Below are 56138 nucleotides of genomic sequence, written 5' to 3'. Positions count from 1 at the left end.
TCACCACCGTGGCCGACAAGATCCTCGACCGGCCGCTCTCCGAGATCGGCGGCAAGGGCCTGTTCACCAAGGAGCTGGAGCAGGCGCTCTACGCGAACGAGGTGGATGTCGCCGTCCATTCGATGAAGGACGTGGAGACATGGCTGCCCGAGGGCCTTGCCATCGCCTGCATCCTCGAGCGCGACGACCCGCGCGACGCCTTCCTCTCCCCCCATGCCGAGACGCTGCTGGACCTGCCCGAGGGCGCACGGGTCGGCACCTCGTCGCTGCGCCGGGCGGCGCAAGTGCTGATGCACCGGCCGGACCTGAAGGTCGTGCCCCTGCGCGGCAACGCAAACACGCGGATGCGCAAGCTCGAATCGGGCGAGTGCGACGCGACGCTCCTGGCGCTGGCCGGGCTTCAGCGCCTCAGCCTCGAAGCCATGGCCCGCAGCATCCTGCCGGTGGAGACCATGCTCCCCGCCGTGGCGCAGGGTGCGTTGGGCATCGAGTGCCGGGCGGACGATGCGGAGATCCGCGCGCTGCTCGCCCCCATCGCCTGCGAGACCACCACGACCGCCGTCGCGGCGGAGCGGGCGCTGCTCGCCGAACTCGACGGGTCCTGCCGCACGCCCATCGCCGCCCTGGCGCGGATCGACGGGGGCCGGCTGCGGCTCGACGGGCTGCTGTTCCTGCCGGACGGGAGCCGCCATTGGGCCGCCTCCGGCGAGGGGCCGGTGGAGGAGGCCGAGCGCATCGGCCGCGAGGCCGGCGCCGCGCTGAAGGCGCAGGCCGGCGACACCTACACGAAGCACCTCCAGTAGAAGGTCAGCGCGCGATCTCCGACTGCGCGGCGCGGGCGAAGGCCTCGCGCTCGCGCAGGCGCTCGATCAGGTCGAGGACGTGAAGGACACGGCCTCGCAGGTCCCACCAGGACGGCAGACCGCGCGGGTGCCGCGGCACCGGATGCGCGGCCACCGCCGCCACGAGGAACGCCGTCTGCGCCAGCGGCGGCAGGGCAAGGCCCGGCCCCGCCGGACGCGGCAGGGCGGCGCCGAGCGCGTGGCCGAGCTTGGCGACGCCGCCGATCCGCGCCCGGCGGGTCACGCTGTCATGGCCGTTGCGACGCACCGCGAAGCCGATCTGCGCATAGATCCGCGAGGCCGCGCGGATCGCCGGGCGGCAGCGGGGCGGCAGGGCGGCGATGCCGGCCTCGGCGCGGGCATAGAGCCCGTCGGCCTCCGCGAGCAGGCGCTCCACCACCTCCGCGAGGGCCGGCGACGGGCGCGGATCGGCGAGGAAGCGGTCCACGTCGAGGCCGGCGTCCGCCATCCAGTCGAGGGGCAGGTAGAGACGGCCCATCCGGGCGTCCTCGCCGACATCGCGGGCGATGTTGGTGAGCTGCATCGCCGCGCCGAGATCGCAGGCGCGAGCCAGGGCGTCCGTATCGCGCACGCCCATGATGAGCGCCATCATCGCCCCCACCGAGCCCGCGACGCGGGCGGCGTAGGCGTGCAGTTCGCCGAGGTCGGCGTAGAAGCGGCCCTCCGCATCCCATTCCAGCCCCTCGACTAGGGCGAGGGGCAGCGCCTCGGGGATCGCGTGGGCGTCGATCGTGCCGGCGAAGGCGCGGTCGGCCGGATGGTCCGCCGGCTGGCCGGCATAGGCGAGGCGGATGCGCTCGCGCAGGCGCGCGACGGCGCGGTACCGCCCCCGCGCCTCGCTGGCCTCGTCCACGAGGTCGTCGGCCAAGCGGCAGAAGGCGTAGAGGGCGTGCGCCGGCTCCCGCACCGCCTGCGGCAGCAGCAGGCCGGCGGCGTGGAAGCTCTTCGAGCCGGCGCGGATCGCCGTCGAGCAGGCGGCGCGGTCGTCCAGGCGGATCGGTTCAGGCCGTGACACGGGCATCCGGCACCACGCGGTCGAGAATACGGGCGGAGGAGAGCACGCCGGGCAGACCGGCCCCCGGATGGGTGCCGGCGCCGACGAGGTAGAGGTTGTGCACCGCCGAGCGGTTGTGCGGCCGGAACCACGCGGATTGCGTCAGCACCGGCTCGAGGCCGAAGCCGGAGCCGCGATAGCTCAGGAAGTCGTCCTGGAAGTCCTGCGGCGTCGTGAACAAGCTCGTGACGAGTTCGGCCTTGAGCCCCGGCAGGACGCTCTCCTCCAGCATCGCCTCGATCCGGCGGCGGTAGGTTTCCCCCAGCGCCGCCCAATCCTGCCCGCCCGCGAGGTTCGGCACGGGGGCCAGCACATAGAAGCAATCCTGGCCCGGCGGGGCGAGGCCGTCGTCGGTGGCGGTCGGCCGGTGGAGGTAGAGGCTCGCATCCTCCGCGAGCACCTTCCGGTCGAAGATGTCGGCCAGCAATTCGCGGTAGCGCGGCCCGAGCAGGATCGTGTGGTGGGCCACGTCCGGGTAGCGGCGGCGCGTGCCGAAATACCAGACGAACAGCCCCATGGAGGAGCGAGCCCGCTTCATGCGGCCGGGGCTCCAGCGCAGGGCCTTGGGCAGGAGCTTGCCCTGGGTGATCGCCGAATCGGCGTTGGAGACCACGATGTCGGCGGGGATCGTCTCGCCGCCCGCGAGGCGCACGCCCCGCGCCGCGCCGCCCTCCACGACGATCTCGGCCACGTCGGCGCCGAGGCGCACCCGGCCGCCCTGCCCCCGGATCAACCGCACCAGCCCGTCCACGAGCTTGCCGGTCCCGCCCATGACGAAATGCACGCCCCAGCGCCGTTCGAGGTCGGCGATCAGGCAATAGACCCCGCTCGCCTTGAACGGGTTTCCGCCGATGAGCAGGGGGTGGAAACTGAACACCGTGCGCAGCCGATCATCGCGGATGAAGCGCGACACCACCGCATGCACGCTGCGATGGCCGGAGAGCCGCAGGAGATCCGGCGCGATCTTCAGCATCGCCCGCACCGAGCCGAAGGGCACGTGCCCCAGTTGCTCGAAGCCCAGGGCGCAGACCTTGCGGGCATGGGCCATGAAGCGCTCGTAGCCGGCCACGTCGTCGGGGGAGAACCGGGCGACCTCGGCGCGCATCCGCTCCGGGTCGCCGCTGTAATCGAAGGTGGCGCCGTCGCTGAAGCGGATCCGGTAGAACGGGTCCATCGGCACCATCGTCACGTCGTCAGCCATGCGCTTGCCGGCGAGCTGCCACAGCTCCTCGAACAGGAACGGCGCGGTGACGATGGTCGGCCCGGCATCGAAGGTGAAGCCGTCGCGGCGGTGGACGCGGGCCCGTCCGCCGGGCTGCTCCAGCCGTTCCAGTACCGTCACCCGGTAGCCCCGCGCGCCGAGCCGCGCGGCTGCGGCCAGCCCACCGAAGCCCGAGCCGATCACCACGGCATGCGGCCGTGGATCGCTCGTGTCCCTCGACTCCGGTCTGGCCGCGAGTGTCAACATGACTTGACAGTGCCCGCCGATTTCACGCCGCGCAAGGGGCAAAATCTCCGGTGCGGCAGCGACGCCCCACGCTTTCGCACGTTCGGTCGGACTGGCACGGTCCTGGCAGCGCGGCCGGTGGAGGTGAGCATGACCACGGACTTCCTCAGGCGGGCGATCCTACAGGGGGCCGGGCGCAGCGAGGCCGACCTCGTGCTCAAGAACGGCCGGTTCCTCGACCTCGTGACCGGCGACCTCGTCGCCTCGGACATCGCCCTGTGCGGCGACCGGATCGTGGGCACCTGCGGCCAGTATCGCGGTGCGCGGGAGATCGACATCGCCGGCCGCGTGGTGGTGCCGGGCTTCATCGACACGCATTTCCACGTCGAATCGTCGCTGATGACCCCGCTCGCCTTTGAGCGCTGCGTTCTGCCGCGCGGCGTCACCACCGGCATCTGCGATCCGCACGAGATGGCGAACGTGCTGGGCACGCCGGCCTTCGGGTGGTTCCTCGCCTCCGCCGAGGCGATGGCGATGGACCTGCGGGTGCAATTGTCCTCCTGCGTGCCGGCGGCGGCGCATCTTGAAACCTCGGGCGCCTGCATCGAAGCCGCCGACCTGATGCCCTTCGCCCACCACCCGAAGGTGCTCGGCCTCGCGGAGTTCATGAACTTCCCCGGCGTGCTGGCCGGGGACGAGGGCGCGCTCGCCAAGCTCGCCGCCTTCCAGGGCCGGCACATCGACGGGCATGCGCCGCTCCTGCGGGGGGACGCCCTCAACGGCTACATCGCCGCCGGCATCCGCACGGAGCACGAGGCGACCACGCCCGAGGAGGCGATGGAGAAGCTCTCCAAGGGCATGACCGTGCTGATCCGCGAGGGCTCGGTCTCGAAGGACCTGCACGCCCTGGCGCCGATCCTCGATGACCGCACCGCGCCGTTTCTGGCCTTCTGCACCGACGACCGGAACCCCCTCGACATCGCCGAGGAAGGGCACCTCGACTACGTGGTGCGCACGGCAATCCGCCTCGGTTGCCCGCCGCTCGCGGTCTACCGGGCGGTCTCGTGGTCGGCGGCGCGGGCCTTCGGCCTGCGCGACCGGGGCCTCGTCGCCCCCGGCCAGCGCGCCGACCTCGTGATCCTCGACGATCTCCACGATTGCGCGGTCTCAAGCGTCATCAGCGCCGGACGCGTGGTGGACGATGCGCTGTTCGCGGACCGCACCCAGGTGGCGCCCATCGGCCGGGCCAGCATCCGCAACCGGCGGGTGACGGAAGCCGACTTCGCCGCGCCGGGCTCCGGCCCCTCGACGCCGGTCATCGGCGTGGTGCCGGGCAAGATCATCACCCTCCGGCACGACCTCACCCTGCCCTATTCCGGCGGCGAGCGGCGGATCGACCTCGCACAGGATGCGGTGAAGGTCGCGGTGGTCGAGCGCCACGGGCGCAGGCGGCCGGGGGAACGAGGTATCGGCGTCGCCTTCGTGAAGGGGTTCGGGCTCAAGCGCGGGGCCATCGCCTCGTCGGTCGGGCACGATTGCCACAACATCACCGTCGTCGGCGCCGACGAGGCCGACATGGCGGTGGCCGTGAACCGCCTCGCGGAAATCGAGGGCGGCTTCGTCGTGGCCGAGGGCGGGCGGGTGCTCGCCGAGATCGCCCTGCCGCTCGCGGGCCTGATGAGCCTCGACGCCCATCCCGCCATCGCCGCGTCCCTGCGCGGCTTGCGCGAGGCCGCCAAGGGGCTCGGCGTGGTTCTGCCGGAACCGTTCCTGCAGGTCGCCTTCCTGCCCCTGCCGGTGATCCCGCACCTCAAGATCACCGATCGCGGCCTCGTGGACGTGGACCGCTTCGCCCTGGTCGATGCGTGATCCGTGCATGACGGGGCTGCGCGATTTTCGATTGCGCGCAATCTATATTCTAGCTATCTCGGGATCGTCCGCCATCTAAGGCGCATCGCCATTTCGAAGGGGAGACGAGTATGTCCGTTGACGTGAAGTACCGCACCACCGCCACCGCCACCGGGGGCCGCGACGGCGCCGCGAAGACCGAGGACGGCTCGCTCTCCGTCAAGCTCGCGACCCCGAAGGAGTTGGGCGGCGCGGGCGGCGAGGGCAACAACCCCGAGCAGCTGTTCGCGGCCGGCTATTCCGCCTGCTTCCTCGGCGCGATGAAGTTCGTGGCGCCGCAGCTCTCGCTGAAGGTGCCGGCCGACACGACCGTGACGGCGAATGTCGGAATCGGCCCGCGCTCCGAGGGCGGCTTCGGCATCACCACCGACCTCAAGGTCAGCCTGCCGGGCCTCGACAAGGCCGACGCCGAGCGACTGGTGCAGGAGGCGCACAAGGTGTGCCCGTACTCCAACGCCACGCGCGGCAACGTCGATGTCGGCCTGACCGTCGCCTGATCTCAGCCTGACACGCGCTCTCGCAAGCCCCTCCTTCTTCGGAAGCGAGGGGCTTTTTCGTGGGCGTCGCCTCAGCGCCGCGCCAGGGCGACCATGCCGCTGCCCTGCCGCTCGATCCGCCCGTCGAGTTCGAGTTCCAGCAGGATCGTCTGCACCATCCGCACCTCACAGGCGGCAGCGCGGGCGAGTTCGTCCGTCGCCACCGGGCCGGGGCCGAGAAGGGCGAGGATGCGGGTGCGCTCGTCGCCGGGCTCCGGCTCCGGTTCCAGCATCCATTCGACCGGAGGCGCGGTAGGGCCGCCCTCGAAATCCAGCTCCTCCCAGAAATCCGGCTGGTCCGCGAAATCCGGACGCTTGCGGGCGGGCGCCGCCTCCGGAACCGCGCCGCGTTCGATGATCGGTCCGATCACCTCCAGGATGTGGTCCGCCTCCGTGACGAGGGTCGCGCCCTGGCGGATCAGGTCGTTGGTCCCTTCCGCGCGGGGGTCGAGGGGCGAACCCGGCACGGCGAAGACCTCGCGGTTCTGCTCCAACGCGTATCGCGCGGTGATGAGCGAGCCCGAGCGCCGCGCCGCCTCCACCACCACGCTGCCGTAGCTAAGACCGGAGACGATGCGGTTGCGGCGGGGAAAATCCTGTGCGCGCGGCTGCCAGCCCATCGGCATCTCGGCGAGCACGGCGCCGCCCGCGTCGAGGATCGCTTCCGCAAGGGCGGCATGGTTGGCGGGGTAGATCTTGTCGTGCCCACCCGCCATCACCGCGACGGTCCCGGTGGCGAGGGTCGCCTTGTGAGCGCGGGCATCGATACCGCGCGCGAGGCCCGAGACGATGACGACCCCGGCCTCCCCGAGGGCGCGGGCGAGGCGGTCGGTGAAGGCTCCCCCGGCCGCCGAGGCGTTGCGCGAGCCGACGATGGCGACAGCGGGCCGCGAGAGGATCGTGGGATCGCCGCGCAGGGCGATGAGCGGCGGGGCGGCGTCGGTGGCCCTCAGCAACGTGGGATAGGCCGCATCGCCCGAGGCGAGGAAGACCCCGCCGAGTTGGGCGAGCGCCGCCACCTCGTCCTCGGCCTGCATCCGGCTCGGGGGCGTCACGGGGCGTCCCCGGCGCTGCGTGAGGTCCGGCAGGGCGTCGAGGGCTGCCGCTGCGCCGCCGAAGCGGTTGATGAGCTGGCGGAAGTTGCGGGGGCCGATGCCCTCGGTGCGGATCAGGCGGAGCCAGTCGAGGCGCTGCGCGTCGGAAAGGTCCATCGCGCGCTCACCCCTTCTGGCCGATCCGCCCCTCAGTGCCTGCCGCAAGGCGCTGGATGTTGGGCGTGTGCTTCCACCACAACAGGAGGCCGAGCATGACGAAAAGCAGCGCCACCGCCGGCTGGCCGAGGGCCCAGAGCACCAGGGGCGTCACTGCCGAGGCCGCGAGCGCGGAGAGCGAGGAGTATTTGAAGGCGAAGGCGAGCCCCAGCCACACGACGGCGAAAGCGAGCAGCGCCGCCGGGCTGAAGGCGATCAGGAGGCCGATCAGCGTCGCAACGCCCTTGCCGCCCTTGAAGCCGAGCCAGACGGGGAAGAGATGCCCAAGGAAGGCGCCAAGCCCGGCCGCCAGGGCTGGCCCCTCGCCGAGTTGCGCCGCGATCAGCACGGCGGCCGTGCCCTTCAGGGCGTCCCCCAGCAGGGTCGCGAAGGCCAGCCCCTTGCGCCCGGTGCGCAGCACGTTGGTCGCGCCAATATTGCCCGAGCCGATGGCGCGCACGTCGCCGAGACCGGCGATGCGGGTGAACAGGAGCCCGAAGGGAATCGCACCCAGCGCATAGCCGATGCCGAGGCCTGCGAGGGTCGGCAGGGTGGCGAGGTCCGAGGTGATCATGCCGCCGCCGCCAGATCGTCGACCGCGTGGACGATCCGCCCGCCGACCATCGTCAGCACCGCCCCGCCCTGGAGTCGGGCCTCGTCGAAGGGCGAGTTCTTCGAGCGCGACTTCAGCCGCCGCTTGTCCACGACGTAGGGCAGGTCCGGGTCGATCAGCACGAGATCGGCCGGCGCCCCCTTCGCGAGGCGCCCGGACGGCTGGCCGAGGAGCTTGGCGGGGTTCGCCGTCAGCGCCGCCAGCAGGCGCGGCAGGGGGATGTCGCCGGTATGGACGAGGCGCATCGCGGCGCCGAGCAGCGTCTCGATGCCGAGCGCCCCGTCCGCCGCCTCGGCGAAGGGCAGGCGCTTGGTGTCCGCATCCTGCGGGTTGTGATCTGAGACGACCACGTCGATCACCCCCTCGGCCAGGGCCGCCACCACGGCCTGCCGGTCTGCCTCGTCGCGCAGGGGCGGCGAGAGGCGGCAGAAGGTGCGGTAATGGCCGATGTCGTTCTCGTTGAGGACAAGGTTGTTCACCGAGACGCCGCAGGTGACGGGCAACCCGTCCTCCTTCGCCCGGCGGACGATCTCCACGGAATCGGCGCAGGAGATCATCGCCGCGTGGTAGCGGGCACCCGTGAGGCGCACGAGGCGGATGTCGCGCTCCAGCATCACCGTCTCGGCCTCGCGGGGTACGCCCATCAGGCCGAGGCGCGAGGCGAGTTCGCCCTCGTTCATCACGCCCTCGGCGGCGAGGCTCGCCTCCTCGACATGCTGCATGATCAGCACGCCGAAATCGCGGGTGTAGGTCAGCGCCCTGCGCATCACCTGGGCATCGGCCACGGCGCGCAGGCCGTCGGTGAAGGCCACCGCGCCGGCTTCCTGCAACAGGCCGAACTCGGTCATCTCCCGGCCGCCGAGGCCCTTTGTGATGGCTGCCGCCGGAAGGACGTTGACGCAGGCCGTGTCCCGCGCCCGGCGCAGGACGAAATCCACGATCGCCGGCTCGTCCATGATCGGGTTGGTGTCCGGCATGCAGACCAGCGTCGTCACGCCCCCGGCGGCGGCGGCGGCGCTGGCCGAGGCCAGGGTCTCGCGGTGCTCGGCGCCGGGCTCGCCCACGAAGGCGCGCAGGTCGATCAGGCCGGGGGCCAGCACGCGGCCCGCGCAGTCGATCCGCTTCGCACCTGCGGGCAAACCGGGGGCGGCGCCCTGCACGAGGTCGGCGATCCGCCCGTCGCGGACCAGGATCGCGCCGGACGTGTCCGCGCCCGTCGCGGGGTCGAGCAGGGTCGCGTTGGCGAGAAGGATGTCGGTCACGGGCGCGGCTCCGCGGAGGCGTCGAGGCGCATGGCGAGGCCGGCGGCGGCCATGTGCGCCTTGGCCTCGCCGATGGTGGCTTGGCCGAAATGGAAGATCGAAGCGGCAAGCACGGCGCTGGCCCCGCCCTGGGCGACGCCGGCCACGAGATCGTCGAGCCCGCCGACGCCGCCGGAGGCGATCACCGGCACGCCCACCGCGTCAGAGATCGCGCGGGTGAGTGCGAGGTCGTAGCCGGAGCGGGTGCCGTCGCGGTCCATGGAGGTGACGAGGAGTTCGCCCGCGCCCTTCTCCGCGACGAGGCGGGCGAAGGCGATGGCGTCGATCCCGGTCGGGTCGCGCCCGCCATGGGTGAAGATCTCCCACCGCGCCGCCTCGCCGAGGGCGGAGACGCGCTTGGCGTCGATGGCCACGACGATGCACTGCGCGCCGAACTTCTCCGCCGCGCGGGCGACGAGGTCCGGGTCCTTCACGGCGGAGGTGTTGATCGCGACCTTGTCGGCGCCGGCCAGCAGCAGCGCGCGTACGTCCTCGACGGCGCGCACCCCGCCGCCCACGGTGAGCGGCATGAAGCAGGCTTCCGCCGTGCGGCTCACCACGTCGAGCAGGGTGCCCCGCGCCTCGCGGCTGGCGGTGATGTCGAGGAAGCAGAGTTCGTCGGCGCCAGCCGCGTCGTAGGCCTTGGCGGCCTCGACCGGATCCCCCGCATCGCGCAGGCCCTCGAAGCGCACGCCCTTCACGACACGCCCGTCCTTCACGTCGAGGCAGGGGATGATGCGGGTCTTGAGCACGGTTCCGTCCGATCGTCGGTCAGGCGTCCGGATCGATCGCGAACGGCCGGTTCATGATCACGTCCAGGGAATAGGGGCAGGTTTCGGGGAAGGTCCTCAGCGGAAGTCCCGTCTCCCCCGACGCCTCGATGCGCGCCCGGCGGTAAGCCCTCTCGACCGCATCGTCCAGACGGGACTTCAGGCCCGGGCTTTCCTCGATCTCGTCGGCAACCGCGACGCGGTGGGTCGCAATGGAGACGAGCCAGCTCCGGCTGCGGCGCTCCGGCTGATGATCGTATTTCAGCATGTGAAGCAGCACGATTCGCAGCGCGCTCACCAGACTGGCGAACTGGCTCTTGCCCAAGCTCTCGATCTCCTCGGCCAAATTCTCCAGATCGAGGCCGTCGAAGTCGCCAGCCCGCAGGCGCGCGCCCTGCTCCTGGGTCCAGGTGTAAAAGTCGTCCGCATACGCCGTCGTCGGTGAAACGGGTCGGGTCAAAGCCTTCGCGACAGCCACCGCGCCCTCCCGGGATGATCCCATCGCCGTGATCCTATCACGGCGCGGCGTGGCGCGCCGCCGCGATCGCGGAGAGCGCCGCGATGGGATCGATGCGGCCGTCGTAGAGCGCCCGGCCGGTGATGGCCCCGGCAATCAGGGCGCAATCGGGCTCCAGCAGGCGATGCACGTCGGCGATGGAGGCGAGGCCGCCGGAGGCGATCACCGGCACGGCGACGGCCTCGGCCAGGGCCAGGGTCATCTCGACGTTGAGCCCCTTCAGGATGCCGTCGCGGGCGATGTCCGTGTAGACGATGGCCGCGACCCCGGCATCCTCGAAGCGGCGCCCCAGCTCCTCGGCCGTCATGCTGGAGGTCTGCGCCCAGCCCTCGACGGCGACGCGGCCGTCCTTGGCGTCGATGCCCACCGCCACCTTACCGGGATGAAGCCGCGCCGCCTCGCGGACGAATTCGGGATCGCGCACCGCCGCCGTGCCGATGATGACCCGCGCGACGCCCTTGGCGAGCCAGCCCTCGAGGGTCTTCATGTCCCGGATGCCGCCGCCGAGCTGCACCGGCACGTCAACCGTGGCGAGAATCGAATCGACCGCCTCGGCATTGCGCGGCGCGCCGGCGAAGGCGCCGTCGAGATCGACCACGTGCAGCCACGAGAAGCCCTGCCCGGCGAAGATCGCCGCCTGGGCGGCGGGGTCGTCGCCGAAGACGGTCGCCCGGTCCATGTCCCCCTGGACGAGGCGGACGCAGCGGCCGCCCTTCAGGTCGATTGCGGGATACAGGATCACCGGGCTGTCTTTCCGTTTGGTCCCTCGGCGCCGCTCACGGGCGCCAGCGGAGGAAGTTGGCGATGAGGGCGAGGCCGAGTTGCTGGCTCTTCTCGGGGTGGAACTGCATGCCGGCGACGTTCTCGCGGGCCACGGCGGCCGTGACCGGCCCGCCGTAATCGGCCAGCATCACGGTATCAGCGGGCCGCTCCGGCGTCAGGGCGAAGCTGTGCACGAAATAGGCGTGCAGCCCGTGCTCCCCCGTGGGAATGCCCTCGAACAGGGCGTGCGGACGGGCGGCGCGCAGGGTATTCCAGCCCATATGCGGCACCTTCAGCGCCGGATCGGACGGGCGGATCGGCCCGACATCGCCGGGGATCCAGCCGAGGCCGGGCGTCTGCGCATATTCGAGGCCGCGGCTCGCCAGCAATTGCATCCCGACGCAGATGCCGAGGAAGGGCGTGCCCTTCTCTTTCACTGCCCCGGTCATGGCCTCGACCATGCCGGGCACGGCATCGAGCCCCGCCCGGCAATCGGCATAGGCGCCGACGCCCGGCAGGACGATCCTGTCCGCCGCCACCACGACCTCCGGGTCGGCGGTGAGCACGATGCGGGTGTCGTCGAGCCCGGCCTCCCGGGCGGCACGCTCGAAGGCCTTGAGGGCCGAGTGCAGATTGCCCGAGCCGTAATCGATGATGGCGACGGTTCGTCCGGTCATGCCCGATCCCACACCGTCACCGCCCGCCTTCGCGGGCGGGGAACAGGCCGATCACCGGCTCGGCGCGCCGCACGGGACCACCCGGAAAGGGCGGGCGCGGCGGCGGCGGCAGGCTCGCGGGATCGAGCCAGCGGGCGAGGAGCCGCGCCTCGGCCTCGGCGGAATCGCGGGCGACGACGGCGTCGCGCAGGGCGTAGCCCCGGCGGGCCAGGGTCCAGCGGCGCAGGCTCGACGCCTCGAACCCAATCAGCACGCTGGCGAGGAGGGCGATGCCCGTCCCCGCCGCGCGGGTCAGGCCGAGCGCGTAGCCGGCGAAGGCCACGGCCGCGAGGCCGGCGAGCACGATCAGCGCCGCCACCCAGAGGCGGTGGAACAGGAACCACAGCACGCTGAAGGCGAAAGCCGGCCAGGAGAACCCGTCGGGCACGATCACGGCCCGGTCCAGGGTGTCGGTCTCGCCGGGGCGAGCGTCCGGCGGCAGGTGGAGGGTGTAGCTGCGCATCCGCATCGGGCGTGTCCTACAGCGTGCCCTTGGTCGAGGGCACCCGGCCTTCCTCGCGGGGATCGACCGCCACCGCCGCCCGCAAGGCGCGGGCCAGCCCCTTGAACAGGCTCTCCGCGATATGGTGCGCGTTCTCGCCGTAGAGCGTCTCGACGTGCAGGGTCAGCCCGGCATTCATCGCGAAGGCCTGGAACCACTCGCGGACGAGTTCGGTGTCGAAGGCGCCGATCTTCTCCACCCGGAACTGCGTGCGGAACACGAGGAAGGGGCGGCCGGAGATGTCGACGCAGACGCGGCTCAGGGTCTCGTCCATCGGCAGGTGGATGTCGGCGTAGCGGGTCACGCCGCGCTTGTCGCCCAACGCCTTGGCGAAGGCTTGGCCCAAGGCGATGCCGCAGTCCTCGGCGGAATGGTGCTGATCGACGTGCAGGTCGCCCGCGACCTTGATATCGAGGTCGAACAGGGCGTGCCGCGCGAGCAGTTCGAGCATGTGGTCGAGGAAGCCGATGCCGGTGGCGATCGTCGCCTTGCCGGTGCCGTCGAGGGCGACGCTCACCGAGACGTCGGTCTCGGCGGTTGTCCGGCTGATGCTCGCGCTGCGCATTGTGTCCGCGTGTTGGTGAAGGCAGCGATGGCGCCGCCGGCTGCTTCTAGATGACCTGTCGCGAAAGGGAAATCGCGCGCCGGCCTCAGCCGTTCAGCACCCGCCCCGCGATGGCATCGAGCTTGGCGAGCAGGGCCGGATCGCGGACGGCGGGAGCCGTCATGATCGCGCCATCAAGGGCCCGGTGGGACCCGACCGGGCACTCCTCCCGCTCGGCCGGGAAGTCGCGGGCGAGGCGCGACACGAGGCGGGCCGCCTTGTCGGCGTTGGCCCGCGCCACGGCGACCACCGCCGCCACGTCCACGGCGTCGTGGCCGGGGTGCCAGCAATCGTAGTCGGTCACCATCGCGATGGTCGCGTAGGTGATCTCAGCTTCGCGCGCGAGCTTGGCCTCGGGCATGTTGGTCATGCCGATCACGTCGAAGCCCTGCGCCTTGTAGGCGCGGGATTCGGCGAGCGAGGAGAATTGCGGCCCCTCCATGCACACGTAGGTGCCGCCCCGGTGGATCGCGATCTCCTCGGCCTTGGCCGCCTGCGCGATGCGCTTCTGCAGGTTCGGGCCGACCGGGTGGGCGAGCGACACGTGGGCGACGCAGCCGTCACCGAAGAAGGACGAGGCGCGGCCGTGGGTCCGGTCCACGAACTGGTCCACGAGGACGAAGGTGCCGGGGTGCAGCTCGTCGCGGAACGAGCCGCAGGCCGAGAGCGACACGATGTCGGTGACGCCCGCCCGCTTCATCGTGTCGATGTTCGCGCGGTAATTGATGCCCGAGGGCGAGAAGCGATGGCCGCGCCCGTGCCGGGCGAGGAACACCACCTTGGTCGCGCCGATCCGCCCGATCCGCAGGGCGTCCGAGGGCTCGCCCCAGGGCGACGCGATGCGCTCCTCGCGCACATCCTCCAGGCCCGGCAGGTCGTAGACCCCCGATCCGCCGATCACCCCGAGTACCGCTGCGGTCATGCCCGATGCCCTGTCTTGTCGTTCGAGGGCCGGTAGCACGCCCCTGCCGCCCAAAAAAGACAGGCCTCCCCGAGGGGAGGCCCGCATTGTCCGTGCAAGGTGGCCGGCTTACCAGGCCTTGTGCAGTTCCGGCTGGAGGCCGTGGACCTCGCCGCCGACATCCGCCCAGACCTTCTTCTTCACGTAGTAGAGAAGGCCGGACAGGATGATGAGGAACAGGATCACCCGGAAGCCGAGGGCCTTGCGGTCCATCATGTGCGGCTCGGCAGCCCACATCAGGAAGGCGCCGACATCCTTGCCGTACTGCTCCGTCGTCTCCGGGACGACCGGCTGGCCCTTGTCGTCCTTCGGGTAGGTGACCTGCCCGTCCGAGATGGGCGGCGGCATCGCGATGATGTGGCCCGGATAATAGAGATTGTAGTGGCCACCCTCGGGAAGGGCGAAGTCCTTCGGGGCATCCTTGTAGCCGTTGATGAGGCCGTGGATGTAATCCGGCCCCTGCTCCGTGTAGCCGACGAAGGGCAGCCAGTCATAGAGGAAGGTCAGGTTGCCGCGCGAGAAGGTCCGCGCCTTGGCGATCACCGAGAAGTCCGGCGGCGCCTTGCCGCCGTTCGCGGCGGCGGCGGCCTGATCGTTCGGGAAGGGCGGCGGGAAGGTATCCGCCGGGCGGCCGGGCCGCTCGAACATGTCACCCGAATCGTTCGGGCCGTCCTTCACCTGATAGGTGGCGGCCAGCGCCTTCACTTGCGAGGCCGAGAAGTGCGGGCCGCCTTCCTGCGTGAGGTTGCGGAAGGAGACGAGCTTCATCGAGTGACAGGCGGAGCAGACTTCCTTGTAGACCTGGAAGCCACGCTGCAGCTGCGCCTCATCGAAGCGGCCGAACATGCCGGCGAAGCTCCAGTTCACCCGCGGCGGCACCGGGCCGCCATGGGCATCCTCGGCCCGCGCAGGCGCGCCGAGGAGAAGGGCCGCCATCGCGGCGGCGAGGGTCGTGGAGAGGACGCGGGTCATGGCCATCGAGTCGTCGTCCTTCAGCCCTTGACCTGCGGCGCCGCCGCGGCGCCCGCCGGCATGCCTGCCCCCGAGATCTGCCGGCCCGGACCGGTGACGCTCTCGACGATCGAACCAGGCAACGGCTTGGGCGTCTCGAACAGGCCGCAGAGCGGCATCACCAGCAGGAAGTGCGCGAAGTAGTAGGCGGTGCAGATCTGGGAAGCGATCACGTAGCCGCCTTCCGGGGGCTGCGAGCCGAGCCAGCCGAGTAAGAAGCACACGCCCAGGAACACCCACATGAACTGCCGGTAGATCGGCCGGTAGTTGCACGAGCGGATACGCGACGTGTCCAGCCAGGGCGCGAAGGCCAGGATGATCACCGCCGAGAACATCAGGATGACGCCGCCGAGCTTGTCCGGCACCGCGCGCAGGATCGCGTAGAACGGCAGGAAGTACCATTCCGGCACGATGTGCGCGGGCGTCACCGCCGGGTTCGCCTGGATGTAGTTGTCCGCATGGCCGAGGTAGTTCGGCATGAAGAACAGGAACCACGCGAACAGGATCATGAACACCACGGTGGCGAACACGTCCTTCACCGTCGCGTAGGGGGTGAAGGGCACTGCGTCCTTGCCCGACTTGATCGGGATGCCGGCCGGGTTGTTCTGCCCCGTCACGTGCAGCGCCCAGACGTGCAGGACGACGACGCCCGCGATCATCCAGGGCAGCAGGTAGTGGAGGGAGAAGAAGCGGTTCACGGTCGGGTTGCCGACGGAGTAGCCGCCCCAGAGCAGGCTCTGGATCGTATCGCCGACCACCGGGATCGCCGCCAGGATGTTGGTGATGACGGTGGCGCCCCAGAAGCTCATCTGGCCCCACGGCAGGGTGTAGCCGAGGAAGGCCGTGGCCATCATCAGCAGGTAGATGATGACGCCGAGGATGTAGAGCACTTCACGCGGGGCCTTGTACGACCCGTAATAGAGCGCCCGGAACATGTGGACGTAGACCGCCACGAAGAACATCGACGCGCCGTTGGCGTGCGCGTAGCGCAGCAGCCAGCCGTAGTTCACGTCGCGCATGATCTTCTCGACGGAGTTGAAGGCTCCGGTCGCGGACGGCTCGTAATGCATCGCCAGCCAGACGCCGGTGATGATCTGGATGCCGAGGAAGGCGGCGAGGATGGCGCCGAAGGTCCAGAAGTAGTTCAGGTTCCGGGGCACCGGATACGCGATGAACGACGAGTGGACGAGGCCGACGATCGGCAGCCGCGATTCGAACCATTTGGCGACGCGGCTCTTCGGGACGTAGGTGCTGGCGGTACCGCTCATGTCTGCCTCTGTCCTCAGGCCTCGCCCTTCCCGCCCTGTTCGCCAATGCGGATCTTGGTGTCCGTCTGGAAGGCGTAGGGCGGAATGGGAAGATTGATCGGCGCGGGCCCGCGGCGGACGCGGCCCACGGCGTCGAACTGGGAGCCGTGGCACGGGCAGGCCCAGCCCTCGAAGTTACCCTGGTGGCCGATCGGCACGCAGCCCAGGTGCGTGCAGTTGCCGTAGACCACCAGCCACTGGTCGTGGCCGTTCTTCACCCGCGAATCGAAGGCGGCGGGCTCGATCATGGCCGAGAGCGGCACGCCCTTCATGTCCGTGACCTCCTTCGAGGTCAGCTTGCGCACGAAGATCAGCTTGCCCCGCCAGAAGACGTTGACGATCTGCCCGTCCTGGATCGGCGTCAGGTCCACCTCGATCGGGGCACCGGCCGCGATCACGTCGGCATCGGGCGCCATGGAGGAGACGAAGGGCCACGCGACGGCGGCGGCGCCGACGGCGAGGCCCGCCCCCGTTGCGAGGAACAGAAAATCACGACGGCTGCCGTCGTGGGACGCATCGGCGGGAGCGGCGGTTGTGTTCGCCAAGGGCTCAGCACTCCGAGGTCGTGTGTCACGGGTCGGTTCCGCCGGAAGGCGGCCGCCGGGACCACAGCATTATGGTTCTAAACTGTGCAATGCGACCGGCCGTCGCCTCAAGTCAAGCGCCCCGGACCAATGGCCAAGCCAAACCCGCGAGGAAGTGCGCAAAGTGTGACAAGCGCCGCCCGGCCGGCCCGCCTGCGAAGACGAACGTCCAGCAAGATCAAGAAACACACGACTGCCCCAAACGTTAGCTGCGCGTTAATCAGGACACGGCATGATAATTCAAAATTTCGTGCAAGTTGTGCTTGGGGAAGTCGCGTGTCGTTGTTGAAGAGCGGACTGAAATCCATTGGCGCGAAGCTGACGGTCGCGATGCTGGGCCTGTCTCTCGGCTCTGCGGCGGTGGTCGGCGTGGTCAGCTACCGCGCCCAGGTCTCGGCGAGCGACAGCGCCATCGGCGCGAGTCTCCTGCGGCGCTACAACGCCGTCTCGGAGGCCATGGCCGAGCAGGGTCAGCGGGCGCTCACCGCCGCCTTCGCCATCGCCAACGACCGGGGCGTGGCCGACGCCTTCGCCCGGGGCGACCGGGCCGACGCCCTCGCCCGTCTCGCCCCGCTCTATCCCGAGATGAAGAAGCTCGATCTCGGCCTCGTCACCCTGCACGGGGCGGACGGGAAGGCCTTCGCCCGCTCGCATGCGCCGGACAAGTTCGGCGACGAAGTGCTCAATCGCCGCGCCATGGTGCGGGACGTGATCCAGGCGCGCGGCACGCAGACCGGCATCGAGCCCGGCCGCGACAGCGTCAGCATCTTCGCCGTCGTCCCGATGACGGTCGAGGGCCGGTTCGTGGGCGTCGCCGACGTGGGCGCGGCCCTGGGGCCCGACTTCCTCGCCGCCCTGAAGCGCCGGGTCGGGGTCGACATCGCGATGCATCTCGTGGGCGAGAACGGCGTGCAGACGCTGGGCGCCACCTTCGCGCAGAAGTCGTTGCTGCCGCAGGACGCGCAGCGCGAGGCGATGGGCGGGCCGATCGCGCCGCGCATGAGCGAGATCGGCGGGCGCCCCGTCGCGGTGCTGGCCGCGCCGCTGCGCAACTATTCTGGCAAGGCTATCGGCACGCTGGAGGTCGCCCTCGACGTCACCGACCTCCTCGCCGCCCGCGACCGCGCGGTCTACACCCTCGGCGCGGTCCTGCTGGCCGTCGCCGCCGCCGCGATGGCCGCCGCCTACGCCCTGTCCCGCCATATCGGCACCCCGGTGGCGCAGCTGAACGACGCGATGGGCGAGATCGCCGCCGGCCGCCTCGACCGCGAAGTGCCCTCCCTCGAACGGGGCGACGCCATCGGCGACATGGCCCGCTCGGTGGCGTATTTCCGCGATGGGCTGGTCAGCCAGCGCGCCATGACGGCCGAGAAGGAGGCCGACACCCTGGAGAAGATGCGCCAGGCCGAGCGGATGAGCGCGCTCATCCATGGCTTCGAGGGCAGCGTCGGCTCCATCGTCGGCATCGTCTCCTCCGCCGCCACCGAGTTGCAGGCCACCGCCCAGCACCTCTCGCAGACCGCCGACGACACCTCGGCGCGGGCGGAAGCCGTCGCCGTCGCGGCGCATCAGGCGGGCTCGAACGTCACCTCCGTGGCGGGCGCGGCCGAAGAGCTCGGCGCGTCGGTGCAGGAGATCGCCCGGCAGGTGGATCACTCCCTCTCCCAATCCACGGCGGCGGTTCAGGAGACGCAGGCCTCCGCCGCCACGGTGAGCGAACTGAAGGAGATGGTGGGCCGCATCGACGAGATCGTCGCGCTCATCGCCGGCATCGCCTCGCAGACGAACCTCCTCGCCCTCAACGCCACCATCGAGGCGGCGCGGGCCGGCGAGGCGGGGCGTGGCTTCGCCGTCGTCGCCTCCGAGGTGAAGGCGCTCGCCGCGCAGACGAGCCGCGCCACGGACGAGATCTCGGCGCAGATCGCCGGCATCCAGGCGACCACCGCGAAGGCGGTCACGGGGATCGGCGGCATCGTGGGGACGATCCACGACATCAACCGCGCGGCTTCGGCCATCGCCACGGCGGTGGACCAGCAGGGCGCGGCGACCCGCGAGATCGTCTCGGCGGTCAGCCAAGCCTCGCAGGGCACCTCGGAGGTCGGCTCAAGCATCGCCGTGGTCTCGAACGCCGTCTCCGGCACGGGCGCGGCGGCCGGGCAGGTCTTCGCGGCCTCCGAGGAACTGGCCCGTCAGGCCGAGGCCCTGCGCGCCGAGGTGGAAGGCTTCCTCCACGGCGTGCGGGCGGCCTGAGACCCTACTCGGCGGCGTCCTCGAAGGGCGCCGTCCGGTCGGGCAGGAACCCGCCCGATTGCCGGGCCCAGAGCCCGGCATAGACCCCGCCCTGCGCCACGAGTTGGGCGTGCGTCCCCTCCTCCACGATCCGGCCCGCCTCGATCACCACGAGGCGGTCCATCGCCGCGATGGTCGAGAGCCGGTGCGCGATGGCGAGCACCGTCTTGCCGGCCATCAGCGTGTCGAGGGAATCCTGGATCGCCGCCTCGACCTGGCTGTCCAGCGCCGAGGTCGCCTCGTCGAGGATGAGGATCGGGGCGTCCTTCAGGATCACGCGGGAGATGGCGATGCGCTGGCGCTGCCCGCCCGAGAGCTTCACCCCCCGCTCGCCCACATGGGCCTCGTAGCCCCGCCGGCCCTTGTGATCCACGAGGTCGGCGATGAACTTGTCCGCGTGGGCGAGCCGGGCGGCCTGATCCACCTCCGCGTCGGTCGCGCTCGGGCGCCCGTAGGCGATGTTGTCCCGGATGGAGCGGTGCAGCAGGGACGTGTCCTGGCTCACCATCGCCACCGCCTCCCGCAGGGACGATTGCGTGACCCCCGCGATGTCCTGCCCGTCGATGAGGATGCGCCCGCTCTCCACGTCGTAGAGGCGCAACAGCAGCGTCGCGAGGGTCGACTTGCCCGCGCCGCTCACCCCCACCAGCCCGACGCGCTCGCCGGCCCGGATCGTGAGGGAGAAATCCTCGATGATCGAGGCATCGCCCCGCCCGTAATGGAAGCCGACCTGCTCGTAGCGGATCTCGCCGCCCGTCACTGCGAGTTCCCGCGCACCGGGGGCATCGACGAGGCCGTGCGGACGGCTGATCGTCTGCATGCTCTCCTGGATGACGCCGACATTCTCGAACACGCCGCGCACGGTCTGCATGACCCAGCCCGACATCGCGATGAGGCGCAGCACCAGGGCGAGCCCGGCCGAGGCCTCGCCGGTCGTCATGCCGCCCTGCCGCCACAGGGCGAGGCAGGCCCAGCCGGTGGCGATCAGCAGGGCACTGTTGAGGATCCCGAGCAGGGTCGTCGTCGCCGTCACAAGGCGGAACTGGTGCAGGTAGGCGTCGGTGTGGGTCTGCACCGCGTCGCGCACCGCCGCGCGCTCCTCCCGGTCGCGGGCGAAGAGCTTCACGGTGAGGATGTTGGTGTAGCTGTCCACCACGCGGCCGATCAGCACCGAGCGGGTGTCGGCGGTGGCGTGCGAGCGCGCCCGCGCCCGGGGCACGAACCACCGCGTCAGTGCGGCGTAGGCGAGGATCCAGAGCACCACCGGCAGGGCGAGCCAGGGGGAGATCGAGCCGAACAGCCCCACCGCCGTCACGGCATAGATCGCGACGTAGAGCAGCGTGTCGATGAACACGACCGCGAGTTCGCGCACCGCCGGGCCGACCTGCACCACGCGGTTCGCGAGCCGCCCGGCGAAGTCGGCCTGGAAGTACGAGAGCGAATGCCCGAGCGTGTAGAGATGCGCCCGCCAGCGGATCTGGTTGGTGGATTGCGGCACCACGAGCTGGTTCGACAGCGCCTCGTGCGCCCAGATCGAGACCGGCCGCACCAGCGCGACGAGGGCGAGGGAGATGGCGATGCCCGTCGCGTGGTCCGACAGGACCGTGGCCCGGTCGGCCGAGCCGAGCATGTCAATGAACCAGCGCATGACGAGGTAGAGGGAGGCCTCCACCGTGCCCGCGATCACCGCGATGGCGAAGAGCGCCGCCAGCGCCCCCCGGATCGGGCGCAGGTAGAACCACGCGAAGCCGGTGACCGACTTCGGGGGCATCCGCGTCTCATCGAAGGATGCGAAGGGGTCGATCCGGCGTTCGAGCCAATCGAGGAACATGCTGTACGACGGGTTCTCTGGCAGGACCCGTCATGTAAGGGCCGGGAGCCGCAGGCCAAGCGACCGCGACTCCACAGCAGCCGACTACCGGTTGAGGGCGAGGGACGCGCCGGACTTGGTGAGCGCGCCGTCAAGCCCCGCGCCGCCCTGGCGCAGGCGCGCCGCGACGCTGCCGCCCGGCTGATAGAGATAGACCTCGCCGTCGCGGTAATCCCAGGCCGAGACCCGGCCGAGTTCCTTGTTCGAACAGCCGGAGGTCGAGGCCTTGTAGAGGTCGAGGGAGGGCGTGCTCGACAGGGTCACGCGGCAGCTGGCGCCCGTGGCGTCACGGGCATCCCACCCGCCTACGACGGCGGCGCGGCCGGTGGTCGTGACTGGCGGCGGCGGCGGGGGCGGCGTCACCGGCTCCGCGACGACGGCAGGCGCACTCGGGTTCAGGCCGGCGACGGGCCCGGGGGGCGGCGGCGGCGGCGGCGCGTCGGGGCTCGCCGAGGCGCCCGGCGGGGGCGCGAGGGGGGCGGCGGTGACGGTGCCGGAGGGGATCGCCGCGACGGGCGCCTCGAAATCGGCGCGGGGTCCGGGGGCGCGGGTCTTCGGTCCCTCAAAACGGTCCGACGCGCAGGCGCCGAGGCCGGCGCTGAGGCAAAGGACGGCGATCAACGAGGGGCTCGGGCGCGGCATCGGTCCCACTTGGCTCGGGCTGGTGGCTCGGACGGGCGCCGACATGCGCCCCGTGCCTGCCTCGGCGGGAAATGCGCTCGCCACAAGGCGGGGTCCGGCTCGTTCGGGCGTCGGGGGGCGAATTACGGGCTTTTCGCCCCGGTGTTGCCCCGGCGCCGCAGGGGCGCCGGGGGGTCGGCGCGGTCGATCAGACCTCGCGCTCGACCATCATCTTCTTGATCTCGGCGATGGCCTTCGCCGGGTTCAGGCTCTTCGGGCAGGTGTTGGCGCAGTTCATGATCGTGTGGCAGCGGTACAGCCGGAACGGATCGTGCAGGTTGTCGAGGCGCGCGCCCGTGTTCTCGTCGCGGGAATCGATCAGCCAGCGATAGGCCTGGAGCAGGGCCGCCGGGCCTAAGAACTTCTCGCCGTTCCACCAGTAGCTCGGGCACGAGGTCGAGCAGCAGGCGCAGAGGATGCACTCGTAGAGGCCGTCGAGGCGGGCGCGGTCCTCCGGCGTCTGGCGCCACTCCTTCTCGGGAGAGGGCGTGTCGGTCTGGAGCCAGGGCTCGATGGCCGCGTGCTGCGCGTAGAAGTTCGTGAGATCCGGCACCAGATCCTTCAGCACCGGCATGTGCGGCAGCGGATAGATGCGGATGGCGCCGTCCTTGTCCTTGCGGGTCAGGATCGGCAGGGCGTTGTCGGGGCTCTTGCACTCGTCGATGCCCATCGTGCAGGCGAGCGCGTTCTGCCCCTCGATGTTCATGGCGCAGGAGCCGCAGATGCCCTCGCGGCAGGAGCGGCGGAAGACCAGGGTCGAGTCGACCTTGTTCTTGATCCACAGCAGGGCGTCGAGCACCATCGGCCCGCAATCCTCCCGGTCGACCAGATAGGTGTCGACGCGCGGGTTCTGCCCGTCATCCGGGTTCCAGCGGTAGATCCGGAAGGTCTGCAGGTTCTTCGCACCGGCCGGCGCCGGCCAGGACTTGCCCTGCGTGATCTGCGAGTTCTTGGGCAGGTTGAACTGGGCCATGGGGAGTATCGATTCCGCGAGGGCAGGTCGATGCGGCGGATCGCGGAGCGACCCGCCGCCTGATGGTTCAGCCGAGGGAAAGCCTCAGTACACGCGCGCCTTCGGCTCGATGTACTGGATCTCGTTCGACATCGTGTAGGTGTGCACCGGACGATAATCGATCGTGACCCCGCCCGTGTCGCCGATCCAGGCCAGGGTGTGCTTCATCCAGTCCTTGTCGTTGCGGTCCGGGAAGTCCTCGCGGGCGTGGGCGCCGCGCGATTCCTTGCGGTTGGCGGCCGATTCCATCGTCACCACCGCCTGGCCGATCAGGTTGTCGAACTCCAGGGTCTCCAGAAGGTCGGTGTTCCAGACCAGCGAGCGATCGGTGATCTTCACGTCCGAGGCGGCGTCGTGGACCTTGTGGATCAGGCCGCGACCCTCTTCCAGAACCTCGCCCGTGCGGAAGACGGCGCAGTTGTTCTGCATGGTCTTCTGCATCTCGGCGCGCAGTTCCGCCGTGGCGGTGCTGCCGTTGGCGTAGCGGAAGCGGTCGAGACGCTCCAAGGCCTTGTCGGTGGCGCCCTTCGGCAGTTCCATCGCCCGGCCGTTCGGCTCGACGATCTCGGCGCAGCGCTTGCCCGCCGCGCGGCCGAACACGACGAGGTCGATGAGCGAGTTGGAGCCGAGGCGGTTCGCCCCGTGCACCGAGACGCAGGCCGCCTCGCCGATGGCCATCAGGCCCGGCACCACGGTGTCGGGGTTGCCGTCCTTCAGGGTCAGCACCTCGCCGTGATAGTTCGTGGGGATGCCGCCCATGTTGTAGTGGACGGTCGGGATGACCGGGATCGGCTCCTTGGTCACGTCGACGCCTGCGAAGATCTTCGCGCTCTCCGAGATGCCCGGCAGGCGCTCATGGAGGATCTTCGGATCGAGGTGGTCGAGGTGCAGGTAGATGTGGTCCTTGTTCTTGCCGACGCCGCGACCGTCGCGGATCTCCATGGTCATGGAGCGCGAAACGACGTCGCGGGAGGCGAGGTCCTTCGCCGACGGGGCGTAGCGCTCCATGAAGCGCTCGCCCTCGGAGTTCGTCAGGTAGCCGCCCTCGCCGCGCGAGCCCTCGGTGATGAGGCAGCCGGCGCCGTAGATGCCGGTCGGGTGGAACTGCACGAACTCCATGTCCTGCAGGGGCAGGCCGGCGCGCAGCACCATGGCGTTGCCGTCACCCGTGCAGGTGTGAGCGGAAGTGGCCGAGAAGTAGGCCCGGCCGTAGCCGCCGGTCGCCAGGATGGTCTGCTGGGCGCGGAAGCGGTGGATCTCGCCGGTCGCCTGATCGAGGGCGATGACGCCCCGGCAGCGGCCTTCCTCGTCCATGATGAGGTCGAGGGCAAAGTACTCGATGAAGAAGTCCGTCTGGTTCTTCACCGCCTGCCCGTAGAGGGTGTGCAGCATGGCGTGGCCGGTGCGGTCGGCCGCCGCGCAGGTGCGCTGGGCGGTGCCCTTGCCGTAATCGGTGGTCATGCCGCCGAACGGACGCTGGTAGATCTTGCCCTCTTCCGTGCGGGAGAAGGGCACGCCCCAATGCTCCAGCTCGTACACCGCCGCCGGGGCGTTGCGCACGAGGTACTCGATGGCGTCCTGGTCGCCGAGCCAGTCCGACCCCTTCACGGTGTCGTACATGTGCCAGCGCCAATCGTCCGGCCCCATGTTGCCGAGCGAGGCCGAGATGCCGCCCTGCGCCGCCACGGTGTGGGAGCGGGTGGGGAACACCTTGGTGATGCAGGCCGTGCGCAGGCCGGCTTCCGAGCAGCCCACCGTGGCGCGAAGGCCCGCGCCGCCGGCGCCGACGATCACCACGTCGAACGCGTGATCATGGATGGTGTAGGCGGGCTTGCCGCCGTTCGTTCCGTTCACGGCCATGGTCGGCTCCGAAGGTTGCGGGATCAGACGGGCGGCTGGCCGAAGCCGACGCGCAGGATCGCGTAGAGGCAGGCCACGGCCACGACGACCGCGTAGAAGTTGTTGGCGAAGATGGCCGCGATCTTCGTCGCGGGGGCGTGGACGTAATCCTCGATGACCACCTGCATGCCGAGACGCATGTGGATCGTCACCGACAGCACCGCCAGGATTAGGACCAGCGACACGAAGGGGCTGCCCACGAGGCGGATCGCCTCAGGGTAAGGCCGCCCGGCCATGCGGGCGATGATGACCACGAAGGCCAGCATAAGGAATACGTTCGCGACGGCGGTGAGCCGCTGCAGCCACCAATGCCCGGCGCCGTGATGCGAGACGCCCAGCCCCCGTACCCGCGCGCGGGGCGTGCGGATCGAGGCGGCGGTGTTCTGGCGGATGGATTCCTTGGCCATGTCAGTCCCTCTCAGCGGGCCAGGAGGCCGACGACCCAGACCACGACGGTCAGCGCGGTCGAGCCGATGAGCGTCATCCGGGCGAGGCTGAGGCGCTGCGTCTTGTCGAAGCCGATGCCGGCGTCCCACACGAAGTGGCGGATGCCGCCGAGCATGTGGTGCAGCAGGATCCAGGTGTAGACGAACAGGATCAGCTTGCCGAAGATCGACCCGAAGAAGCCCGCGACCCACCCGTAGGCCGCCGGGCCGGAGGCGAGCGCCACGAGCCAGATGGCGACCAGCGCGGTGCCGCCGTAGAGCGCGGTGCCGGTGATGCGGTGGAACACCGACATCGCCATGGTCCACGTCCAGCGGTAGATCTGGAGATGCGGCGAGAGCGGCTGGGCCACTGTCGGGCGGGCTGTTGGGGCCATCGGCGGGGGAACCTCGCGGTTTCGAACTGGACCGTCTCTAAGGTGGAAGCGGTAGTGTCTGGGCGGGAAAGCCGCAAGGCGGCATGGTGCGGCGCAATGCACCCAACCCACTGACACATCGACTGGTCTGTCATTTCAGCCATCCGAGGAGCCGCCACCATCCGTAATCGAGGGGTGCGGCCACGAGGAGCGAGACGAGACCGAAGGGCACGGTGAGGCGGGCCGCCCGCGCGAGCGGCACCCGCCCGAGTTCGCTGGCGAAGACGATGGGCGGCGCCTGATAGGGGAAGAACAGGGTCGAGTAGCCGATCACCTGGATCGAGACGACGGTCAGCGCCGGCAGGCCGCTCGCCTGGGCCATCTCCGGCGCCAGGGCCGTGTAGAGCGCGGGCGCCCCGTTGGCGGTGACGAGCAGGGTGATCGTGGTGCTGATTCCCGTGAGCACCGCGAAGTTCTGCGCCGGCGCGCCGGGCTCGAGCGGCGCCACCGCGAGGAGCGCGTGGCCCAGCCGCTCCCCGAGGCCGGTGGCGTTCACCAGCGCGACGAGGCCGAGCAGGGCGGCGATGTAGAAGCAGGTCCGCAGGCTCACCTGCCCGAACGCATCCGCCGACATCACACCGACCTTCGGCAGGAGGCACAGCACCGCCGACATCAGCCCGACCCAGGCGGGGGGCAGGCCGTGGAGGCTGTCCGTCATCCAGAGGGCGAGGGTGCCGACGAGGATCGCCGCGAGCCGGCGCTCCGCCCCCGACAGCGGCGGCAGGGCGGGCAGGTCCCGCGTCGCCGCCGTGACCCGGTCGGGGAACAGGCGGACGACGAGCCCCACCAGCATCACGCCCTTCACGAAGGCCAGCACGGGCGCGTGCAGCAGGAAGTACGACAGGTAGGAGAAGTGCACGCCGAGCAGACGCTCGGCCGAGCCCGCCATCACGAGGTTCGGCACGTTCGCGGGCAGGATCGCCGCCGAGAGGACCGGGGTCGCCACGCCCACCGCGAGCACGGCGCCGTCCCGCCCCGGCCGCCCGGCCGCGAGACCGAAGGCGTCGCAGAGCGCCAACGTCACGGGGATCATCAGGGCGATCCGGCCGAGATTCGAGGGCATCACCAGGGCGAGCAGGAAGCTCAAGCCCACGAGCCCGGCGATGAACAGCGTGTAGGAGCCCGACAGGCGCTGGGCGAGCACCCGCGCCATCCGCGCGCCGAGGCCGGTGCGGGTCATGCCCTGCCCGACGATCATCCCCGACAGGACGAGCCAGAAGGCCTGCGAGGCGAAACCGGAAAAGATCGTCTCGGCCGGGGCGAGCTTGAACAGCATCGCCAGCCCGAAGAACGCCAAGGCGGTGACGATCTCCGGCAGCAGCGCCGTGGCCCAGAGGCCCATGCACAGGACGAGCAGGAGGGCCGTGCCGAGCAACGCACCCTGTCCGGTCAAAGCAGCCGTCCTCCCCATTCCCGATTGGCCGCGATCCTGCCCGGTTCCAGGCCAACCGCAATGCGTCGTCCGTGCATCCAGCCTTCGCGCGAAGCGAAGGGTGGGGCGCTTTCGCAATCGTTGATTTTTTTTAAATAAAGAAGAGTCTATCGTGCTCACAACCAAAAGTTTTAGCGCCATTGAATTGTAAATATTCTAAAAGATAAATCGTCGTTCGCGCTTGTTTCATGTTGAATGCGCGCATCGAATCTGCGTCATTGCGCCGCGCCGACCGATACAGCGCGTGGGCAGCGCCGAGACCGCCACTTCAATGGTTTCAATACTTCACCGCGAGCACCGACGCTCGATTCTGTTCTGCATGATCGTCGTTTCTGCCACGACATCACCTGCCATGGCGCGGGATACGCCGCCGCCGGACGCGGAGGTGACGCTCGACACCCTCACCGTGGAGGGCGCGGCAGGGCCGAGGGGCGTCGTACCGGCCTATGCCGGCGGACAGGTGGCGCAGGGCGGCCGGCTCGGGCTCCTCGGCAACACCGAGACGGCCAAGTCGCCGTTCAGCGTCTCCAGCTACACCGACACGTTCGTGCGCGACCGGCAGGCCTCGACGGTGTCGGAGGCATTGGCCCTCGACCCCTCAGTCCGCGCCACGCAGACGACCGGGGCACCATTCGATTCGCTCTACATTCGCGGCCTGCCCGCCAGCGAGGGAATCAGCGGCGAGACCGCCTTCGACGGGCTTTACGGCATCGCCCCGAGCTTCCGCGTCTTCGCCGACTATGCCGAGCGGATCGAGGTGCTGAAAGGTCCCTCCGCGGCCCTGTCCGGCATCGCACCGAACGGCGGCGTCGGCGGCACCGTCAACGTGGTGCCCAAGCGCGCGGGTGAAGACCTGACCCGCCTGACCCTCGATTACGGTTCCCGTGCCCATGGCGGCGGGCAGCTCGATGTGGCGCGGCGGGGTGGCGCGAACCGCGAATGGGGTGTGCGCTTCGTCGGCAGCGCCCATGGCGGCGACACGCCGTTCGACCGGCAATCGGAGACGAGCGGAGTCGGGGAGCTGGCGCTGGACTACCAGGGCGAGCGATTCCGGGCGTGGCTCTACCTGCTCGCGCAGACCGACCGGTTCCAGGCGCCGCTTCGGCCGTTCCTGCTGCCGGCCGGCGTTGGCGTGCCGCGGGCCCCGGACGGACGCCGCAATGTGACCCAACCCTGGGAGACCTCGACTGTCGATGATCGCGGCGGCCTCCTGCGCGCCGAATACGACCTGACCGACAGGATCACCCTGTTCGCCGATGTCGGCGGATCGCAGACGGAGGTCTCGCGCATCTTCGCTTCCGCGCCGACCATCACCAACCTGCGGGGCGACACGGTGACGGTCCCGCAATTCTACGGCCTCGACAGCGACCGCCTCACCGCCGACGGCGGCCTGCGCGCCACCTTCGAGACCGGGTTCATCCGCCATGCCGTCGCTGTCCAGGCATCCACCTACCACGAGGAGATCGGCCGCTACCTCTCGCCGGCCGGGCGCAGCTACCGCTCGAACATCTATGACCCCATCCTTGTCCCGCCCATCGGCGTGGCGGTGAGCCAGGCTCGCCCGCGCCTTTCCGACAGCACGCTGACGGGCGTCTCCGTCGCCGATACGATGTCCGTGCTGGACGAGCATGTGCTGCTGACGTTGGGCGTGCGGCGCCAGGGCGTCGAGGCGCACAACTACGCGGCGAATACAGGCGCGCTGCTCACGACCTACGACAAGAGCGCGACGACCCCCCTGGTCGGCCTCGTGCTGCGGCCGTCGGACACCATCTCGGTCTACGGCAACTACATCGAGGGACTGAGCCGGGGCGACGTGGCCCCCGCCACCGCCGCCAATTCCGGCGCGGTACTGGCACCCTATCTCGCGCATCAGGTGGAAGTGGGCGTGAAGGTCGATTGGGGCGCGGTCTCCACCACCCTCGCCGCGTTCCGCATCGACAAGCCGAACGGCGAACTCGGCACCGGCCGCATCTACGCGCAGACCGGGGAGCAGCGGATCGAGGGCCTGGAATTCGGCGTCTACGGCGAGGTCGCGCCGGGCATCCGGGCGCTCGGCGGGGTGACGCTCCTCGACGGCACCCTCACCCGCACCGTCACCGCCGCGAATGTCGGCCATACGCCCATCGGCGTGCCCGGCCTCCAGCTGAACCTCGGCGGAGAGTGGGACATCCCCTTCGTCCCGGGCCTCACCCTCGACGGAGCGGTGGTGCATACCGGCCGCCAATATCTCGACGCCGCCAACCGGCAGGCGGTGCCGGATTGGACGCGGGTGGACATCGGCGCCCGCTATGCGACCCTGATCGGCGGGCGCCGCACGGTGTTCCGCGCCACAATCGTCAACGTGGCCGGCGCGAAATACTGGACGGGCGTCGCTTCGTACGGGACGTTCTTCCAGGCGGCGCCGCGCACCTACCTCCTGTCGATGGCGGTCGATCTGTAGGCTACCGGAACGGCGGCTCGTCGAAGCTCCGCAGCTTGCGCGAATGCAGCCCCGCCCGGTCGGCGCGAAGCACATCGAGGGCGGCAAGGCCCACCTTCAGGTGCTCCGACACCGCCCGGTCGTAGAAGGCGTTCGCGGCGCCCGGCAGCTTGATCTCCCCGTGCAGCGGCTTGTCGGACACGCAGAGCAGCGCCCCATAGGGCACCCGCAGGCGGTAGCCCTGCGCCGCCACCGTGCCGCTCTCCATGTCCACCGCGATGGCGCGCGACTGGTTGATGCGCTTCCGCTCCTGCGTGAACCTCAATTCCCAGTTGCGGTCGTCGTAGGTAACGACGGTGCCGGTGCGCAGGCGCTGCTTCAGGGCATCGTCACGCTCGCCCGTCACCTGGGCGGCGGCCGATTGCAGGGCGAGTTGCACTTCGGCGAGCGCCGGCACGGGCACGTCCGGCGGCACGAGCTCGTCGAGGATGCGGTCCCGCCGGAAATAGGCATGGGCCAGCACGTAATCGCCGATGGTCTGCGACTGGCGCAGGCCGCCGCAATGGCCGACCATCAGCCAGCAATCCGGCCGCAGCACCGCGAGGTGGTCGGTGATCGTCTTTGCGTTGGAGGGGCCGACACCGATGTTCACCAGGGTCGTGCCCTGCATCGACCCATCGGGCGCGCGGGCGACGAGGTGGTAGGCCGGCATCTGGTGGCGGTGCCAGGGCGAGGCGGCGAGCAGGGCCGCCGGATCGGCGCCCTCGGCCTCGCCGCGATTCACCACGATGCCGCCGGGCAGGACCAGCCGCTCGAACCCCTCGTCGCCGGAGGCCAGCCGTTCGAGCCCGTGCCGCACGAACTGATCGACGTAGCGGTGGTAGTTGGTGAGTAGGATCCAGGGCTGGACCTCGCGCCAGTCACAACCGGTGTAGTGGACGAGGCGGCGCAGCGAATAATCGACCCGCACCCCGTCGAACAGGGCGAGCGGCCTTGGCTCGCCCTCGACCATGTCGAAGGTGCCGTCCGCGATCTCATCGCCCACCACGGAGAGGAGCGGCACGGGGAAGTAGGTGGCGAGTTCGGCCGCCTCGACCTGCCGCGCGCTGGGGTCGAACCCCGCTTCGAGCACGTAGGGGTACGGGATCTCCTGAGCGCTCACCCCCACTTCGAGGGAGACGCCGTAATCCGCCACCAGCGGCTCCAGCTGCCGCAGCAGGTAATCGCGGAAGAAGGCGGGGTGCGTGATCGTCGTGGAATAGGTGCCCCCCGCCTGGAGCTTGGCGGTCGCCCGGCGCAGGCGCGGCAGCGGCCCGTTCGGCTGATAGGTCACGCGCAGTTCGGGATAGCGGAAGGCCAGCCGCTCCGAGGCGTCCGGCGGGGCGCCGCCGCCGAGATAGCGTTCCAGGGCCTCCCGCAGGGCGGATGTCGCGCCATCGTACAGGGTGACGAGTTGCGCCACCGCCGAGGCGGCATCCGGGACGGCCTGCATCGGCCGCAATTCGCGTTCGATCATGTGTCCTCCGGCCATCGGCCTTACACCGCGCGGGCGGCTCGCGCGAGACGGCCCTTGCGCCGCGCCGTCCCTTGCCCGACACCGCGCGCGGTAAGGGGACGGGCGATGGATGATGACGCTTTCGGGGTGCGCCTCGGCGAGGTGATGGCCGACCTGCCGGCGTCCTTCGACGCTGGCCTGCACTTCATCGGCCGCCTGCGCACGCCGTGGACGGAGCGCGCCGACTGCCCGAAGAACGGGTTGCAGACGCAGGAAATCTGCACCGTCGAGGTGGATCCGGCCTACGCGGCCGGGTTGAGCCACGTCACCGGCTGCACGCACCTGATCCTGCTCTACTGGATGGACCGGGCGACGCGGGGCCTGCTCGTGCAGCAGCCGCGCCACGCGGATGGGCCGCGCGGCACCTTCTCGCTGCGCTCCCCTGCCCGGCCGAACCCCACCGCCCTGTCGGTGGTGGAACTCCTGGGGCGCGAGGGCGACAGCTTGCGCGTGCGCGGCCTCGATTGCCTCGACGGCACGGCGCTCCTCGACATCAAACCCTATTACGCTTCCACCGACGCCCGTCCCGAGGCGCAGGTGGACCGCGCGGGCGCCGGCCGATGAAGCGTTTCCTCGCCCCCGCCATCGCCGCGCTGCTGATCTTCGCGGCGGGCGCCATCGCCGGCTGGTCCTCGCGCAAAGCCCCCGCCGACGCGCGGGCCTATGCCGGGATGCGCCTCGTCGCCGTGCAGGTCGCCCTGGACGAGGCGCCGGCGGCGTACGATTTCCTCGCGGGCGATTCGCAGACAGAGCTGCAACCCGGCGACCAGCGGCCCTGCGGCCGCCCTCTGGTCAATGGCGGGGTGAGCGGCGCGACCTCGTCGGCCTATGCGGATTATCTCGCGACCTTGCGCTTTCCGGTGCGGCCGAGCGCGGCCTCGCTGACCATCGGCACCAACGACCTCCTCCTGAAGAACCGCCCGCGCGGGGTCGATGCGGCCTCCCGCTTCGAGGCCTCGGCCGAGCGGATCGTGCGCGGGCTGCAGGGGGTGACGGATCGGGTGGTCGTCACCGCCCTCCCCCCAGTGGGGCGTGAGATCGCGGCCTTCGTGGATGCGGGCGCGGTCGGCGATTATTCGGACAGGCTGAAGGCCCTGTGCGGCCGGCTGGGCTGCACCTTCACCGACCCGTTCGCCGATCTCCGCGACGGTGCGACCGGCTACGCCAAGCCCGGCGCCCTGCGCGACGGGCTGCATCTCGCCAAGTTCAGGCCGGCGCTGCAGGCGCTGGCGCCGGCTTTGTGCGGGGGGTGACGCTGCGCTCCACATTGTGACCGGAATCGACTGCGGTTATATTCCCGGTGATACGGGAGGCACCCATCAGCAAGGCTCGCCAACGCGCTACGCAAACTTATCGGTCTCGTCTCGGCGAGCGCGGGTTGGCGCGCTTCGAAGTGCTCGGCCGCGAGGCTGATCGTGACCTGATCCGGTCCATCGCCCGCACGCTGGCGGAGGACACGCCTGAGGCCACGGAACTGCGCGCCTCCGTCGGCCGTGCGATGGCCGGCGCGCCCCCTCGCACAGGAGGCATCCTTGCCGCGTTGCGCCGGTCGCCTCTAGTCGGGGCCAACCTCGATCTCGAGCGTCCCCGCGAGGATGGGCGTGTCATCGAACTCTGATGCGCTTCCTGCTCGACACGAACATCGTTAGCAACGCCATCAAGCCCCGCCCATCGGACGCGTTGCTGGAGTGGATGGGGCGGCAGGCCGATCAGGATCTGGCCATTGCGACGCTGACCCTGGCGGAAATTCGCCGGGGTATTCTCGACCTTCCGGCCGGCAAGCGGCGCAACGACCTCGCGATGTGGTTTGCCGGGCCGGAAGGGCCACAGGCGCTGTTCGCGGGTCGAGTACTGCCCTTCGATGTGAAGGCAGCCCTCGTTTGGGCCGAACTAATGGCCGAGGGAAAGGCGCGCGGGCGCCCCCGCAGTGTTCTCGATACCATCATTGCCGCCGTCGCTCAGGCGAATGGCTGCGTGGTCGTCACGGAGAACGAGAGGGATTTCGACGGCGTCGCGATCTTCAATCCGATGAAGCCGAGCAGCTGAGCAGGCCCTCACTCACTCCCACTCGATGGTGCCGGGCGGCTTCGAGGTGATGTCGTAGGTCACGCGGTTGATGCCCTTCACCTCGTTGATGATCCGCGTCGCCACGCGGCCGAGGAAGGCCATGTCGAAGGGGTAGAAATCGGCCGTCATGCCGTCCACCGACGTCACCGCGCGGAGCGCGCAGACGTGGTCGTAGGTGCGGCCGTCGCCCATCACGCCCACCGTCTTCACCGGCAGGATCACCGCGAAGGCCTGCCAGATCGTATCGTAGAGGCCCGCCTGGCGGATCTCGTCGAGGTAGATCGCATCAGCCTTGCGCAGGGCGTCGAGCTTCTCCCCCGTGATCGTGCCGGGGCAGCGGATCGCGAGACCCGGGCCCGGGAACGGGTGGCGGCCGACGAAGGCCTCGGGCAGGCCGAGCTCCTTGCCGAGCACCCGCACCTCGTCCTTGAACAGCTCGCGCAGGGGCTCCACGAGCTTCATGTCCATGCGCTCGGGCAGGCCGCCGACATTGTGGTGGCTCTTGATTGTCACCGAGGGACCGCCCGTGAAGGACACGCTCTCGATCACGTCCGGGTAGAGCGTGCCCTGCGCCAGGAACTTCGCCCCGCCGATCTTCTTCGATTCGGCCTCGAACACGTCGATGAACAGGCGACCGATGGTCTTGCGCTTGACCTCCGGGTCCGAGACGCCCTCCAGCGCCGAGAGGAACATGCCGCTCGCCTCAACGTGGACGAGGGGGATGTTGTAGTGGTCGCGGAACAGGGCCACGACCTGCTCGGCCTCGCCGAGGCGCAGCAGCCCGTGATCCACGAACACGCAGGTCAGCTGGTCGCCGATGGCCTCGTGGATCAGCACCGCCGCCACGGCCGAATCGACGCCGCCCGACAGGCCGCAAATCACCTTCTCGGCGCCGACCTGCTCGCGGATCTTGGCGATGGCCTCCTCGCGGTAGGCGCCCATCGTCCAGTCGCCGGAGCAGCCGGCGATGTCGCGCACGAAGTTGCGGATCAGCAGCGCGCCGTGGGGCGTATGCGCCACCTCCGGGTGGAACTGCACCGCGTAGTAGTTCCGCGCCTCGTCGGCCACGGCCGCGAAGGGGGCGTTCTTCGAGATCGCCACCGTGGTGAAACCGTCCGGCAGCTTCGTCACCCGGTCGCCGTGGCTCATCCAGACGGGGTATTTTTCGCCCTTGTGCCACACGCCGTTAAACAGCGGGCACTCGGCCAGGATCTCGACCTCGGCCCGGCCGAACTCCGCGTGGTGGCCGCCCTCGACGGCGCCGCCGAGCTGGGCCGCCATCGTCTGCTGGCCGTAGCAGATGCCGAAGACCGGCACGCCCGAATCGAACACCAGTTGCGGCGCGCGGGGGCTGGCCTCGACGGTCACCGATTCGGGACCGCCGGAGAGGATCACGCCCTTCGGCTTCTGCTCTCGGAAGGCGGCCTCGGCCTTGGTGAAGGGCACGATCTCGCAATAGACGCCCTCCTCCCGCACCCGCCGGGCGATGAGCTGCGTCACCTGAGAGCCGAAATCGACGATCAGGATCTTGTCGTGGTCGGTATTCATCGGCCGCTTTGTGAACGAGGCGCGGCGGGCACGCAACGCGCGTGCCCGTTCGGTCTGGGGAAGGCGCTCAGTCGAAGTTGCGGATCTTGGCCGAACCGCCGAGGCTGATCGCCGGCTTCGGCGCGCCCTTGGCCGCCCCCGCGAGGCTCACCTTCTTCTGGCCCGGCAGGGGCTTGTGCTTGGTGAGCGCCGCCGCCGCATCGACGGAGGGCTTGGCCGGCTTGAGATGGGCCTGCCCGTGGATCACGGCGCCGATCTCGCCGGCCACGCGCATCAGATCCTCACGATCGCAGGCGCGGGCCACCTTCAGGCCGAGCTGGTGCATGTGGCTCTTGCCGTAGAGGTAGGTGGCGAGCTGCGCCCGCTTGAGGGCCGGGATCTGCTCCAGGATCATGGGCAGGTCGTACTCGTCGGCGCGATACACGGAGCCCAGGACTTCCAGGCTCACGGGGCAGTCGATCTCGGGCTCGGCGCCGCTGGTCGGGTGCGCTTGCGTCATGGTCGCCTCTCGGGGATCGCGGGGTCGAAGGTCGGCTCGGATGCCTCACGGGGGGCATCCGTATCAAGCCCCCTCGGGGCAGGAATTTTGAGGGCGGCCGCGCTCGCCACCACCCGCGACACCGGCGGCACCCAGGGACCGAGACAGCCTGTGCAGACCGATTCGATGATCCGCCGCGCCCTCTGATTGCTGCGCTCCCAGGCGGCTTCGCGGGCGGCGCGCTCCGCCTCAGCCCCTCCCCCGGCGCCGAGCGCGGCGGAGTCCGGCTGCGGGCGGATGCGCAGGAACAGTGCCTCCTGCGCCCCGGCCTGGGAGGGGAGCGCGAGGCAGGTCAGCACGGCCGCGCGGCCAAGCGCATTCCTCATGCCTGCCATGCCCCGCCCTCCGTGCACCGAGCCGCATCGGTGCTTCGGTAGGGTAAACGCGCGGTTAACCGGACCCGCTAACCTTTCGTTAACCCGCCGGCGCGACGCTGGGCTTTACCGTTCGGAGGTGTCGCCATGACGTTCCTGAACATTGCACTGCCCGGCCTCGCCTCCCTGATCCTCCTCCATCACGCCCTGCGGCGCGGGATGCAGCCGAAGGCTGTGAGGATCCGAGCCCGGCGCCGGTAGCGTCGGCTCACGCGGGCTTCTCCTCGCGGATCCGGTAGACGCCGACATAGAGCGCCGGCAGGAACAGCAGCGTCAGGAAGGTCGCGGCCAGGATACCGCCGATCATCGCGAAGGCCATCGGCCCCCAGAACACCTCGCGCGCGATGGGGATGAGGCCGAGGCTCGCCGCCGCCGCCGTGAGCAGGATCGGCCGCATCCGGTGGTGCGTCGCCTCGTAGACCGCGTCCCAGGGCGTCTTCCCCTCGGCGTGGAACTCCTCGATCTGGCTGACGAGGATCACCGCGTTGCGGATGATGATGCCGACCAGCGCCAGGATGCCGAGGATGGCGACGAAGCCCATCGGCTTGTCGAACAGCAGCAGCGCGGGCACCACGCCGATCAGCCCCAGCGGCGCCACGGCGAAGACGAGGAACATCCGCCCGAAGCTCTGCAGCTGGATCATCAGCAGCGTCGCCATGGTCAGCAGCATCACCGGCACGACCTGCGCGATGGGCCCCTGCCCCTTGGCCGATTCCTCCACGGCGCCGCCCGTCGCCAGGGTGTAGCTCTCCGGCAGGGCCTGGGTGAAGGCGTCGATGCCGGGCTTCAGGTTGGCGACGATGGTGGCGGGCTGCGTCGCGTCGCGGATCGTCGCCCGCACGGTCACGGTCGGCATCCGGTCGCGGCGCCAGACGATGGGCTGCTCCAGATCGTAGCCGATGGTGGCGAAGGCGAGCAGCGGCACCACCGCACCGTTGGCAAGACCGATCTGCAGGCTCTGCAACGTGTCGAGGGAGGTGCGCTCGGCGGCGCGCGCCCGGCCGATCACGTCCACGAGATAGATCGAATCGCGCACCTGCGTGATGCTCTGCCCGCCCGCGATCCCGTTGAGGAGGCCGGCGATGTCCTGGCTGGTCACGCCGAGCTGGCGAGCCTTGTCCTGAAGGATCTGCACGCGCAGCACCTTGCCGGGCTCGTTCCAGTCGAAGGTCGGCACGTCCAGGCGCGAATCCTGCCCGACCACGTTGGCGAGGTCGAGGGCGCGGCGGCGCACCTCCTGCACGTCGGGGCCGCTCAGGCGATACTGCACCGGCCGCCCGACCGGGGGGCCTAGGCTCAGCGGCTGGACGAGGACGTCGGTGCCGACGAAGTCCTGCCGGCCGCGCGTCTGCAAGCGCGCCATCACCCGGTCGCGGACCTCCAGCGACTTAGTGACGATGACCATCTGCCCGAAGAACGCGTTGTTCAATTGCTGGTCGAGGGGCAGGTAGAAGCGCACCGCGCCCTGCCCGACATAGGACGACCAGCTCACGATCTCAGGATCGTCCTTCAGCCCCGCCTCGAACCGGTCCATTTGGGCCTTGGTCTCGGCGATGGTGGCGTTCTGCGGCAGGGTGAGATCCACGAGGATCTCCGGCCTGTCGGAGGACGGGAAGAATTGCTGCTGCACATGGCCCATGCCGACGATGGCCACCGCCATCAGGCCGATGCACGCCGCCACCGTCGTCCAGCGCCAGCGCATGGCAAGGCGCAGGCTCGCCAGGAAGATCCGCGTGAACAGGCCGCGCTTCTCGGCATGGTGCTTCACCGCCTTCGGCAGCAGGGCGACGCCGATGAGCGGCGCGAACAGCACCGCCACCACCCATGACACGAGCAGCGAGGCCGCGATGACCACGAACAGCGAGTAGGTGTATTCGCCCGCCCCGGAGCCGTTGAAGCCGATGGGCAGGAAGCCCGCCACCGTCACCAGGGTGCCGGTGAGCATCGGGAAGGCGGTGGAGGTGTAGGCGTAGGTCGCGGCCTTCTTCAGGTTCTCCCCGAGTTCGAGCCGCGCGACCATCATCTCCACGGTGATCATCGCGTCATCGACGAGGAGGCCGAGCGCGATGATGAGCGCGCCCAGCGAGATGCGCTGCAACGTGACGTCCATTACCTGCATGACGACGAAGACGATCGCCAGCACGAGGGGGATCGAGACCGACACGACGAGGCCGGCGCGGATGCCGAGGCTCACGAAGCTCACCCCGAGGACGATCACCACCGCCTCGACCAGCGCCTGGGTGAAGCCGCCGACGGCCTCCTCCACGATGTGCGGCTGGTCGGAGACGAGATGCACCTCGACGCCGAGCGGCAACTCGCCCTCGATACGGTGCATCTTCTCCTTCAGGGCCTCGCCGAAATGCAGCAGGTTGGCACCGGGGCGCATGGCGATCGCGAGGCCGAGCGCCGCCTTGCCGTTCACGCGGAACAGCGGCGAGGGCGGGTCCGCGTAGCCCCGGCTGATCTCGGCGATGTCGGCGAGGCGGTAGAAATGGTCGTTCACCCGCAGGTTCACGTCCTGCAGGGAGGTCTCATTGGCGAAGGAGCCGCTGACCCGGAGGGAGATCCGCTCCGGCCCGGCCTGCACCACGCCGGAGGCCGAGACCGCGTTCTGCGCCTGCAACGCCTTGGTGATCGCCTGCAGGTCGATGCCGTAGCCCGCGAGCTTGCGCGGGGAGAAGTCGAGGGAGATCACCTCGTCCTGCGCGCCGAGGATCTGCGTCTTGCCGATATCCGGCACCTTCAGGATCTCGGTGCGCACCTTCTCGACGTAGTCGCGCAGCTGCCGGTAGCTCAGCCCGTCCGAGGAGAAGGCGTAGACGTTGCCATAGACGTCGCCGAACTCGTCGTTGAAGAACGGCCCCTGCACGCCCGAGGGGAACTGGTTCTTGATGTCGCCGAGGCGCTTGCGCGTCTGGTAGAAGGCCGGCTGCACCTGCGACGGCTTGGTGGTGTCGCGGAACTGCACGAACACCGTGGTCTGGCCCGGCGTGGTGTAGCTGCGGACGTAATCGAGCCCGTTGAGCTGCTGAAGCTCCTTCTCGATCCGGTCCGTCACCTGATCGAGGGTGTCGGTGATGGTGGCGCCGGGCCACATGGCCTGCACGACCATCGTCTTGATGGTGAAGGGCGGGTCCTCCTCGCGGCCGAGGCGGCCATAGGCCATCACCCCGGCGAGCAGGCAGACGCCCATCAGGAACCACACGAACGACCGGTGCCGGAGCGCCCAATCGGAGAGATTGAAGTCCTTCACGATCTGATCCGGTCCCACTCGGTCACTCGGCGGCGGTGGCGAGGCGCACGGCCTGCCCGTCGCGGATGGAATGGACGCCCGCCACCACGACGCGCTCGCCGGGCTTCAGCCCGTCCGTCACGGCGATCTCGTCCGGGTTCTCGGGCGCCGGCCCGAGGGTCACGTCGCGGCGGGCGACGGAGGCCCCGTCCGCCGCCACGACCCAGAGCGAGCGCCGCTCGCCCTCGGCCAGCAGCGCGGTCGCCGGCAGCACGAAGCTGCGGGGCTTGGCGCGGCTGAGGGAGACGGTGATCGTCGCGCCCAGGCGGAAGGCCGGGTTCGGGTCTTCCAGGGTCATGCGGATGCGCCGGGTGCGGGCGCCCGTCTCGGCGAAGGGCGCCGTCTCGCGGACGCGGCCCCGCGCCGTCATCTCCGGCGCGCTTTGCAGCGAGACGGTGAAGACCCCGTCCGCCGGCATGGCGCCGACGAGCCCTGCGGGGATGTCGACCACCGCGTCGCGGGCCTCCGGCCGGGCGACGGTGACGACGCCCTGGCCGGCGCTCAGCACCTGCCCGATCTCCGCGAGGCGCTGCGTCACCACCCCGTCGAACTCGGCCTTCAATTCGGTGTAGCCCATCTGGTCGCGGGCCTTCTGCAAGCTCGCCTCCGCCTGCGAGAGCCGAGCCTGCGTCGTGTCGCGCCGGGCCACCGCCTGATCGAGGGAGGCTTGGCTCACCGCGTTGCCCACCATGAGGCGCCGGGTCCGCGCCTCGGCGGCGGTGGCGTTCTCGGCCTGACCGCGCGCATCGGCGAGGTCCGCCTCGGCGCGGGTGAGATCGAAGCGCGAGACCACCGGGTCGAGGGCGGCGAGGCGCTGGCCCTGCTTCACCAGATCGCCCACCGTCACGTCGCGGGCGACCATGCGGCCGGGGATCTGGAAGCCGAGTTGCGACTGGTAGCGCGGCTCCACCGTGCCGGGGAACGGGCCGAAGGTGAGGCTGTCGCTCGGCTGCGCCACCTGCGTCAGCACGGGGCGGATCGGCGCCGGCTCGTGCGCCTCCTTGGTCGGCTTGCAGGCGCCGAGCGCGAGGGCGCCGAGTGCCATGAGGGCGGCGGGGAAGCGGTTCATCGGCGTTCGCCCGTCACGGCCGCGCCCTGGAGCGGCGTCTCGCCGAGGGCGATGGCGGCGACCGTCTGGCCCGGCCGCAGGAACTGGATGCCCGCCACCACGACCTGCTCCCCCGGCTCGATGCCCGATTTCAGGGTGATGACGTTCGGCCCGTAGCGGTCGATGACGACCTTGCGCACCGAGACCGTGCGCTTGGCCGGATCGTAGACCCACACCGCCGGCTGGGTCTCATAGCGGTAGAGGGCCGACCACGGCAGCACGATCACCTCGTTCGGCATGAACGTCCCGCGCCCGACCACCACCGCGCCGAGGCTCATGCCCGGCGGGGTCGATTCGAGCCCGATCTTCACCCGCACCGTGCCGCTCGACGCATCGACGGTGGGCGAGATCTCCCGCACCGTGCCCTTGGTCTTCACCGACGGATCGGCCTGGAGCGAGACCTCCACGACCTTGTTGCCGGGCGGCCGGGCGGTCAGCGCCTCGTAGACGTTAAACACCGCGTCGCGCGGCCCGTCCTGGGCGAGGACGAGGACGGTCTGGCCCGACTGGACCACCTGCCCGACCTCGAAATCCCGCCGGGTGACGATGCCCGGCACGCCCGCGCGCAACTCGGTGTAGTTCAGTTGCTCCTGCGCCGTGCCGAGGGCGGCCTTGCCCGATTCGACGGCGGCCTGGGCCGTGCGCAGCTCCTGCTCCGCGTTGTCGTAGGTCGAGCGGGTCGTGTAGCCGCCGCCGAGGAGCTGCTTCTGCCGCTCGAAGGTGAGCTTCGCCTGCGTGAGCTGCGCCTCCGCCGAGGACAGGGCCGCACGGGCGTTGTCGAGGTTGGCGCGCTGGGTCAGCGGTTCGAGTTCGGCGATGACCTGATCCGCCGCGACATGGTCCCCGACCTCCACGAGGCGCTTAGCGACCTTGCCGTTCGTGCGGAACGAGACGTTGACCTGCGCCTGGGGCTGGATATCGCCGCTGAATACGACATCCTCCACCATGGCGGTCTTGCGCGCCTCCGCGACGCGCACCCGCAGAAGCCCGTCATCCTCCGGCGGCGGAGAGGCGGCGGCGAGGAACGGCGCCGCGAGGACGACGGCGGCAAGCGAGAGGCTGATCTTGCAGCGAGGAGGCATGATGCGGACGGCAGCGCAACGATCGCCGGGCGGCGGGGGAACCTTGGCTCCCTATAATCTCTTCGCTACATACCGTCCAGTCGGTAACTAAGGATCGTCATGCAGCCCAAGCGCCAGCGGCTCGCCGAGCGACCGGAGATCATCCTCGACGCGGCCGACGCCCTGTTGCTGCGCAACGGCGCGCGGGGCCTCACCATCGACGCGGTGGCCGCCGAGGCGGGGCTGAGCAAGGGCGGCGTGCTGCACCATTACGGCTCGAAGGACGCGCTGGTGGCCGCCCTCGTGGCGCGCAAGCTCGCCTCCCTGCGGACGGGCATCGCCGCCTGCGAGGTGACGGAGACGGGGGAGCCCCGGAGCCTCGCGCGGGCCATGGTGGCGCATTTCCGGCGCAACCTCTGCGACGACGACGAGATCTCGCGGTCGCTGCTCGTGGCCTCCATTGAGAACCCGGCGGCGCTGGCCGATTACAGCAGCTTCGTGACGGAACGGCTCGGTCGCCTCGCGGAGTCCGAAGGTGGGTTCGGCGCGGGATCGGTGGCGTTCTTCGCCATCCTCGGCATCGCCATGGGCCGCGCGCTCGGCTTCCACGAGTTCCCGCCGGAGCAATACGACGCCGTCTTCGCGGCCCTCGACCGCATCGCGGCCCTGGACGATCCCACCGCGAAGGCGTGAGCCCTCTGGCCTTCCCCCGCACTTCCGCGCAAAGGCTTGTCCCGCGACACCCAGCCCGGAGCGCATGATGGATCACGCCGCCCTCGCCCCCTATGCCCGGCACGTGCTGGAGGAGGCGACCCTCCCCGAACTGCCGAACCATTACCGGGGCAAGGTCCGGGACAATTACGACCTGCCGGACGGCCGCCGCATCCTCATCACCTCCGACCGGATCAGCGCCTTCGACATCGCGCTGGCCGCGATCCCCTTCAAGGGCCAGGTTCTGACCCAGACCGCCCGGTTCTGGTTCGAGCGCACGGGCGACATCTGCCCGAACCACGTCCTCGCGTATCCCGATCCCAACGTCGTGGTGGGCCGGCGCCTTGCCATCCTGCCCGTCGAGATCGTGGTGCGCGGCTACCTCGCGGGCACGACCTCGACCTCGATTCTCACCCGCTACAAGGCCGGCGACCGCGCGATGTACGGCCACCGCCTGCCGGACGGCCTGCGCCCGAACCAGAAGCTCGACCGGCCGATCATCACGCCCACCACCAAGGCCGACCACGGCGGCCACGACGAGCCCCTGACAGAGGCCGACATCCTCGAGCGCGGCCTTCTCACCGCCGAGCAATGGCGGATCGTCAGCGAGGCCGCGCTGGGCCTGTTCGCGCGCGGCCAGGAGATCGCCGCCGCACGCGGCCTGATCCTCGCCGACACCAAGTACGAGTTCGGCCTCGACGGGGACGGGCGGATCGTCCTCGCCGACGAGATTCACACCCCCGACAGCAGCCGCTACTGGTTCGCGCAGAGCTATCATGAGCGCTTCGCCGCCGGCGCGAGCCCGGAGAGCTTCGACAAGGACTTCATGCGCAACTGGGTCGTCGCCCGCTGCGACCCCTACAAGGACCCGATCCCCACGATCCCCGCCGAGGTGATCCTGGAGACGGCCGCCGTCTACATCCGCGCCTTCGAGACCATCACCGGCCAGGATTTCACCCTGCCCGACCCGTCCGAAGAACCGCTGGAGCGTATCCGCCGGAACATCGCCGCCTATCTCGCGGGAGACACGGCGCCGAATTCGTGAGGCACCCCCTCGCCCGAGCGGAACCGTAAGCCGGCTCCACCATTGTGCCGCCAGGCTGACCGCTGCTGTGGGGGGCCGCTTCTCTCCGACCCGGTGGCGCCCCCGGCCATGTCCTCCGATTCCGCCGCCGCGAATCCCCGCCTGTTCGCCCTCACGGCCGCCGCCGCCTGGGTGGTGCTCTTCGCCCTCTACCTGCTGTTCGCCGGCTCGTTCAGCCTCGACGAGGCGGCGACCGGCGCCGCCGCCGCGACCCTCGCCTGCCTCTGGTGGGCCCTCGGCGGACGGCGCGGCGGGATGCGCTTCGCCGGCTGGACGCGCCGTCTCGGCCCGATGGCCAAAGCGATCCTCGCGCTGCCCGGCGCGACGGCGCGGGTGGCGGGGCAACTCGTGCACCACATCCGCTACGGCCGGCCGCCGGGCCGGACCCTCTACGAGCGGGACGCCGAGAGCGCCTGGTCCGTAGCCGACACCCCGGCCGAGCGGGCGCTCGGGCTGATCGCGAAATCCCTCGCGCCGGACAGCTTCGTGCTGCGCGAGAAGGGCGGCGATGCCGGCATCGTGGAGCACAGGCTGTCCGGCGGAGGAGACGCGCGATGAGCCTTTGGACCTGGGCGATCCTCGCCCTGCTGCCGCCCCTCGTCCTGAGCGTCGCGCTGACGTGGCGCGGGCGGCCGGGCCAGCGGCTCGCCGCCTACCAGCTCGCCACGACGGTCGGCGTGCTGGTGCTGACGCTCCTGACCTTCGCCACGGATCAGGCCTCGGTGATCGACCTCGCCCTCACCACCGTGCTGCTGGGCCTGCCCGGCACGCTGCTCCTCTCCGTGTTCCTGGAGCGCTGGGTATGACGGTGCTCATCGCGATCCTCCTCGGCTGCGCCGTCGCCGCGACATGGCTCTCGGCGCTGGCGATCCTGCGGATGCCCCGCGCCCTCGACCGGCTGCACGCGGTGTCCTTCCTCAACATCGTGGCGGGAATCGCCATCACCGCCGCCGGCTTCGTCTCGGACGGCGTGTCCGTGCGCTCCTTGAAGATCCTGCTGATCACCGTGCTGCTCGTCGGCTTCGGCGCCGTCATCACCCACGCCGCCGGGCGGGCGATGCTGCTGCGGGAGGGCCGCTCGGCATGAGCCTGCTCCTCCCCCTCCTGTTCCTGCTCACCGCCGCCTCCGGCACCGCCGTGGTGCTCGTCCGCGATCCGGCCCGGCAGATCTTCGCCATCGCCGGCAACGGCGTGGTCCTCGCGATCCTGTTCACCGCGCTACAGGCACCGGACGTCGCCCTGTCGGAGATCGCGGTGGGCGCGGCGGCCGTGCCGCTGCTGTTCCTCGTCGCGCTCATGGCGGTGCGGGCGGGCAAGGTCGAACAGGCCTCCGACGAGGGCCGCGAGCCATGACCCCGCGCCTGCGCCTCACCCTGCTTGGCGCGGCCCTGGCGGCGCTCCTCCCCGGCACCGCCGCAGTGATCGGCCGGCTGCCCGAATTCGGCGCGACCATCGCCGCCTACGGCGAGCGCATCAACGCCATCGTGCCGAAGGAGCGGCATGTGGCGAACATGGTCAGCGCCATCAATTTCGATGTGCGCGGCCTCGACACATTGGGCGAGGAGTTCATGCTGCTCGCCGCCATCACCGGCACCGTGGTGCTGCTGCGCGGCCGGCGCGGCGAGGACATGACCGACCGCGCCATGCGCCTGCCGGGCCGGGCTATCCTGCCGCGCTCCGAGGCCGTGGTGCTGACCTGTCGCCTCGCCGGCCCCCTGCTGATGCTGTTCGGCCTCTACATCGTCGTCCACGCGACGGTGACGCCCGGCGGCGGTTTCCAGGGCGGGGTGATCCTCGCGTCGGGGACGCTCCTCGCCTATCTCGGCGAGGGCTATTCCGGCTGGCGCGACGTGGTCCGCAGCCACTGGCTCGACGCGATGGAGGGCGGCGGCGCCCTGCTCTTCGCCCTGTGCGGCCTCGCGCCGATGCTGGTCGGCGCGGCCTTCATGCAGAATGTGCTGCCCTTCGGCACCTTCCGCGATCTCTATTCCGGCGGCCTGATGCTGATCGAGAATCTCGGCGTCGCGCTCGCCGTCTGCGGCGGCTTCACCCAGCTCTTCCTCGAATTCCTGGAGGAGACCCGCGAAGCCGACGGCCCGGACGAGCCGGGGGAGGACACCGCGTGACCTGGCTCCCCTACGCCGTCGCCGCGTGGCTGTTCGCGGCGGGGCTCTACGGCCTCGCCTCCAGCCGCAACCTGATCCACCTCGTCGGCTGCCTTTCGGTTTGCCAATCGGCAACCTACGTGCTGCTCCTCGGCCTCGGCTATCGCTGGGGCAGCATCGCGCCGATCTTCTACGATCACCCCCCCGGCACGCCCGCCGTCGATCCGGTGATGCAGGCCCTCGTCCTCACCGACATCGTCGTCGGCGCCACGCTCACCGCCCTGCTCCTCGTCCTCACGGTGCAGATCTTCAAGCGCAGCGGCACCCTCGACCCGGAACACCTGAAACCCATGCGCCGCAAGGGCGACACCCGGTGATCGCAACCCTCGTCCCCTTGCCGGTCGCGGTTCCGCTGGTGGTCTGCGCGTCGCTGCTCGCGACCGCCCACCTGCTGCCGAAGCGCGTGCCCGATATCCTCGCCACCCTCACCGCCCTGGCGGTGAGCGTCCTCTGCGCGATCCTCGCCTCCCATGCGGGCGACGGCACAATCGATTACTGGTTCGGCGGCTGGGAGCCCCGCGAGGGCGTGGCGCTCGGCATCGGCTTCTCGGTGGATGCCGCGAGCGGCTGGATCGCCGCCTTCATCGGCTTGCTCTACGCCCTGGCCTTCGTCTTCGCCTGGGGCTTCTTCGGCCGCACCCACGGCCATTTCCACATCCTGATGCTGCTCTTCCTGGCGGCGATGGTCGGGTTCTGCTTCACCCGCGACCTGTTCAACCTGTTCGTGTGGTTCGAGGTGATGAGCGTCGCGGCCTTCGCGCTCACCGCCTACCACCTGGAGGAATCGGCGCTCGCCGGTGCCCTCAACTTCACCATCGTCAACAGCCTCGCCGGCTTCCTGATGCTTGGCGGCATCGGCCTGCTCTATGCCCGCGCCGAAACCCTCGACTTCGCAGGCATCGCCGCCGCCGTGGCCCATGCCGGCAATGATCCGGTCGTGGCCGGCGGCTTCTGCCTCGTAGCGGCGGCGCTGATGATCAAGGCCGCCGCCGTCCCGTTCCAGTTCTGGCTCGCCGACGCGCACGCGGTAGCGCCCTCCCCGGTCTCGGTGATCTTCTCCGGCGCGATGGTCGCCCTCGGCGTGTTCGGCCTCGCCAAGCTCACCACCTTCGTCTTCGCCGGCTCGGACCAGATCCAATGGGCCGTGCCGCGCCTGATGATCGGCCTCGGCGCCACGAGCGCGGTGCTCGGCGGCTGGATGGCCCTGCTCCAGCGCCATCTGAAGCGGATGCTCGCCTTCTCCACCATCTCGCATGCCGGCATCATGCTCACCGGCATCGGCGCCCTTTCGGCCAACGGGACTGGCGGCCTACTCGTCTACGTCGTCGGGCACGGGATGGTGAAGGGCGCGCTCTTCATGATCGCGGGCATCCTCCTCGCCACCCGGGCGAGCGTGGACGAGATCAACCTGCGCGGCCTCGGCAGGGGCATCGGCCCGGCGGGCGCGGCGATGGCCATCGCCGCCCTCCTCCTCGCCGGCCTGCCGCTCGGGCTGCTCGACCTGGGCTCGCGCCTGCTCCACGGCGCCCTCGAGGACACACACCCCCTCGCCCTCACCGCGAACCTCGTCGGCGCGGCGCTGACCGGCGGCGCCGTGCTGCGCGCCGCCGGGCGGATCTTCCTCGGCCTCGGCGAGGATCCCGGTGACGAGGCCGACGCCCCGAGCGAAGAGGAACGCGAGAAGGCCGACCGGCCCCTCTGGCTGATGCTCGCCCCCTGCTGCGTGCTCCTCGCCCTCGACGTCATCGTGCCGGCCGACTGGGTCCGCGCCATCGCGCCGGGCGCGGTGAGCGCCTTCAGCCGGCAGACGATGACCGGCCCCCTCCACATGGCCGCGGCGACCGGTGCCTGGGTCTCCGTCGCCGCCGCCATCGCCCTGGCGGCCTATTCCCTGTTCCGCCACCGCCTGCCGGCCATCGTGGTGCGGTCGCTGCAGCGGACCCAATCCGCCCCGGCCCGGCTCCTCGAAGCCCTGCACAGCGGCCTCATCGGCGATTACGTCGCGTGGCTCGCCGTGGGCCTCGCCCTCATCGCGGGGACGCTGGCCCTGCCCTGATCCGGCGGGCTACGCCCGCACCCCTGCGACTAGCTCGAACAGCAGGTCGTCGTAATGGACGACGAGATGCGGGTCGTCCGCGAGGTAGCGGGAGATCCGCGAGCGCTGCACCTTCCGGTAATCCTGCCAGGACCGGTCATGCGCGGTCAGCACCTCGACCAGCCGGTCGGCGCCCTCGGCCAGATCGTGACCCCGGTAGTAATAGCCGAGATCCTTCACGATGTCGGCGTTGTGGACCAGCGGATAGCCCTGCCAGCAGCATTCGAGATAGATGTAGTTGAGCGGCAGGCCCCATTGATGGGACACCACCACGTCGGTGTATTCCGCCAGGAAATTCGGCGTGGTCACGCGGCCGACGAAACACGCCTTCTGGGCATGGATCAGATCGCAATATTGCATCAACGCCGCGAACTCGGTGTTGTCGTGGACGAACCGGTCCGAATTGGCGACGTACAGGAACTTGACGCGATCCGGCTCGCGCCGGAAGGCCCGCTCGGCGATGAAGATCGGATAGAGGCAGAACTTCATCACATCGATGTTGGGCTCCAGGACAGAGATCCGCTTGGGCTCCGCCAAGGGCCGGTATTCCCCGTGGTGCGGCAGGTCCTTCGTGGCGGCCTCGAGCGCCATCGGATCCCAGACGAAGGGCACCTCCCGCACCGGGCAGCGGCGCAGGGTTTCGAACAGGCCCCGGTTCAGGTCCCACACCTGCGGGATCGCCCAGATGCAATCGTATTCCCGGTTCACGAAGATTGCCTCGAACAGCCGCCGCTGGAAGATGATCGCTTCCATGGTCTGGACGTATTCGGGGCCGCAGCAATAGCTGACGATCTTCGTGCCCTGCTGCTTCAGCGCAGCGGTCTGGTTCCAATCGATCTGCCCGCCGAGTTCGATCAGCACGTCGAGCCCCTGCCAGCCCTCGTCATAGGGCAGGGTCGGAAACCGCTTCCGGTCCCACGGCAACGCGTCGCCGAGGGTGACGGGGGTGGTGTTGAGCAGCGTGACGGTATGCCGGTGCTTCGAGTTCAGGAACAGCTTCGCGAGATACAGGGCGTTCTGCTTGATCCCGTTGAGCCACAGGCTCTCGGCCTCCTCGCGCAGCCCGATCGTGATCCCGATCCTGAGGGAGCGTCTCTCCATCGCCTGATCCTTCACAGGGCGGGCGCCGGGACTCGGCGGGGCGTGGGGGCCGCCGCGAGGCTGCCGGGCTCGAACAGCCCCGCGATGGCCTCGCTGTAGAGCCGCACATTGGCATCCGATGAGGGATCGAGCTTCATCAGCAACTTGCGCCCATCCGCGACATACGTTTTCAGGTTGAGATCGTGCTGCTGGAACGCTTGCAGCAGCGCCTTGCCGCCATCCTCGGGGTCGAAGTTCGTGTAACGATAGCCGCAATCCTCGATCAAATCGGAATTGTGGATCAGCGGAAATCCGCCGTACAAAGCTTCGTAATACAAGTAATTCTGCGCGTTTTCCCAATGGTGGGACACGATGGCGTCCGCGAAGGGCCCCATCACCTCGACGATGGGATAGCGCCCCTCGAAGCTCGCCTTGCCGTGCGAGACGAGATCGAGGGCCCGGGCGAACTTCACGAAGGTCTCGTTCTCACGCACCGTATCGGTGTTGAACACCCGCACCGCCTCCACGATGGTCGGGTCCATCCGGTAGGCGACCTCGCAGGCGAGAAGCGGAATGTGCGAGGTCTTCACCGAACACAGGTTCGGCTCCAGCACCGCGAGGCGCCAGCGCGCCCGCCCCGGCACGTAGCGGAAATCGTAGGAGCCGCCGCGCGCCGCCGCCGCCTGTTCCAGCAGGGTCGGCGACCACAGATGCTGCATGATCCGCACCGGGGCGCGGCAGCCGGTCGCGTAGTAGCCTGCACAGGTGCGCGCGAAGGCCGGAAGGGTCCACACCTCGTGATAGGGCGTCTGCGTCATCAGCAGGCCGGGCGGCAGCTTGAACGCCATGCGCTCGGCATCGATGACGTAGTCGTTCGCGACCCGCATCGCCACGATGCGCCCGCCCCGTGCGGCGAAGGCCTTGCCCCATTCGCCATCGAGCTGGGCGCTCAATTCGATGACGACGTCGAGGTTCTCCATCGCCTCGCCCATGGTCATGACGGGCGCCTCGGCGCTCTTCAGAAACGCGGCCGACTTCTCCGGCGTACCGGGCCCCGCCACCACGACGCAGCACCATTCGACGAGGGGTGACTTCCGCAGGGTCTGCAGCAGAAAGAAGCAGTTCTGGAAGATGCCGTTCTCCCAGATCGTCTGTTTCTCGTCGCGCAGGAACAATGTCACGCCGACGCGCAGGCGCGACTGTCCCGTCCGCTTGCCCCGCAGGACCGGTCCAAGCGGCTTGTTCACGCCGATCTCCGCTTCTGGCCCGTGGCGACGAGGTTCAACAGGCGCCGCGCGTAATGGTCGATATTCGCCCGCGAAGACGGGGACAGGCTGTCGATCATCGCCCGCGCCCGCCCGGCATAGGCATCGAGGTTGCGATCATGCGTCGCGACGGCCTGCAGGAAGAGCTTGGCGCCGCCGATGACATCGGAGGTCTCGTAATAATACCCGACATCCTTGAAGATCACCGAATTGTGGATGAGCGGATACAGGCCGTAGAGTGCATCGAGATACACATAGTTCTGCGGACGATTCAGCTGGTGGCTCACCACCATATTGTCACCCCGCCCCATCACATGGGCGAAGTAATCGCGGCCGACGATCTGGGTCTTTCCCGCCTGATAAGTCGCCATGCTCTGCATGAAATGGACGAAGGCCGGATGCTCGGTCTTCCCGTCGCCGTTCAGGTAGGTCACGTGGTCGATGGTGCCGGGCGCCTGCCGCTCGGCGACGTCGCAGATCATCTGCGGGATCAGCCCCATCTTGATGGGCGAGATGTTCGGCTCGAAGATCGCCGGCCGTGCGCTGCCGGCCTTTAGCGAGCCTGGACGATATCCATAGAGCGATTCACCGTTCGGCCCGCGCTGGATCGTCTGTTCGAGGAACCGGGGCGACCAGAGATACGGGACCTCGTGCACCGGGCAGCGATGGATGGTCCGCATCATCGGCGCAAAGATCATGTCCTTCGCGAGCAGCCAAATTTCCTCGCAGCGCTCGGCGTCGATGAAGAACCCCTCACGGTTGAAGACCGTCGGCTCGATCAACGCCACATAGGGCTGGCCGCATTGGTGAATGATAAATTTGCCGCCCCGGAACCGGAACCGGCGGATCCATTCGACGTCGATCGCCCCGCCCATCTCAATGGCGACATCCACCACATCCGAGGCCTCCGCCTGGGTCAGGATGGGGACGCGCAACGCCTCCTCGTCCGACCCGCGCGGATGCGTCGGCCGGTCGCCGCAATTCACGAAGTAGACCGCTTCGATGAAGGGGATCTGACTCAGCAGGCTGGCGAAGTGATAGATGTTCTGGACGAGGCCGTTATTCCAGACATGCTGTTTATCACCCGTCATGATCGAGACGCCGACGCGCATCGCGAATCCTTTGGACTGAGGCGCCCCGCGCCGACACGACGTTTCGTCGAACGCGCCTGACGATCACGGATCGAACCGGGGAGCGGGACCGAGCCGCCCCCGGTTCTGCCGTTACTTCGAGCCGAGATAGGCGAGCGTGTTGCGCGCTTCCTGCAAGGCGTACTCGACCTTCACCTCGCCTACCCCAAGCCCAACCCACGACGCCGTGGCGCTGGGCGCGCTGGCCAGCTCCTGCAGCAGGGCATCGTCCAACTGCACCGTGGCGGTGCAGAGGGCCGGCTCGCAGCTTTCGTAGGTCAGGTGGCGCGGCGCCGCCTTGCCGATCTGCACCGTCGCGCCGGACTTGAGATCGATGCCGGTCGGAGTCTGGACGACGAACGTCGCCGTGTTGCCGGTCTTGACCACGCTGACGAACAGGATCGGCCGCCGATCCTCGTTGCTCTTGATCACGCCCATCTTGGCGATGCAGGTCCGCGCCGAATTGTCGGCGGGCGGCGGAAGGCAGGTCACCGTCCAGCCCTGGAAGTTCTGCGTCTCGTTGGCCGGAGCGGCGGGCGCCGCCTGCGGGGCTCCCTGGGGGGCGGCCTGTGGCGCAGACGGCGCCAGCGACAGCGGCCCGTTCGTGGTCGGACCCGCCGCGACCGTGGTCGTCGGGCCGGCGCCCGCCCGCTCCTGGATCTTCGGGGCATTCTTATCGGCCGGCTGGGGCGCCCGCAATTGCGGCACGCTCGGCTTCACGCCGAAGTTGAAGCCCTTCACCTCGGGCTCCTGCGCCCGCGCACCGCACGCCAGCAGCGTGATCGCACAGAGCGCCGACATCGCGCTCGCGACAGCCCTCGTCTTCGTCATGGCAGCAACCTTCATCGTTTCATTCATGGTATCGATCACGCGAGACGGCCCTTTACTGGCCATAGATCACGCGATAGCTCGCACCCTTCGACGGATCATTGATCTCGCCCGCCTTGGGATCGACACGAATACATTTGTGGATCTTCCCGGTCGCATCACCGCAATCGATGATCTCGTAAGCCGGCTGAGCCTGCGACTTACTCAGAAACGCGGAGACGTTCGACACACTGAGCATCAGAACGTTGCCTGTGAGAACCAGAAAGATCAGAAACAGCACATTCTGCTTCAAGCTGTTGAGCATCTCATTCTCCTCTGCGGAGCGTCCGTCACCACCTCGGATGCCCGACAGCTCCTCGACCTTCACGCCCCGTCGCGACCCACCGGAACGGCCCACGCAATCCCGCGATGACGAGACTCCGTCCGCCGGCCGATTACTCCGTCTCGCCCAACACCTGATCGACGCCTCATTCGAGAACGCCATTATTATCGTTTTGAGGCCCAGCGCGCGGATCTACATGGAGCAACCACAGCGCCAAGTTTTTCAATCACCAAGTCTTCGTGCTCTGGGCCAACGTTTCAGAAAACCCTTGCCCCGAGATCGTCATGATCTTCGTCTCTGGCACCGCGACGGGAGGCTTCTTCTTCGTCTTCTTCGGAAGACGCTCCTTCGGTGGCGTCGAGACACGCACCCCCTCCCCGGCATTCAGGATGAACACGAGTTTCGGATCGAGGGGGAACATGTACTTGCAGGTATTGCCACAGATCATCGGGTTGACAATCTGAGAAAACTCGACCTTCACGACAGAACCATCGACCTTGCCGAGATGGCTTGCATCGACGGAGATGGCATTCTTTTGTGTGACCTCAGTTGGAACTGAAATCATCATGGCCGGTATTCCAGCATCGGTCGTTGCGATGATAACGGATCCAGCCGTCTTCCCGCCGGCATCCGCCACGGACGACAGAAGGTTACAGATTCTTCGCTTGATCCTGATGATCTGCTGACATTTCGCGTACCATTCACCGAACTTGAAATCCCGGTTTTCGATCTCGCCATCCTTGAAGATGCTCGGATCGATCGCCGGAGTCGCAACGGTTTCCTGAGCCCGTGCCCCGAGGCCGAAAGCGGCCACCGAGAAAAGTACCAGAAGTCTCAGGCCAATTCGTCGTCCCATGCCGCTTCGTAGCATGAGCAGCGCGCGAAGTACAGCACTTCATCTGCCAATAGACAGATTAGTTCCTGTACTTACAGTTGTATCACGGCTTTTGCAGGTACTTGTGTTTGAGTATTGTCGCAAAAATCCTGGCTTTGTTGGGAAAACGGGCCGGGAACTCGCATCCCCGGCCCGCCCCCGCACCTTACCAGCTGTAAGTCAGGCCACCCGCGACGCCGAGCTTGTTGACGCCCGGCGTGTAGGAGACGGACGCCGTCCCGCGCCACGCGCCATCCTCCGACGTGAACCCGTAGCCGACCGCCATGGCACCCTGGCTGTCGTAGAAGCCGCCGCCGATACCCAGGCTCTGCGAACCAGGGCGATCGGAGAAGCGCAGCTGGCTCATCGCGAAGGCAGAGGCCACGCCACCCGCAGCGATGGTGCGGTTTCTGGTGATCTGCGTCTGTAGGTGCGCCGTAACTTGGTTCATGTTGTTTTGCAGGGAGGTCAACCCGGTATCGAGAGCGCTGATCGCACCGCCGACACTGCTGTAGCTCGAGCCCTGCACTTTGTAGGACGGAGCCGACATCTGCCCGGTCGCCGCATCGAAGGTCGATCCTCCCCCCAAGGCCGAGGCAAGCGAATTGCCCAGGGAGAACATCTGGCCGCCATTGATGGCGTCCGTCGACTCTGCCGCAATCTTCCCGGCCGCGACGTTGTGCAGGATGACCGGCCCGGTCCCCGATCCAGGCTGGAGGAACAAGTCATTCGGGGAGCTCGCCATGGGCCGAGCATCCGAGGGCGACGACCCACTCCGTATCGGCCCAACCTGCCCATTCGCCAGACCAGTCGACAGAGCCGCCACGGAACTCGCCGTATTGGTGAGACCGGTCGAGAGCGAGGTGACACCTGTCGAAAGGGAAGTGACGGTACTCGCCGTGCTGATCAGCCCCGTCGAGAGGGACGCGATCGAGCTGGTGTTGGTCGTGACGGTGCTCGAGATCGACGCGACGACGCTGCCGGTCGCGCTCAGTCCGGTCGAGAGCGACGCGACGGAACTGCCGGCGGCACTCAGTCCGGTCGAGAGCGAGACTGCCGACCCACCCGAAACCGGCGTGTTGTTGGCCAATTGCGAGACACTCGTCGAGAGTGAGACCACGGAATTGGTCGTCACCAGCAACCCGGTCGACAGCGACTTGATCTGCGTCAGCGTCGTCGACGCCACACTGAACAGCTGGCTCCCGTTCACTGCATCCGTCGAGGTCGCGGACATATAGCCGGCCGCGACATTCTTGATCTGCCGCTCGCTTCCGGCCGCACCCACCGAGAAGACGCCGACCGGCGACGACCCGGCAAAGCCGCCGTAGACCACGTCGTCCACCTGCTGGGACGCGGTGGCCACACCAATCGACGTCCTCGCGCCATCACCGATGGCGACACTCCGGGCCAGCGTGGCAGTCGCCCCGGAGCCGATCGCGATACTCGCACTGGCGCTGCTTCGAACGGTGGCTCCATCACCGATGGCGATGGCGCCGCTGTTCAGAGCCTTGGTCAGATTACCCAGGGCGATGCTGCCGCGACCGGCCGCGACCGTCGTGTTGCCGAGCGCCAGGGCGCCATCGGCATCGGCCCCATTCGCGGTGCCATCGCTGCTGGCGATGCTGTCCAGGCCCATCGCGATGGTACCCTGACCGATGGCGTAGTTCGGATCGCCGATGGCCACGGCGCCGGCGCCCCTCGCCACGTTGCGCGCACCGACCGACACCGCGGAACCACTGGTTCCACCCGTGGCCGTCGCGCCGACGCCGACCGCGACGTCGTTCGTGTTCGAGGCCACCGCCTCGCCGCCGATCGCGACGCTGTCCACGCCCTTGGCCTGCGCAGCCGCCACGCTGTTGCCGCCGATCGCCGTCGCCCCCGCCGCCGAGGCCGTTGCGTTGCTCCCGAGGGCCGTGGCGTAGGAGGCGCCCGCCGTCGCAGATGCGCCGACCGCGAGGCTGATGGTGCCCGCCGCATTGGCGCCCCTGCCCAGAGCCACCGCCGTAGTTGTAGCGCTGTTGGGGGTCCAGCTGGCGATGATCGAAGTCACATCGCTTGTGACGCTGTACAGCTGACTGCCGTTCACCGCGTCAGTTGAGGTCGCACTGATCGCGCCGGCGGCAACATTCGTAATTTTCTGCGGTGAACCAGTCCCATGACTGGCATCATAGCTGCCTGCCACGGAATCCCACTGCAGTGCATTGGTCCTCAACTCGGCGACGCCTGTTGAGAGCGACACAATCGAACTGTTCGCTGTGCTGAGCCCAGTCGACAGAGAGAGCACACCGCTGCTGCCCACCGTCAAGATCGCCGTCGACAGAGACGCCACGGAGCTGTTGGTCGAGTAGAGCTGATCGCCATTCACTGCATCGGTGGAACCGGCATTGAGTCGACCCGCCGCGATATTGGTGATCCGCTGCGCAACTCCGTTGCGGCTTGCATCGTAGGCGCTCAGTCCGGATTTCCACTGCAGCGCATCCTGCTCCAGCGTCGCCACCGAGCTTGTGACCGACGTCACGCCCGTCGAGAGCGTAACGATCCCTGTCGATAGCGAGGTGATCGAGCTATTCGCTGCTACGATCCCTGTCGACAGTAACGCGATCGAGCTGTTGGTGAAGCTCAGACCCGTGGACAGCGAGGTAACACCGATCGTCCCCGCGCTTATGATTGCCGTCGACAGCGACGCGATCGAACTGTTCGAGGCACTCAGCCCCGTCGACAGCGAGCCGACTTGGCTCGTCGAGGTCGAGGCCACCGAGAAGAGCTCGCTGCCGTTCACTGCGTCCGTCGATGTCGCACTCAATTGGCCCGCAGCCACGTTTTGGATCTGGCGCTCTTGTCCCGCACTCCCGACCGAGACCACACCATACGGCGACGTGCCGGCAAATCCCCCGTAGGTTGATGAGCCAATGACCGCCGACGATACGCCTATCCCCGCAGCAGTTGTTGCGCCACTGCCCAAAGCTACACTGTTGGCTTCGCTTGCGACTGAATTGTAACCTAGTGCGACTGCAGCCAGGCCAGATGCCGTCGCTGTGCTGCCGACTGCGGTCGCCCAGTTGCCAGTTGCGTTGGCAACATTGCCCAAAGTCGTTGCAGCATACCCAGTCGAACTCGCCGCATTACCGACCGCTACGGTATAATTTGCTGAAGCGTTTGTGCTATTGCCCACCGCAATCGAATAGTGGCCACTTGCACTTGCATGGTCACCCATCGCAATGGCCGATTGACCGCTCGCAACTGCACCTGCTCCAATCGCCGGAGACGTGCTGCTGATGATTGCCGCGACCGGCGCGACACTCGTCGATAGAGAACTCACCGCACTGTCTGTCGATGAGAGCCCCGTCGACAGCGAACCGACCTGGCTCGTCGTCGTCGAGCTCACCGCGTACAGCTGGCTCCCGTTCACCGCGTCCGTCGACGTCGCGCTCAACGTCCCCGATGCGACATTCGTGATCCTCTGCGCAGACCCGCCCAGGCCCGCGTCGTAGGCGCCCAGCTTCGTACTCCACTGCAGCGCATCATGCTGCAGCGTCGACACCGAGGCGCTCACGGTGCTCACCCCGCTCGACAGCGCGCCCACCTGGCTCGTCATGCCAGACAGGCCCGTCGACAGGGACGTCACGCCCGTCGACAGGGATGCGATCGAACTCCCCGCCGCACTCAGACCTGTCGAACTCGAGGCGACCGAGCTGCCCGCCGCCGTCAAACCGCTCGACAGCGAGGTCACCCGCCTCGCCGCCCCCGACAGGCCCCTCGACAGCACCGTCCCCCCCGTCCACCTCGCGTCACTCGAACCTCGCGCTGGACGCCGGACCGTCCAGGCGCTTGGGACCGATGTGCGCGCCGCGGCGCTCACGCTAGTCCACGTCGA

55 protein-coding genes (1 of these 55 running past the window's edge) are annotated in these 56138 nt (G+C 69.1%); 19 read left to right on the top strand and 36 right to left on the bottom strand.

Annotated elements, in window-relative coordinates:
• Window positions 1-803, top strand: the 3' portion of a protein-coding gene (hemC, locus tag MKK52_RS22950) for a hydroxymethylbilane synthase (RefSeq protein ID WP_243958218.1). It extends 121 nt beyond the left edge of the window; only the last 803 of its 924 coding nucleotides appear in the window; its start codon lies beyond the left edge, outside the window; the stop codon is at window positions 801-803.
• Window positions 804-807: 4 nt separating this feature from the next.
• Here hemC and MKK52_RS22945 read toward each other — a convergent pair whose 3' ends face one another.
• Both MKK52_RS22945 and crtI read right to left on the bottom strand, forming a co-directional pair.
• Complete coding sequence (locus MKK52_RS22945; RefSeq protein WP_243958198.1) at window positions 808-1884, bottom strand: phytoene/squalene synthase family protein; 1077 nt, start codon at window positions 1882-1884, stop codon at window positions 808-810.
• The gene (gene crtI, locus MKK52_RS22940) at window positions 1865-3385 is read right to left on the bottom strand and encodes a phytoene desaturase family protein (protein ID WP_243958196.1); all 1521 of its coding nucleotides are present in this window, start codon (window positions 3383-3385) and stop codon (window positions 1865-1867) included. The genes MKK52_RS22945 and crtI overlap by 20 nt, the downstream gene beginning before the upstream one ends.
• 129 nt (window positions 3386-3514) lie before the next feature.
• Between crtI and ade the strand changes: the two genes are divergently transcribed.
• The gene (gene ade / locus MKK52_RS22935) at window positions 3515-5233 is read left to right on the top strand and encodes an adenine deaminase (protein WP_243958193.1); all 1719 of its coding nucleotides are present in this window, start codon (window positions 3515-3517) and stop codon (window positions 5231-5233) included.
• 110 nt (window positions 5234-5343) lie between these two features.
• Window positions 5344-5769, top strand: a complete 426-nt coding sequence (locus tag MKK52_RS22930) for an organic hydroperoxide resistance protein (protein WP_243958185.1) — start codon at window positions 5344-5346, stop codon at window positions 5767-5769.
• 71 nt (window positions 5770-5840) lie between these two features.
• Here MKK52_RS22930 and dprA read toward each other — a convergent pair whose 3' ends face one another.
• The 13 genes from dprA to petA form a co-directional block, all read right to left on the bottom strand.
• Window positions 5841-7019 (bottom strand): DNA-processing protein DprA, encoded by a 1179-nt coding sequence (gene dprA, locus MKK52_RS22925; protein WP_243958183.1) that lies wholly within the window; start codon window positions 7017-7019, stop codon window positions 5841-5843.
• A 7-nt stretch (window positions 7020-7026) separates the two neighbouring features.
• Entirely contained in the window at window positions 7027-7632 is a 606-nt protein-coding gene (gene plsY, locus MKK52_RS22920) for a glycerol-3-phosphate 1-O-acyltransferase PlsY (protein ID WP_243958181.1), read from the bottom strand.
• Entirely contained in the window at window positions 7629-8933 is a 1305-nt protein-coding gene (locus MKK52_RS22915) for a dihydroorotase (RefSeq protein ID WP_243958179.1), read from the bottom strand. Before MKK52_RS22915 ends, plsY begins: the two co-directional genes overlap by 4 nt.
• On the bottom strand, window positions 8930-9724 hold the full coding sequence (gene hisF / locus MKK52_RS22910; RefSeq protein WP_243958176.1) for an imidazole glycerol phosphate synthase subunit HisF: 795 nt from the start codon (window positions 9722-9724) through the stop codon (window positions 8930-8932). Before hisF ends, MKK52_RS22915 begins: the two co-directional genes overlap by 4 nt.
• A gap of 19 nt (window positions 9725-9743) precedes the next feature.
• The gene (locus tag MKK52_RS22905) at window positions 9744-10220 is read right to left on the bottom strand and encodes a DUF29 domain-containing protein (protein WP_243958174.1); all 477 of its coding nucleotides are present in this window, start codon (window positions 10218-10220) and stop codon (window positions 9744-9746) included.
• A gap of 37 nt (window positions 10221-10257) precedes the next feature.
• Window positions 10258-11001: a 1-(5-phosphoribosyl)-5-[(5-phosphoribosylamino)methylideneamino]imidazole-4-carboxamide isomerase gene (hisA, locus tag MKK52_RS22900; RefSeq protein ID WP_243958172.1), complete on the bottom strand. Its 744-nt coding sequence runs from the start codon at window positions 10999-11001 to the stop codon at window positions 10258-10260.
• A gap of 34 nt (window positions 11002-11035) precedes the next feature.
• Window positions 11036-11698 (bottom strand): imidazole glycerol phosphate synthase subunit HisH, encoded by a 663-nt coding sequence (hisH, locus tag MKK52_RS22895; protein WP_243958169.1) that lies wholly within the window; start codon window positions 11696-11698, stop codon window positions 11036-11038.
• Between the two features lie 16 nt (window positions 11699-11714).
• A complete protein-coding gene (locus MKK52_RS22890; protein ID WP_243958167.1) occupies window positions 11715-12206 on the bottom strand; it encodes a DUF2628 domain-containing protein in 492 nt (163 codons plus the stop codon).
• Window positions 12207-12216: 10 nt separating this feature from the next.
• Window positions 12217-12804, bottom strand: coding sequence for an imidazoleglycerol-phosphate dehydratase HisB (gene hisB / locus MKK52_RS22885; RefSeq protein ID WP_243958165.1), 588 nt, complete (start codon window positions 12802-12804; stop codon window positions 12217-12219).
• An 85-nt stretch (window positions 12805-12889) separates the two neighbouring features.
• On the bottom strand, window positions 12890-13765 hold the full coding sequence (locus tag MKK52_RS22880; protein ID WP_243958163.1) for an S-methyl-5'-thioadenosine phosphorylase: 876 nt from the start codon (window positions 13763-13765) through the stop codon (window positions 12890-12892).
• A gap of 108 nt (window positions 13766-13873) precedes the next feature.
• Complete coding sequence (locus MKK52_RS22875; protein ID WP_243958161.1) at window positions 13874-14782, bottom strand: cytochrome c1; 909 nt, start codon at window positions 14780-14782, stop codon at window positions 13874-13876.
• A gap of 14 nt (window positions 14783-14796) precedes the next feature.
• The gene (locus MKK52_RS22870; protein ID WP_243958159.1) at window positions 14797-16083 is read right to left on the bottom strand and encodes a cytochrome b; all 1287 of its coding nucleotides are present in this window, start codon (window positions 16081-16083) and stop codon (window positions 14797-14799) included.
• Between the two features lie 14 nt (window positions 16084-16097).
• On the bottom strand, window positions 16098-16667 hold the full coding sequence (gene petA / locus MKK52_RS22865) for a ubiquinol-cytochrome c reductase iron-sulfur subunit (RefSeq protein ID WP_243958157.1): 570 nt from the start codon (window positions 16665-16667) through the stop codon (window positions 16098-16100).
• A gap of 315 nt (window positions 16668-16982) precedes the next feature.
• Between petA and MKK52_RS22860 the strand changes: the two genes are divergently transcribed.
• Complete coding sequence (locus tag MKK52_RS22860; RefSeq protein WP_243958155.1) at window positions 16983-18956, top strand: methyl-accepting chemotaxis protein; 1974 nt, start codon at window positions 16983-16985, stop codon at window positions 18954-18956.
• Window positions 18957-18960: 4 nt separating this feature from the next.
• Here the strand turns inward: MKK52_RS22860 and MKK52_RS22855 are convergent, their stop codons facing one another.
• The 7 genes from MKK52_RS22855 to MKK52_RS22825 form a co-directional block, all read right to left on the bottom strand.
• Entirely contained in the window at window positions 18961-20826 is a 1866-nt protein-coding gene (locus MKK52_RS22855) for an ABC transporter ATP-binding protein (RefSeq protein ID WP_243958147.1), read from the bottom strand.
• Window positions 20827-20910: 84 nt separating this feature from the next.
• Complete coding sequence (locus MKK52_RS22850) at window positions 20911-21507, bottom strand: AprI/Inh family metalloprotease inhibitor (protein ID WP_243958145.1); 597 nt, start codon at window positions 21505-21507, stop codon at window positions 20911-20913.
• A gap of 187 nt (window positions 21508-21694) precedes the next feature.
• Window positions 21695-22519 carry a succinate dehydrogenase iron-sulfur subunit gene (locus MKK52_RS22845; RefSeq protein ID WP_243958143.1) on the bottom strand — a complete coding sequence of 275 codons (825 nt, stop codon included), beginning with the start codon at window positions 22517-22519 and terminating at the stop codon, window positions 21695-21697.
• 84 nt (window positions 22520-22603) lie between these two features.
• Window positions 22604-24418 carry a succinate dehydrogenase flavoprotein subunit gene (gene sdhA, locus MKK52_RS22840; RefSeq protein ID WP_243958141.1) on the bottom strand — a complete coding sequence of 605 codons (1815 nt, stop codon included), beginning with the start codon at window positions 24416-24418 and terminating at the stop codon, window positions 22604-22606.
• A 23-nt stretch (window positions 24419-24441) separates the two neighbouring features.
• Window positions 24442-24864, bottom strand: a complete 423-nt coding sequence (gene sdhD / locus MKK52_RS22835; RefSeq protein WP_243958139.1) for a succinate dehydrogenase, hydrophobic membrane anchor protein — start codon at window positions 24862-24864, stop codon at window positions 24442-24444.
• An 11-nt stretch (window positions 24865-24875) separates the two neighbouring features.
• Window positions 24876-25277 (bottom strand): succinate dehydrogenase, cytochrome b556 subunit, encoded by a 402-nt coding sequence (sdhC, locus tag MKK52_RS22830; protein WP_243958137.1) that lies wholly within the window; start codon window positions 25275-25277, stop codon window positions 24876-24878.
• Window positions 25278-25407: 130 nt separating this feature from the next.
• Window positions 25408-26727 (bottom strand): SLC13 family permease, encoded by a 1320-nt coding sequence (locus tag MKK52_RS22825; protein ID WP_243958135.1) that lies wholly within the window; start codon window positions 26725-26727, stop codon window positions 25408-25410.
• Between the two features lie 373 nt (window positions 26728-27100).
• Here MKK52_RS22825 and MKK52_RS22820 point away from each other — a divergent pair, with 373 nt between their 5' ends.
• Window positions 27101-29188, top strand: coding sequence for a TonB-dependent receptor (locus MKK52_RS22820; RefSeq protein WP_409564729.1), 2088 nt, complete (start codon window positions 27101-27103; stop codon window positions 29186-29188).
• A gap of 1 nt (window position 29189) precedes the next feature.
• Here the strand turns inward: MKK52_RS22820 and MKK52_RS22815 are convergent, their stop codons facing one another.
• Window positions 29190-30683, bottom strand: a complete 1494-nt coding sequence (locus MKK52_RS22815) for an AMP nucleosidase (protein ID WP_243958131.1) — start codon at window positions 30681-30683, stop codon at window positions 29190-29192.
• A 105-nt stretch (window positions 30684-30788) separates the two neighbouring features.
• Between MKK52_RS22815 and tsaA the strand changes: the two genes are divergently transcribed.
• The 4 genes from tsaA (at window position 30789) to MKK52_RS22795 (ending at window position 32768) form a co-directional block, all read left to right on the top strand.
• Window positions 30789-31286, top strand: coding sequence for a tRNA (N6-threonylcarbamoyladenosine(37)-N6)-methyltransferase TrmO (tsaA, locus tag MKK52_RS22810; protein ID WP_243958129.1), 498 nt, complete (start codon window positions 30789-30791; stop codon window positions 31284-31286).
• Window positions 31283-31975 (top strand): SGNH/GDSL hydrolase family protein, encoded by a 693-nt coding sequence (locus MKK52_RS22805; RefSeq protein WP_243958127.1) that lies wholly within the window; start codon window positions 31283-31285, stop codon window positions 31973-31975. The genes tsaA and MKK52_RS22805 overlap by 4 nt, the downstream gene beginning before the upstream one ends.
• A 65-nt stretch (window positions 31976-32040) precedes the next feature.
• Window positions 32041-32340, top strand: a complete 300-nt coding sequence (locus MKK52_RS22800; RefSeq protein WP_243958411.1) for a hypothetical protein — start codon at window positions 32041-32043, stop codon at window positions 32338-32340.
• Window positions 32340-32768: a PIN domain-containing protein gene (locus MKK52_RS22795; protein ID WP_243958119.1), complete on the top strand. Its 429-nt coding sequence runs from the start codon at window positions 32340-32342 to the stop codon at window positions 32766-32768. Before MKK52_RS22800 ends, MKK52_RS22795 begins: the two co-directional genes overlap by 1 nt.
• Before the next feature lie 12 nt (window positions 32769-32780).
• Here MKK52_RS22795 and guaA read toward each other — a convergent pair whose 3' ends face one another.
• From guaA to MKK52_RS22765, 6 genes are all read right to left on the bottom strand, one after another.
• Window positions 32781-34337: a glutamine-hydrolyzing GMP synthase gene (gene guaA / locus MKK52_RS22790; RefSeq protein WP_243958117.1), complete on the bottom strand. Its 1557-nt coding sequence runs from the start codon at window positions 34335-34337 to the stop codon at window positions 32781-32783.
• Between the two features lie 67 nt (window positions 34338-34404).
• Window positions 34405-34836 carry a hypothetical protein gene (locus tag MKK52_RS22785; protein ID WP_243958115.1) on the bottom strand — a complete coding sequence of 144 codons (432 nt, stop codon included), beginning with the start codon at window positions 34834-34836 and terminating at the stop codon, window positions 34405-34407.
• Complete coding sequence (locus MKK52_RS22780) at window positions 34833-35210, bottom strand: hypothetical protein (RefSeq protein WP_243958113.1); 378 nt, start codon at window positions 35208-35210, stop codon at window positions 34833-34835. The genes MKK52_RS22785 and MKK52_RS22780 overlap by 4 nt, the downstream gene beginning before the upstream one ends.
• Before the next feature lie 247 nt (window positions 35211-35457).
• Window positions 35458-38502 carry an efflux RND transporter permease subunit gene (locus tag MKK52_RS22775; protein WP_313898772.1) on the bottom strand — a complete coding sequence of 1015 codons (3045 nt, stop codon included), beginning with the start codon at window positions 38500-38502 and terminating at the stop codon, window positions 35458-35460.
• 22 nt (window positions 38503-38524) lie between these two features.
• Window positions 38525-39610 (bottom strand): efflux RND transporter periplasmic adaptor subunit, encoded by a 1086-nt coding sequence (locus MKK52_RS22770; RefSeq protein WP_243958111.1) that lies wholly within the window; start codon window positions 39608-39610, stop codon window positions 38525-38527.
• Window positions 39607-40731, bottom strand: coding sequence for an efflux RND transporter periplasmic adaptor subunit (locus MKK52_RS22765; protein WP_243958109.1), 1125 nt, complete (start codon window positions 40729-40731; stop codon window positions 39607-39609). Before MKK52_RS22765 ends, MKK52_RS22770 begins: the two co-directional genes overlap by 4 nt.
• A 99-nt stretch (window positions 40732-40830) precedes the next feature.
• On the opposite strand from MKK52_RS22765, the gene MKK52_RS22760 reads away from it, so the two are divergent.
• The 9 genes from MKK52_RS22760 (at window position 40831) to MKK52_RS22720 (ending at window position 46726) form a co-directional block, all read left to right on the top strand.
• Window positions 40831-41403 (top strand): TetR/AcrR family transcriptional regulator, encoded by a 573-nt coding sequence (locus MKK52_RS22760; RefSeq protein WP_243958107.1) that lies wholly within the window; start codon window positions 40831-40833, stop codon window positions 41401-41403.
• Between the two features lie 67 nt (window positions 41404-41470).
• Window positions 41471-42466 (top strand): phosphoribosylaminoimidazolesuccinocarboxamide synthase, encoded by a 996-nt coding sequence (locus MKK52_RS22755; RefSeq protein WP_243958407.1) that lies wholly within the window; start codon window positions 41471-41473, stop codon window positions 42464-42466.
• A 108-nt stretch (window positions 42467-42574) separates the two neighbouring features.
• Window positions 42575-43063 (top strand): hypothetical protein, encoded by a 489-nt coding sequence (locus MKK52_RS22750; RefSeq protein WP_243958105.1) that lies wholly within the window; start codon window positions 42575-42577, stop codon window positions 43061-43063.
• Window positions 43060-43311 carry a monovalent cation/H+ antiporter complex subunit F gene (locus tag MKK52_RS22745; protein WP_243958103.1) on the top strand — a complete coding sequence of 84 codons (252 nt, stop codon included), beginning with the start codon at window positions 43060-43062 and terminating at the stop codon, window positions 43309-43311. Before MKK52_RS22750 ends, MKK52_RS22745 begins: the two co-directional genes overlap by 4 nt.
• Window positions 43308-43592: a monovalent cation/H(+) antiporter subunit G gene (locus tag MKK52_RS22740; RefSeq protein ID WP_243958093.1), complete on the top strand. Its 285-nt coding sequence runs from the start codon at window positions 43308-43310 to the stop codon at window positions 43590-43592. The genes MKK52_RS22745 and MKK52_RS22740 overlap by 4 nt, the downstream gene beginning before the upstream one ends.
• The gene (locus MKK52_RS22735) at window positions 43589-43858 is read left to right on the top strand and encodes a Na(+)/H(+) antiporter subunit B (protein WP_243958082.1); all 270 of its coding nucleotides are present in this window, start codon (window positions 43589-43591) and stop codon (window positions 43856-43858) included. The genes MKK52_RS22740 and MKK52_RS22735 overlap by 4 nt, the downstream gene beginning before the upstream one ends.
• Window positions 43855-44631 (top strand): MnhB domain-containing protein, encoded by a 777-nt coding sequence (locus MKK52_RS22730; protein WP_243958080.1) that lies wholly within the window; start codon window positions 43855-43857, stop codon window positions 44629-44631. Before MKK52_RS22735 ends, MKK52_RS22730 begins: the two co-directional genes overlap by 4 nt.
• Window positions 44628-44987: a sodium:proton antiporter gene (locus MKK52_RS22725; RefSeq protein WP_243958079.1), complete on the top strand. Its 360-nt coding sequence runs from the start codon at window positions 44628-44630 to the stop codon at window positions 44985-44987. Before MKK52_RS22730 ends, MKK52_RS22725 begins: the two co-directional genes overlap by 4 nt.
• Complete coding sequence (locus MKK52_RS22720; RefSeq protein ID WP_243958077.1) at window positions 44984-46726, top strand: complex I subunit 5 family protein; 1743 nt, start codon at window positions 44984-44986, stop codon at window positions 46724-46726. Before MKK52_RS22725 ends, MKK52_RS22720 begins: the two co-directional genes overlap by 4 nt.
• Window positions 46727-46735: 9 nt before the next feature.
• Here MKK52_RS22720 and MKK52_RS22715 read toward each other — a convergent pair whose 3' ends face one another.
• The 7 genes from MKK52_RS22715 to MKK52_RS22685 all read right to left on the bottom strand — a co-directional run bounded on the left by MKK52_RS22715 (window position 46736) and on the right by MKK52_RS22685 (window position 55859).
• Window positions 46736-47866: a DUF2827 family protein gene (locus MKK52_RS22715; RefSeq protein ID WP_243958074.1), complete on the bottom strand. Its 1131-nt coding sequence runs from the start codon at window positions 47864-47866 to the stop codon at window positions 46736-46738.
• Window positions 47867-47877: 11 nt separating this feature from the next.
• Complete coding sequence (locus MKK52_RS22710; RefSeq protein WP_243958072.1) at window positions 47878-49092, bottom strand: DUF2827 domain-containing protein; 1215 nt, start codon at window positions 49090-49092, stop codon at window positions 47878-47880.
• Window positions 49089-50222 carry a DUF2827 family protein gene (locus tag MKK52_RS22705; protein WP_243958070.1) on the bottom strand — a complete coding sequence of 378 codons (1134 nt, stop codon included), beginning with the start codon at window positions 50220-50222 and terminating at the stop codon, window positions 49089-49091. Before MKK52_RS22705 ends, MKK52_RS22710 begins: the two co-directional genes overlap by 4 nt.
• A 111-nt stretch (window positions 50223-50333) precedes the next feature.
• Complete coding sequence (locus MKK52_RS22700) at window positions 50334-51071, bottom strand: invasion associated locus B family protein (protein ID WP_243958068.1); 738 nt, start codon at window positions 51069-51071, stop codon at window positions 50334-50336.
• Window positions 51072-51123: 52 nt separating this feature from the next.
• Complete coding sequence (locus tag MKK52_RS22695; RefSeq protein WP_243958066.1) at window positions 51124-51435, bottom strand: hypothetical protein; 312 nt, start codon at window positions 51433-51435, stop codon at window positions 51124-51126.
• Between the two features lie 181 nt (window positions 51436-51616).
• Window positions 51617-52246, bottom strand: a complete 630-nt coding sequence (locus tag MKK52_RS22690; RefSeq protein WP_243958064.1) for a hypothetical protein — start codon at window positions 52244-52246, stop codon at window positions 51617-51619.
• Between the two features lie 184 nt (window positions 52247-52430).
• Window positions 52431-55859, bottom strand: a complete 3429-nt coding sequence (locus MKK52_RS22685; protein WP_409564726.1) for a beta strand repeat-containing protein — start codon at window positions 55857-55859, stop codon at window positions 52431-52433.
• On the opposite strand from MKK52_RS22685, the gene MKK52_RS22675 reads away from it, so the two are divergent.
• A partial coding sequence (locus tag MKK52_RS22675) for a hypothetical protein (RefSeq protein ID WP_243958058.1) occupies window positions 55819-56138 on the top strand: 320 nt, incomplete at its 3' end. The two genes, MKK52_RS22685 and MKK52_RS22675, sit on opposite strands and share 41 nt — an antisense overlap.

It is taken from the genome of Methylobacterium sp. J-067 (genome assembly GCF_022829465.1).
Classification (GTDB): Bacteria; Pseudomonadota; Alphaproteobacteria; order Rhizobiales; family Beijerinckiaceae; genus Methylobacterium; species Methylobacterium litchii.
The sequence above is the reverse complement of the archived record's forward strand: the minus strand, read 5'-3'. Positions and strand labels throughout refer to the sequence as shown.

Bases quoted from the DNA above. Each gene is read 5' to 3' on its own strand.
- MKK52_RS22945 (WP_243958198.1), bottom strand. From the start codon at position 1,884: ATGCCCGTGTCACGGCCTGAACCGATCCGCCTGGACGACCGCGCCGCC.
- crtI (WP_243958196.1), bottom strand. From the start codon at position 3,385: ATGTTGACACTCGCGGCCAGACCGGAGTCGAGGGACACGAGCGATCCA.
- ade (WP_243958193.1), top strand. From the start codon at position 3,515: ATGACCACGGACTTCCTCAGGCGGGCGATCCTACAGGGGGCCGGGCGC.
- MKK52_RS22930 (WP_243958185.1), top strand. From the start codon at position 5,344: ATGTCCGTTGACGTGAAGTACCGCACCACCGCCACCGCCACCGGGGGC.
- dprA (WP_243958183.1), bottom strand. From the start codon at position 7,019: ATGGACCTTTCCGACGCGCAGCGCCTCGACTGGCTCCGCCTGATCCGC.
- plsY (WP_243958181.1), bottom strand. From the start codon at position 7,632: ATGATCACCTCGGACCTCGCCACCCTGCCGACCCTCGCAGGCCTCGGC.
- hisH (WP_243958169.1), bottom strand. From the start codon at position 11,698: ATGACCGGACGAACCGTCGCCATCATCGATTACGGCTCGGGCAATCTG.
- MKK52_RS22890 (WP_243958167.1), bottom strand. From the start codon at position 12,206: ATGCGGATGCGCAGCTACACCCTCCACCTGCCGCCGGACGCTCGCCCC.
- hisB (WP_243958165.1), bottom strand. From the start codon at position 12,804: ATGCGCAGCGCGAGCATCAGCCGGACAACCGCCGAGACCGACGTCTCG.
- MKK52_RS22880 (WP_243958163.1), bottom strand. From the start codon at position 13,765: ATGACCGCAGCGGTACTCGGGGTGATCGGCGGATCGGGGGTCTACGAC.
- MKK52_RS22875 (WP_243958161.1), bottom strand. From the start codon at position 14,782: ATGGCCATGACCCGCGTCCTCTCCACGACCCTCGCCGCCGCGATGGCG.
- MKK52_RS22870 (WP_243958159.1), bottom strand. From the start codon at position 16,083: ATGAGCGGTACCGCCAGCACCTACGTCCCGAAGAGCCGCGTCGCCAAA.
- MKK52_RS22855 (WP_243958147.1), bottom strand. From the start codon at position 20,826: ATGTTCCTCGATTGGCTCGAACGCCGGATCGACCCCTTCGCATCCTTC.
- MKK52_RS22850 (WP_243958145.1), bottom strand. From the start codon at position 21,507: ATGCCGCGCCCGAGCCCCTCGTTGATCGCCGTCCTTTGCCTCAGCGCC.
- MKK52_RS22845 (WP_243958143.1), bottom strand. From the start codon at position 22,519: ATGGCCCAGTTCAACCTGCCCAAGAACTCGCAGATCACGCAGGGCAAG.
- sdhA (WP_243958141.1), bottom strand. From the start codon at position 24,418: ATGGCCGTGAACGGAACGAACGGCGGCAAGCCCGCCTACACCATCCAT.
- sdhD (WP_243958139.1), bottom strand. From the start codon at position 24,864: ATGGCCAAGGAATCCATCCGCCAGAACACCGCCGCCTCGATCCGCACG.
- sdhC (WP_243958137.1), bottom strand. From the start codon at position 25,277: ATGGCCCCAACAGCCCGCCCGACAGTGGCCCAGCCGCTCTCGCCGCAT.
- MKK52_RS22825 (WP_243958135.1), bottom strand. From the start codon at position 26,727: ATGGGGAGGACGGCTGCTTTGACCGGACAGGGTGCGTTGCTCGGCACG.
- MKK52_RS22820 (WP_409564729.1), top strand. From the start codon at position 27,101: ATGGCGCGGGATACGCCGCCGCCGGACGCGGAGGTGACGCTCGACACC.
- MKK52_RS22815 (WP_243958131.1), bottom strand. From the start codon at position 30,683: ATGATCGAACGCGAATTGCGGCCGATGCAGGCCGTCCCGGATGCCGCC.
- tsaA (WP_243958129.1), top strand. From the start codon at position 30,789: ATGGATGATGACGCTTTCGGGGTGCGCCTCGGCGAGGTGATGGCCGAC.
- MKK52_RS22805 (WP_243958127.1), top strand. From the start codon at position 31,283: ATGAAGCGTTTCCTCGCCCCCGCCATCGCCGCGCTGCTGATCTTCGCG.
- MKK52_RS22795 (WP_243958119.1), top strand. From the start codon at position 32,340: ATGCGCTTCCTGCTCGACACGAACATCGTTAGCAACGCCATCAAGCCC.
- guaA (WP_243958117.1), bottom strand. From the start codon at position 34,337: ATGAATACCGACCACGACAAGATCCTGATCGTCGATTTCGGCTCTCAG.
- MKK52_RS22785 (WP_243958115.1), bottom strand. From the start codon at position 34,836: ATGACGCAAGCGCACCCGACCAGCGGCGCCGAGCCCGAGATCGACTGC.
- MKK52_RS22780 (WP_243958113.1), bottom strand. From the start codon at position 35,210: ATGGCAGGCATGAGGAATGCGCTTGGCCGCGCGGCCGTGCTGACCTGC.
- MKK52_RS22770 (WP_243958111.1), bottom strand. From the start codon at position 39,610: ATGAACCGCTTCCCCGCCGCCCTCATGGCACTCGGCGCCCTCGCGCTC.
- MKK52_RS22765 (WP_243958109.1), bottom strand. From the start codon at position 40,731: ATGCCTCCTCGCTGCAAGATCAGCCTCTCGCTTGCCGCCGTCGTCCTC.
- MKK52_RS22760 (WP_243958107.1), top strand. From the start codon at position 40,831: ATGCAGCCCAAGCGCCAGCGGCTCGCCGAGCGACCGGAGATCATCCTC.
- MKK52_RS22755 (WP_243958407.1), top strand. From the start codon at position 41,471: ATGGATCACGCCGCCCTCGCCCCCTATGCCCGGCACGTGCTGGAGGAG.
- MKK52_RS22750 (WP_243958105.1), top strand. From the start codon at position 42,575: ATGTCCTCCGATTCCGCCGCCGCGAATCCCCGCCTGTTCGCCCTCACG.
- MKK52_RS22745 (WP_243958103.1), top strand. From the start codon at position 43,060: ATGAGCCTTTGGACCTGGGCGATCCTCGCCCTGCTGCCGCCCCTCGTC.
- MKK52_RS22740 (WP_243958093.1), top strand. From the start codon at position 43,308: ATGACGGTGCTCATCGCGATCCTCCTCGGCTGCGCCGTCGCCGCGACA.
- MKK52_RS22735 (WP_243958082.1), top strand. From the start codon at position 43,589: ATGAGCCTGCTCCTCCCCCTCCTGTTCCTGCTCACCGCCGCCTCCGGC.
- MKK52_RS22730 (WP_243958080.1), top strand. From the start codon at position 43,855: ATGACCCCGCGCCTGCGCCTCACCCTGCTTGGCGCGGCCCTGGCGGCG.
- MKK52_RS22715 (WP_243958074.1), bottom strand. From the start codon at position 47,866: ATGGAGAGACGCTCCCTCAGGATCGGGATCACGATCGGGCTGCGCGAG.
- MKK52_RS22705 (WP_243958070.1), bottom strand. From the start codon at position 50,222: ATGCGCGTCGGCGTCTCGATCATGACGGGTGATAAACAGCATGTCTGG.
- MKK52_RS22700 (WP_243958068.1), bottom strand. From the start codon at position 51,071: ATGACGAAGACGAGGGCTGTCGCGAGCGCGATGTCGGCGCTCTGTGCG.
- MKK52_RS22690 (WP_243958064.1), bottom strand. From the start codon at position 52,246: ATGGGACGACGAATTGGCCTGAGACTTCTGGTACTTTTCTCGGTGGCC.
- MKK52_RS22685 (WP_409564726.1), bottom strand. From the start codon at position 55,859: ATGACGAGCCAGGTGGGCGCGCTGTCGAGCGGGGTGAGCACCGTGAGC.